This window comes from Pseudoalteromonas sp. SCSIO 43088 (genome assembly GCF_023650795.1).
GTDB classification, from domain to species: Bacteria; Pseudomonadota; Gammaproteobacteria; order Enterobacterales; family Alteromonadaceae; genus Pseudoalteromonas; species Pseudoalteromonas shioyasakiensis.
This window is the reverse complement of record NZ_CP072675.1, coordinates 2,263,944-2,321,614: the sequence shown is the minus strand read 5'-3', so window position 1 is coordinate 2,321,614 and position 57,671 is coordinate 2,263,944. Positions and strand designations below refer to the sequence as shown.

The following is a 57,671-nucleotide window of genomic DNA, read 5'->3' as shown; positions in this document are numbered from 1 at the left end:
ATGGGTAACATGATGAAGCAAGCGCAGCAAATGCAAGAGCGCATGCAAAAAGCCCAAGAAGAAATCGCAAACCTTGAAGTTGTAGGTGAAGCAGGTGCAGGCCTAGTTAAAGTAACTATGCTTGGTAACCACAATGTTCGTCGTGTTGAATTAGATGACAGCCTAATGGAAGACGACAAAGACATGATCGAAGATTTATTAGCGGCAGCGTGTAATGATGCTGTTCGTCGTGTTGCTGAAGAAACTCAAGAGCGCATGAGCAAAGTAACTGGCGGTATGCAATTACCACCAGGTATGAAAATGCCATTCTAAGTGATTTTGTATGCAACTATCTCCTAGTTTAACACAGCTAATTGAAGCGTTACGATGCCAGCCGGGCATAGGTCCTAAGTCGGCACAGCGCATTGCTTTTCATTTGCTTGAGCGTGACCGTCAAGGTGGTAAACAGCTTGGTCATGCATTAACCAAGGCAATGGATGAAGTAGGGCACTGTCAATCTTGTCGTACTTTTACAGAGCAAGCTGTATGCGATATTTGTTCAAGTGTTAAACGCCAAGATAGTGGTTTATTGTGTGTGGTCGAATCACCAACCGATGTACTCGCTATTGAGCAAACTGGTCAATACCAAGGTCTTTACTTTGTTTTAATGGGTCACTTGTCGCCAATTGATGGCATAGGACCAAAAGAAATTGGCCTTGATATTCTTGAAAGCAAGTTGCAACAAGGCGGCATTAATGAGGTGATCCTCGCGACCAATCCAAGTGTTGAAGGTGAAACCACAGCCCACTACATTGCTGAGCTTTGTCATAAATATCAGGTAGGTGCATCTCGTATTGCTCACGGAGTCCCTGTTGGTGGTGAGCTCGACTTACTCGATGGTATGACATTGATGCACGCATTTAGCGGACGACGCGCCGTAAACCAAAACTAATACCGAAAATGGTATCAAAAGCCTGCTTTAAGCAGGCTTTTTTGTGTATAGCCCCCCAATTTAGCCGTAAATTTAATTTTTTGCCTTGAAGTTCAAAAAGCCTGCCCCATATAAAGAGTCATAGTGCAGATTAGACACTTTGTTAATTGGAGATTTACACAATGACTGCAGCACAAAAAGAAACATTAGGCTTTCAAACAGAAGTCAAACAACTATTAAACCTGATGATTCATTCTCTTTACTCTAATAAAGAGATTTTCCTACGTGAGCTTGTATCAAACGCGTCAGATGCGGCAGATAAATTACGTTTCCTTGCGCTTTCTAATGGCGATTTATACGAAAACGATGCGGAACTAAAAGTACGTATCAGTGCCGATAAAGAAGCAAACACGGTCACCATTACTGATAATGGTATTGGTATGAGCCGTGAAGATGTGATCAATTCACTAGGTACAATTGCAAAATCAGGCACCGCAGAATTTTTCCAAAACCTAACTGGTGACCAAAGCAAAGATTCACAATTGATTGGTCAATTTGGTGTTGGTTTTTACTCAGCGTTTATCGTTGCTGACAAAGTAACAGTACGTACGCGTAAAGCAGGTGAAAGCCAAGGTATTGAATGGCAATCTGCAGGTGAAGGTGAGTACACATTACAAGAGATTGATAAACCATCACGTGGTACCGAAATCATTCTTCACCTTCGTGAAGACGAAACAGAGTTTGCTGATGAGTTCCGTCTACGTAGCATCGTAACTAAATATTCAGACCATATTTCTATTCCAGTTGAGATGTATAAAGCAGAAGTACCTGAATCTGAAGGTCCTGACGGCGAGAAAATTCCAGCACAGCCAGGCGAGTGGGAAGGTATTAACCGCGCAACAGCACTATGGACTCGTGATAAGTCAGAAGTAACAGACGAAGAGTACAAAGAGTTTTATAAGCACATCGGTCATGATTGGGAAGAGCCACTAAGCTGGGCACATAACAAGGTTGAAGGTAAAACTGAATACACGAGCTTGTTATACATCCCGAAAAAAGCACCTTTCGATTTATGGAACCGTGAGCGTCAATCTGGTTTAAAACTGTATGTACAACGCGTTTTCATTATGGATGACGCTGAGCAGTTCATGCCAAGCTATTTACGTTTTGTGAAAGGTTTACTTGATTCAAACGACTTACCACTTAACGTGTCACGTGAAATTTTACAAGACAACAAAGTAACGCAAGCAATCCGTAAAGGTTGTACATCGCGCGTACTTAAAATGCTTGAGCGTATGGCGAAAAACCGCGAAGAAGATTACCAATCTTTCTGGAATGAGTTTGGTCAGGTGTTAAAAGAAGGCCCAGCTGAAGATGCGGCTAACAAAGAAGCCATTGCTAAGCTATTGCGTTTCTCTTCTACACATACAGATGAGAGCACACAAAATGTATCGCTTGAGCAATATATTGAGCGTATGAAGCCAGAGCAAGACAAAATCTACTATGTAGTTGCTGATTCATTCGCTGCAGCGAAGAACTCACCACATTTAGAGATCTTCCGTAAGAAGGGCATCGAAGTATTGCTTCTAAGCGATCGTGTTGATGAGTGGATGATGAGCTACTTAACAGAGTTCAACGAAAAATCATTCCAGTCAATTACCCGTGGTGACTTAGATTTAGGCAACATGGATGACGAAGAAACGAAAAAAGCGCAAGAAGAGTCAGAAAAAGAAGTTGCTGGCCTAGTCGAGCGTATTAAAACAGCACTAGGTGATAACGTTAAAGACGTACGCTTTACGCACCGTCTAACTGACTCGCCTGCATGTGTTGTTGCTGATGAGCACGATATGAGCTCGCAAATGCAAAAGTTAATGGAATCAGTTGGTCAAACAGTGCCTGAGCAAAAGCCAATTTTTGAGCTTAACCCAGAGCATCAGCTTGTTAAACACCTAAATGTTGAACAAGACGAAGACAAGTTTGCTCAGTGGTCACAAGTACTTTTAGATCAAGCATTACTGGCTGAGCGCGGTACTTTAAAAGACCCTGCAGGCTTTGTAACTCGTTTGAACAAACTTATGCTAGATTTAAGCAAATAAGCGTTTTAGCTGAATGAGTTGGAAAAGGGAGCAAGGCTCCCTTTTTTATTGCCGCTAATATAGGCAATTGGTATAAGTTACTTGAGGTATAGCCTTAGTTGTGGAAGAATTCAGGCTCTAAAAACAAAACTCCACTGATCGACCATTTTTTAAGATTAGTATCACACAGAGGACAATGATATGCGCATTATTCTTTTGGGCGCGCCGGGTGCAGGTAAAGGTACTCAAGCTCAGTTTTTGATGGACAAATACGGTATTCCACAAATTTCTACGGGCGATATGCTGCGTGCAGCAATCAAAGAAGGTACACCACTTGGTCTTGAAGCTAAAAAAGTAATGGATGCAGGTCAATTAGTATCTGACGAAATTATTATCGGTCTAGTTAAAGAGCGCATTGCTAAGCCAGATTGTGAAAAAGGTTTCTTACTAGACGGTTTCCCTCGTACTATTCCTCAAGCAGATGCAATGAAAGAGAATGGCGTGGTAGTTGATCACGTTATCGAATTTGACGTTGCTGATGAAATTATCGTTGAGCGTATGGGCGGCCGTCGCGTACACCCTGGCTCTGGTCGTGTTTATCACGTTGTTTATAATCCACCTAAAGTTGATGGTAAAGATGACATCACAGGTGAAGACCTAATCATTCGTGATGACGACACTGAAGAAACAGTTCGTAAGCGTTTAGGTATTTACCACGACCAAACTAAACCATTAGTTGATTACTACCAAGCTGAAGCGAAAGCAGGCAACACTCAGTACCACAAATTAGACGGTACTCAAGCTGTTGAAGCTGTTAGCCAACAACTTGGTGAGCTTTTAGGTTAATAGCCTAATTGTTGACATAAAAAACCGCCGTTGGGCGGTTTTTTTGTATCTGTATTACTGTCTTCTGGTATTACAGTTTCTTTAATGCCGCAATAGCACTGTCGTAATCAGGCTCTTTTGAAAGGTTATCGACAAGCTGCTTGTAAACGATGTTATGTTCTTTATCGAGCACAAATACGGCGCGGGTTAACAAGCCCATATCTTTGATAATCAAACCGTAGTTCTTACCAAAGTCACGCCATACTGAGTCAGATAAAGTCACTACTTTGTCTATATTCTCCGCTTTACAAAAACGCTTCTGTGCGAACGGTAAGTCTGCGCTTAAGGTTAGCATCGCCACACTTGGGTATTCTGAAGCAACTTTTTCATTAAAGTGTTTGGTTTGAATACTACATACACCGGTGTCTAAACTTGGCACAACGCTTAAAAGCACGGCTTGGCCTTGATAGTTGTCTAGTGTTACTGGCGTAAAGCTGCCATCTACTACTTTAAAATTAGGCGCTTTTTGACCAACTTCAACACCTTGTCCTAGTAAAGTGACTGGCTTAGACTGGGCAGAAACCTTACCAGCATCTAAACTATTTTCTGATAAATCACCTGCATAACTAAACGTGCACACTGCACTTAATGCAAATATAAGTGGACGTAACATAATAAGATTCCTTCAAATTAACGCATTTAACATCAGTGTATTATACTCATGAGGTGGCTCCAAGGATTAGTGCAATTTAAAATTGTAAATAACCAGTAGTTTGATTAACATGTGTTCGTGACCCTATTTTTTATATATAAAAATAAGAATAAAGTTGCTAGGCTAATTTGTGTCTAGTTAAAAAGTACGGATTTAGAGAGAGAGTATGTCAACATCGGTATTAGTTTGTGATGATTCAAAGTTAGCTCGTCGACAATTAGCACGCTCTTTACCCGATGATTGGGATATTAAAGTTGAGTTTGCTGAAGACGGTGTTCACTGTATTGAGCAAATCAAAAAAATTCAGCCTGAAATACTGTTTCTCGATTTAAACATGCCTGAAATGGATGGCTACGAAGTACTTCAAGCTATTCAAGAACAAGACCTTCATGTTCTCACCGTGGTTGTGTCTGGTGATATTCAGCCTAACGCTCACCAACGTGTGCTTGAGTTAGGCGCTATCGACTTTATTCAAAAACCTTGCTCTGCAGAAAAGCTTGCTAATATCATCGAGCACCATGGCATTAAAGATAAAGCCATGCGTGAGCGCCTTGCTAATAAGCTAGGTGAGCAAGTTGACCCTGATGTACGTGACATCTATCAAGAGCTCACAAACGTGGCTATGGGGCAAGCAGGGGACTTATTAGCGCGTCTTCTTAATGTATTCGTAAAGCTTCCTATTCCTAATGTAAATGTATTAGAGGTAAATGAGCTCGATATGGCTTTACGCTCGATTGATGCGAATGCCACTACATCTGGTGTGTGCCAAGGTTTTATTGGTGGTGGTGTATCTGGTGAAGCCTTATTGCTATTAAATGATTCAAGTTTTAAAGAAATTGCGTCACTTATGAATTACGAAGGCGAGCTTAACGATAAAGTTGAGCTTGAGCTGCTGATGGATGTCAGTAATATTCTAATTGGCGCGATTTTATCAGGGCTTTCTAAACAGCTTGATATGCGTTTTAGCCAAGGTCATCCTGTGGTGCTAGGACAGCATTGTGATGTGACCGATTTAGTAAAAGCCAATAAATCTCGCTGGCAACGAACGCTGGCGATTGAGATCAGCTATGGCATCGAAAATCACAATATTAACTGTGATTTGATGTTGCTGTTCACCGAGGACTCATTAAAAACCCTTAAGTACAAAGTAGCTTATTTATTAGAAGACTAAACTATGCCTGCAGCCGATTTTAATATGAATGAACTCCATTGGTTAATGGATATGTTTAATACAGTTGATGTAGGCCTAGTGGTGCTCGATAGAGACTACAAAGTATGCATCTGGAATGGGTTTATGGAAAACCATTCCAGCTTATTGCCAAGCGCGGTAAAAGATAAAGACCTGTTTGACTTATTTCCATCAATTGATGAAAAATGGTTTCGCAGCAAATCTGAATCTGTGTTCATTCTAAATAATCGCTCGTTTACTATTTGGGAGCAGCAGCCGTATATTTTCCGTTTTAAAAATTACCGTCCGATTACCGGTAAAGCGGATCATATGTATCAAAATGCCACTTTTATTCCGCTGACGACGACCACAGGTGAAGTATCGCATATCTGTATCATTATCTATGATGTAACCGATGAAGCGGTGAATAAAAAAGAGCTAGAAGAAGCCAACAGTAAGCTTGAACAAATGAGCCGTACCGATGCACTTACTAAGCTTACTAACCGTGGTTATTGGGAAGAAAAGCTACGCAAAGAATATATGCGCATTGTGCGCAGTGGCGGATGTAGCAGTTTGTTGATGTTTGATATTGACCACTTTAAAAAGGTTAATGATGAGCATGGCCATCGTGGCGGTGATGAGGCACTGCGTCATATTGCAGACTTACTACGTAAAACTCTGCGTGAAACAGACTTAGCAGGTCGCTATGGTGGTGAAGAGTTTGCGGTAACCTTGCTTGATACTGATCATGAGGGTGCGCATATCTTTGCTGAGCGATTAAGAACACTGATTGAGAACTCATCAATTTACTTTGATGGCAAACAAATTCAACTGACGGTCAGTATTGGTTTTGCCTGCTTCGACGAGAAGTTTGATCGCTACGAAAAGTGGGTTGAAGCAGCCGATAAAGCCTTATATCACTCAAAAGAAAACGGCCGTAACAAGGTCACAGCTTATACAGATTTATAAACAAACAAGGGGCAAATAAGCCCCTTTTTGATATTTATTTGATTAAGTTTGCGGATTAAACCCCAAGTGGCGGTAGAACAAGAATATCTGTTTTAAGTAGCTTCATGACTTTTTCGGCAGTATTACCAATTAAATGACCTTTAATACCCGTATTACCTACCGACCCCATAATCACTAAGTCTGCATTTAATTTAGCTGCAACACTTGGGATCACTTGCTCAACGACACCGGCTTTGATTTTAAGCTTGTCTTTTAAGTCGTGGGCTTCGATTAAGGTACGCTGTGCTACGGGTAGCTTTTCAAAGGCGTTAATTACTTGCTCGTCTGAAAAGACAATGCCTAAATCACGTAAAAACGGCGATACATGTACGGTATAACAAGCGTAAAACTCGCTGTCGTAGTCTTTAGCATAGGCTAAGCCTGCTTTGATAATTGCTTCGTTTAAACAGTATTTAGTCGCCTTTTCGCTGCCTAAATCAAGGGCTGCCAGTACATTGGTATTGTTACGCCACTTGTTATCGGCGGCCAAATAAAGCGGTAGTGGACTAAAGCGAATAAGCTGCCAGTCTAGCTCTGTAAATTGCGTTTCTTCGTCGATGTGGCGAGTTTTAATCACCATTTCATAGTCTGACGTATCAAGCTCATTGGCTAGCCACTGTACTGGGCTTTCATGCCACAGGGTTTGCAAAGTATAGCTACCATCATCTAAATGCTCACTGATAAGTGGACCAAGTGCTGCACGGACTTTAGCGAGCTCTTTGTCTTGAATAGCGAGCGCTTCATCAGGTGGAATAGAGAATAAAATGTTATTGGTGTCTTCGTAGCTAAAAGCAACAATATCAATATGCTTCATGCCTTTGGCTTTTTGCTTTGCATGTAATATAGACGTTTTAGCATCGGCTGGAGAGTCGATGATCACCAGTATTTTTTTATTCATTTTTGGCTACTCTGTTGTGTGTCGGGTATCACTGCTTGGGCATTCACCCAATAATGAAACTTCACCTGTTGCGGTTTCTTGTTCCAGTTTTACCTTAAAGCCCCATAGCCTGTAAAGGTGTTTTAACACTTCATCTTTTGATTTAGCTAACGGAATATTGTTATGTGGTACATAACGCAGAGTGAGTGAACGATCTCCTCTAATATCAACATTATAGACTTGGATATTTGGTTCGTGATTACTTAGATTGTATTGTGCCGACAGAGTTTCACGAACCTGATGATAGCCCATTTCATCATGGATGGCACCGACATTGAGAGTCGGCTCTTTTTCATGATCAATAATGGTAAACAACTTAAAATCACGAATAATTTTTGGCGATAAAAACTGGCTAATAAAGCTCTCATCTTTAAAGTTTTGCATTGCAAAGTGCAGGGTTTCTAACCAATCACTGCCGGCATACTCCGGAAACCATTTCTTGTCTTCTTCTGTTGGGTTTTCGCAAATACGGCGAATATCAACCATCATGTTAAAGCCAAGAGCATAGGGGTTGATCCCTGAATAATAATTGCTGTTATAGGGCGGTTGATACACCACATTGGTGTGACTTTGTAAAAACTCAAGCATAAAGGCATCGGTGAGCTTACCTTCGTCGTACAGGTGGTTCAAAATGGTGTAATGCCAAAACGTAGCCCAGCCCTCATTCATCACTTGAGTTTGTTTTTGTGGGTAAAAATATTGCGAAATTTTACGAACAATTCGAATTATTTCTCGTTGCCATGACTCTAGCAGCGGCGCATTTTTTTCGATGAAGTACAAAATGTTTTCTTGTGGCTCTTCTGGAAAACGACGCTCACGCTTTTTCGACTCTTGCTGCGAAGTAGGGATTGTGCGCCACAACTCGTTGACTTGCGATTGTAGGTAGTCTTCACGTTCTTGTTGGCGTTTTTGTTCTTCAAAAAGTGAAATACGTTGCGGGCGTTTGTAGCGGTCTACACCATAATTCATTAACGCATGGCATGAATCAATCAGGTTTTCGACCTCGGTAATACCGTATTTCTCTTCGCACTTGGCAATGTAATTTTTGGCAAATAATAAGTAATCGATAATTGAGCTGGCATCAGTCCAGGTTTTGAATAAGTAATTGCCTTTAAAAAATGAGTTGTGACCATAGCAGGCGTGGGCCATTACCAAGGCTTGCATAGGCAGTGTGTTTTCTTCCATTAAATAGGCAATACACGGGTCTGAGTTAATAACTATTTCATAAGCAAGGCCCATTTGCCCACGTTTATAGTTTTGCTCTGTTTGAATGAATTTTTTACCATACGACCAGTGGCTGTAGCCAATCGGCATACCCACACTCGAATAGGCATCCATCATTTGTTCAGCAGTGATCACCTCAATTTGATTCGGGTAGGTATCGAGTTTATAAATTTTCGCTACCCGTTCAATTTCAGTTTGATACTCTGTTAATAGATCAAATGTCCAATCAGGACCGTCGCTAATACGTTTATCGGCCATACTTTACCTCACTGGCAAGGCTATGCGGCGCCTTGCTGCTGACGATTCTTTTTAAATAATTCACGGAAAATAGGGTAAATGTCCTCAACGCCACGAATGTGCTGCATGGCAAAATTGTCGTGGGTTTGCACTATTGATTGATACTCTCGCCATAAACTTTGATGAGCACGAGCGGTAATTTCGATGTAGGCGTAATAGCGCACCGCCTTTAACAGTTTATTACGTAAAATTTCGCCACAGTTTGGCGAATCATCAGCCCAGTTATCACCATCAGAGGCTTGCGCTGCGTAAATATTCCACTCTTCAGGGTTATAACGTTCAGCGATTATTTCGTTCATCAGTTTTAATGCACTAGATACTATGGTGCCACCCGTTTCTTGAGAATAGAAAAACTCTTGCTCATCGACTTCTTTCGCTTGGGTATGATGGCGAATATAGACAACTTCTATATTTTTGTAGCTACGAGTTAAAAATTGATAAAGCAGAATATAAAAGCGTTTTGCCATGTCTTTCGTTGCTTGATCCATCGAGCCAGACACATCCATTAAACAAAACATGACTGCTTTGCTTGTTGGGTGTGGTTGCTTTTCATAATTACGAAAACGTAAGTCGTAATTATCAATAAAAGGCACTGCTTTAATGCGGTTTTGCAACTCCTCAATTTGGCGTTCAAGTAAGGCAATTGCCGCCTTGTCTGGCTGCTGTTCAGCTTGTAGCAGAGCGAGCTGGCCTTCAAGCTCAGCAAGGTGACGTTTTTTGCCTGCAGTCATCGCCACTCTGCGAGCAAGCGAGCCTTGCAATGAGCGAACAATATCAATATTGCTTGGCATGCCGTCGTTACAAAAACCAGCGCGATGGGTTTTCATTTGCACCAGTTTATCGAGCTGGTTTTGTTGCAGGTTAGGCAGCTCAAGATCTTCGAACAATAAGTCTAAGTATTCATCTTTTGAAATAGAGAATACAAAGTCGTCTTGTCCTTCACCAGAGTCACTGGCTTCACCTTCGCCACTACCACCACCTTGACCGCCCCCTTGGGGGCGCTTGATTTTGTCGCCCGTAGAAAACTGGTCATTGCCTGGGTGGATCTGTTCACGGTCGCCACCACGTCCTTGATGAAAAATTGGCTCACTGATATCACGTTGCGGAATAGAGATACTCTCGCCGCTGGTGGTATCGGTTACGCTGCGCTTATTAATGGCATCAGATACCGCTTCTTTAATCTGTTTTTTATAACGCCTGATGAACCGTTGACGATTCAAGGTACTTTTGTTTTTTCCATTCAGGCGTCGGTCAATAAAATGCGCCATAACAACCCCCTTAAAACAAACGTTTTTTACTGCGATTTTCTAACGCGTAAATACCATTCAGAAAGTAAACGTACTTGTTTTTGGGTATAGCCTTTCTCAACCATACGATTGACAAAGTCTTCGTGTTTTTTCTGATCTTCTGCAGAGGTTTTCGCATTGAAGGAAATAACCGGCAGCAGATCTTCGGTATTTGAGAACATTTTCTTCTCAATAACTGTGCGAAGTTTTTCGTAGCTGGTCCAAAGCGGATTCTTGCCTTGGTTGTGGGTACGCGCCCGCAGTACGAAATTAACTATCTCATTACGGAAATCTTTAGGGTTTGAAATACCCGCAGGTTTTTCAATCTTCTCAAGCTCTGCGTTAAGCGCAGCACGGTCAAATAACTGGCCAGTATCTGGGTCGCGGTATTCTTGATCTTGGATCCAGAAATCTGCATAAGTGACGTAGCGGTCAAAGATGTTTTGCCCATATTCTGAGTAAGATTCTAAATAGGCTGTTTGTAACTCTTTCCCGATAAACTCTACATACTGAGGAATGAGGTATCCTTTTAAGTGGCTTAAGTAACGCTCTTCAACATCGGCGGTAAATTGCTCTCGCTCAATTTGCTGTTCAAGAACATAGAATAAGTGCACTGGGTTGGCTGCCACTTCAGTGGTATCGAAGTTAAATACCCGCGATAGGATCTTAAACGCAAAGCGGGTAGAAAGCCCTGTCATGCCCTCATCAACACCCGCGTAATCGCGGTATTCTTGATACGACTTCGCTTTCGGATCGGTGTCTTTTAAGCTTTCGCCGTCATAGACCCGCATTTTTGAATAAATACTTGAGTTTTCTGGCTCTTTAATACGCGAAAGAGTGGTAAATTGTGCCAGTGTTTTTAATGTCCCCGGTGCACAAGGGGCATCATGTAATTCACTGTTTTCGAGTAGTTTATTGTAAATTTTAACTTCTTCAGATACACGTAAACAATAAGGCACTTTGACGATGTAAACACGGTCTAAAAATGCTTCATTGTTTTTGTTGTTCTTAAATGTTTGCCACTCAGATTCATTTGAGTGAGCTAAAATCATGCCATTGAACGGCAGGGCACTAATGCCTTCTGTGCCGTTGTAATTGCCTTCTTGCGTTGCTGTTAGCAGTGGGTGTAGCACCTTGATTGGCGCTTTAAACATTTCCACAAATTCCATTAAGCCTTGGTTTGCTAAACAAAGTGCACCTGAGTAGGCATACGCATCAGGGTCGTTCTGTGCAAAGTGCTCAAGCTGGCGAATATCTACCTTACCAACTAACGCTGAAATGTCTTGATTGTTTTCATCGCCGGGCTCAGTTTTCGCAATCGCAACTTGATTTAAAATAGATGGGAAGCGCTTAACCACTCTAAATTGGCTAATATCACCATTAAATTCACTTAAGCGTTTTGCGGCCCACGGTGACATCACTGTTTTTAAATAACGCGGTTTAATGCCGTATTCTTTTTCTAAAAGCTCTGCGTCTTCATTTGGGTCAAATAAGGCTAAAGGGTGGTCGTTAACAGGCGAGCCTTTAATTGAGTAAATAGGTACCTGCTGCATTAAGTATTTTAGCTTTTCAGCAATGGATGATTTACCGCCACCTACTGGGCCAAGTAAATACAGTACTTGCTTACATTCTTCTAAGCCTTGCGCAGCATGTTTTAAATAAGAGACGATTTGCTCAATGGCATCTTCCATACCATAAAAATCGTGAAATGCAGGGTAGCGTGCGACTACGCGATTAGAAAACAGCCTGCTTAAGCGCGCATCGGTTGAAGTGTCGATAATCTCCGGCTCACCGATGGCCATTAATAGCCGCTCAGGTGCGCTGGCATAAGCTGATTTATCCTTCTTACAGATCTCGAGAAATTCCTCAATACTGTATTCTTCTTCTTGCGCTGCTTCGTATCGTGATTGGTAATGCTCAAAAATACTCATAGAGACCTCCGAAAACCCGCTAAAATGACGTGTAATTAGATTAAGAGAAAAGCAAAGGCTAATTAAAGCTTAGTCACGATTTTGAATTTTTGCGCAAGAAAATTAAGAATTTAATTGAAAAAAGCTCATCTTGATTACGCTTTTTGGCTGAGGGCTTGGCTGCGACTTAGAAGGGGCGTGCACTGGCAATAAAAAAGACGCCGAAGCGTCTTTTTTTGATTACTGCTAGTAACAGAAGATTAAGCGAAGTTAGCGTTCGCGAAGTCCCAGTTAACTAATGCCCAGAAACCTTTTAGGTAATCTGGACGAACGTTACGGTAATCGATGTAGTAAGCGTGTTCCCAAAGATCCACTGTTAGGATTGGAGTAACACCTTCATCAGTTAAAGGCGTTGCAGCATTTGATGTGTTAACGATATCAAGTGTGCCGTCAGCTAGTTTAACTAACCAAGTCCAGCTTGAACCGAAGTTGTTTACTGCTTTGTCGTTTAACGCTTCTTTGAATGCGTCGAAAGAACCCCATTTAGCGTTGATCGCGTCGGCGATTGCGCCTGTAGGCTCGCCACCGCCGTTTGGAGATAGGCTGTTCCAGTAGAACGTGTGGTTCCAGATTTGTGCAGCATTGTTAAATACGCCACCTTCTGAAGAACATACGATTTCTTCTAGAGATTTGTTTTCGAATTCTGTGCCTGGGATCAGACCGTTTAATTTCACAACGTAAGTGTTGTGGTGTTTACCGTGGTGAAACTCTAGAGTCTCTTTTGAAATATGTGGCTCTAATGCATCGATTGCGTATGGTAGTGACGGTAGTTCAAATGCCATTTTTTATCTCCATCTTCTTGGTTGATAGTCCACTCAGTTATAGGTAATAGCAAGGTAAACCGCGTACTTCCCTATACCAAGTGGTATTATAGTGTTACTATAATTGTTGAGTATTTTACTCAAGTTTTAGCAAACAGCAATGCTATTGCTAAAGACTATTTAAAATTGTGGCTACGAATGCCGATTTTAAGTTATATATCTGAGGCCACAGTGAAACTTTTTCAAGGCCAATGTAGTAAGCCAATGTCTTTTTTGAGGTTGTAAATGGAAACCATCGATAAAATTAAACAGCAAATTTCTGAAAATCCTATCCTTCTTTACATGAAAGGATCACCAAAGTTACCTAACTGTGGTTTTTCTTCACAAGCATCACAAGCACTTATGGCGTGTGGTGAGCAGTTTGCTTACGTTGACATTCTACTTAACCCAGATATCCGTGCAGAGTTACCTGCATACGCAAACTGGCCAACATTCCCACAGTTATGGGTAGAAGGCGAGCTTATCGGTGGTTGTGACATTATCATCGAAATGTTTCAACGTGGTGAATTACAGCCACTAATCACTGAAACAGCAGCAAAGTACAAAGAAAAAGACGCTGAATAATTATATTTAGTGTAGAAAGAAGCCGCTGATTGCGGCTTTTTTTATACCTATTTTCTTAGTTAAGTACAACTTAAAAATAAAATGCATGTTCAATTTTCTGCTGGGTTGATTATTAAATGAAATGTGAAGCTCCACCACTTGTTGTGTCTGGTGCGCTAGTAAAACAGGAAAGTTCCTACTTTTTCAAAGGGGTGCCTTTTACGGGGGTTGCGATTTTCACTGAAAGCGGGGTTGTTGTTAGCAAAAAGCAATTTTTTAAAGGCGAAATATTAGGAGATTACAATTTTCCTTATATCGATATTAAAGGGCTTGAGTTATTAGATAGTATCATTGATGAAAAATGGGATGGAAACTTACAGCTTTTTCATGAAGGTAAGCCTTTTAATGGTGTTGTTTATGAGATTGCTTATGACTGGTTGTGTGATGTACGTTGTATCATTGAAGGGTGGGAATTAGATGGTTTGTCTCAACATTTTCAAAAGCATGATTGTTACTCTGAATTAATTTATGGCGCTGGTCCTATTCAGTATGAATATATATGGAATGAGCCTTCAGTGTTGTCTTATTACAAAGTGAAGGTTCAAGCTGGGGATAAAAGAAGTTTAAAGTTATCATTTAATAAAGAGAATAAGCTTCGTGGTATATATATCTATAAGAGTATTGACGATATCTTTTCTTTGAATGCTAAGGTTGATGACTCACCGCTAAAAATCACGAGTTTTAGCGATATAAAAAAATTGCTTTCTGATAATGTTATAGAGCTTAGCTTAAAAGACGTAACGGATGTAAAATTTACAGAATTATTGCCGTCGCTGTTAGAGTTCCCAGTTAATACGCTTTTAGTTTCAAATATTAGCTGGGGTGTTTTATACGAGCTGAAAAAACATGCTTGGCTGGAGCTAGAAGAACTAAGCTTTCACCATTTAGTTAATTTAACACTAGATGAGGTCATTTCTTTTCGAAATGATAATTTTAAGAAGGTAAAAATATTATACAAACTTAAGCTTTATTAATGAGTTAAGATTTATGTTTTTTCATAAGTCTTTTCTCTATGTTCTTTTAAAGTTTTATTTACCAGTTGATCAGCTTGACGTGTTGTCTCGGGAAGTCGGTATTTAGGCGTTAGCTTGAGTACCCACTCAACTGCTGTATCTAAAGATACTTTATGGCCAATAGATACATAAACAGGTTTAATGTTATCTTGTGTGCGTAACACTTTGCCAATAACTTCGTCGTTATCTAATAAATCTGCTGTTGCGCCGCGGTGTTCTGCAAGTTTATTAAACTCGCCTAATAACTTGGTTTTTCCGCAACCTATGGTGGGGATATCTAATATGACACCCAAGTGGCAAGCAAGACCAAAACGCCGTGGATGTGCAAGGCCATGGCCATCGCAAACAATTAAATCAGGTGTTATGGCCAGTTTGTTATATGCATTTAAAAGCGGTGGCACTTCACGAAATGAAAATAGCCCTGGTATATAAGGAAAGCTGATGGGCTCAATACTAGTTTGTACTTCAAGTACTTTTAATGTATCAGCATTCAGTACCGCAATTGCGCCAACAACTTCAGATGATTGTTCGTTATAAGCAACATCGACACCAGCAATTGTCTTAACACACTGCTTTTCATCGGATGCTCTTACTTTTTTAGAGAGCGACAGCTGTGCTTCTCTTAAACTATTGATATCCATAAAATCTTAAAAATTCTAAGTATAATGTGAGATTTTATCATAATTAAAAAATGCTAGTTGTATGAAAAAAATAAAGTTTATTATTACTCCTCAAAAAAGCAGGTACATGTAAATAATGAATAAAAACTTAGAAAAATTTTTACGAAAGCGTAAGCGTGCAATCAAAGGCCCGGAAAAGTATAAAAATATTTTTGAGGATAATATTGTTAGAATTACTCACTATATTGAGCATGGTAAAACCCAGGGAGAAGAGTTTTCTAATGAGCGATTACCTTTTGCTCCTTGGGAAAAGCTTAATATTGAACTGTCAGGCCAATGTAAAATTTACGAAAATATTGCACAGGCTAGTTTAGTTAAGGACAGCGTGATTGATGCAGAGCACTTAAGTTATTATTTAAATTATGGATACTATGAATTAGCAATTGCGCATATAAAGCAAAAACGCTGTTTTATTCGTTTTGGAGTTGAAAACGAAGGAGTTATTTCACCTGGCAGTGTATTTCAATTAGCTACAGCTGTTTTATTACATCAGTATGATTATGCTCGGCAATTTTATAGATTATTCGAAAACGGTTATATGAAAAACTGGATAAACCGCTCAAAAAGTCATATTGGTGATTTTATCATCTTGTTGTTTGATAGGGCGAAAGGTGATAATACCCTAAAGCCGATTGTAGATGACTTTGCTTATCAAGCTATTTTAGATAACTGGGATAGTACAGACTTAACAAAAGTTACCGCTTATCTAAATCAGTTATGTGATGATCAAGTCGCTCAGGTTGCATCACCACCGAGTAAGATGTTTTTTGAGTTCGATAATATGAACTGGCAATTTACACCTTATGCTGCACTTATGCTGCTAACGCTAAGAGCACAACATGGCCTTGAAAACCCTGATTTTGATCACCCAGGTTTTGGCAATGTTACTTCTTTACTACTAACTCAGCCTGTAGCCCCTCAAAAAGATGAGGTGCTTGAACAACTCGTTGCCAAGTTACATGAGCAAGGTTTCAACGAAAAGGCTTTACTAGCATAGAGGTTTAAATAAGTGGTAATTTAATCAGTATGATACGGCTTAGCATTGCAAAAGCTCATATTATGTTACGGGTTTCTTTGTTAATCATGATCCATATCGAATGTGTTAAAGGCTATTAGGGCAGCATAACATGGACGCTTAATCCACCTTGCTCGCGGTTATGTAAGCTGATTTGCCCGTGGTGTGCTTCAACTATTTCCCTGCAAAGTGCTAACCCTAAGCCACTACCTGTTGCTTTGGTTGAGTAAAAGGGAATAAGTGCGTTCGCCATTACAGCTTCACTCATACCTTTGCCTTTATCACTCACCATGATGTGTGTGCCACTTGCTTCTTGTTGCACTGTTAAGCTGACATCTTCGGGGTTTGACCCTGACTCATAGGCATTTTTTAATAGGTTTATAAGTAACTGTTCGAGCTGAGTGTGATCAGCATCAGTTGTCACTCGCTCATCAAGTGAGACCTCGACCTGCCACTGACTTTTTAATTGCTCAATCAGCGTCGGCCAGTTAATCGTTGATAGTTGAGGGGTGGGTAACTTGGCAAATTTACCATAGCCTTGCACAAACTCATTAAGGTGTTTTATGCGCTCTCCAATGGTGGTAAATACCCGTTTTAAGCGTGGCTCGTCAACTTCTTTTGTTAAAAGTTGCGCGCTATGAAGCATAGACGACATTGGTCCAAGGGAGTTGTTAAGCTCATGGCTAATAATACGAATAACTTTTTTCCAAACCTCTACTTCTTGGCGGCTTAGTTCACGGGTCAGTTGTTTAAAAACATACAGTTGGTGAAACTGATTATTAAGTAATAATCGACCTGTTGCCATATGCCAAGTTTGTGATTCTTGATCTGCTTTGTCGAGGGTAAATAAGCCATCAACGCCTTTGTGAATGGCACGCGTTAATTGCTCGCAGCTTGAATCTAATAAATGTTCAAGCTTGGCGCCTTCAAGGGCTGATTTAGCATCGAGTAAACTGCGAGCACTGTGGTTGCTATACACAATAAAGCCTTGGTCGTTAGTCAAAAGTACAGCTTGTGGCGAGCTTTGCAGTACTTTGTCGAGCATTAGCTCACGCTGATAAATCCATTGCTTTTCTTGGCGAAGCTGTTTTGCGGTTTGGTTATAAAGCCGGCATAAATCACCTAGCTCATCACTGCCATCATAGGCTAATAATGTGGCCAGCTCACCATCTTTAAAATTAAGCAGCCCGGTTTCGAGCGAGTTCATGCCATCAATGAGCGGAGCTGATAATTGCGCGGCAAAAAATCCGCTGATCAAGGTGCAAGCACTCAGGGCAAATAGGCTGTAAAGCAAGCTTATGCCCGCAAAATAACAAACCAATATAAGCGGCAATGCAGGCGCTGCAATACACAAAGTGATGATTTTATATCGAAACGAAAAACGCATTAGTATTCAATCTTAAATTTATCAAGCCTGCGATAAAGCGCTTGGCGGCTTAAGCCAAAATGGCGAGCCACTTTAGCAATCACACCTTTGTATTCGCGCATGGCAAGCTCAATCTCTTGTTTGTTAGGCTCTGCTCTTGTTTGTGTTGGGCTGTTTGTTTCAACTTGTAAGCCAAAATCAGCAAGCTCAATCACCCCTGTGGGTTTTAAAACTGCAGCACGTTTACAGGCATTTTCAAGCTCACGAACATTACCCGGCCAACTATGGGCGAGCAGGGCTTTTTCTGTACTTAGCGACAGTGTGCGCTCAGGTAAAAAGTGTGCGACTAAAGCTAAAATATCATCTGGGCGATGGGCAAGGCTTGGTAAATTTAACTCAATCACATTTAAGCGGTAGTAAAGGTCTTCTCGAAATTGACCTGTTTTAATTGCATGGCTTAAATCTTCATTGGTAGCTGAAATCACCCGCACATTCACTTTACGAGTTTGTGTTGAACCTAAACGTTCAAATTCACCGGTTTGTAAAATGCGTAATAATTTCATTTGCCCAGAAAGTGGTAAATTACCAATTTCGTCTAAAAATAGGGTGCCACCATCGGCCGCTTCAAAACGACCAATACGCTGTTTAGTAATACCTGTATAGGCGCCCGCTTCGGCACCAAATAATTCAGCCTCAATAAGCTCGCTTGGTAAAGCACCGGCATTAACAGTGATAAAGGGTTTATCAGCTAATAATGAATTGGCCTGTATTATTTGTGCAATGCGTTCTTTACCACTACCGTTGGGGCCTGTGATCAGTACTGAAATATCCGATTTAGCCACTTGTATCGCAAGATTAACAATGTGCTCCATAGCGGTACTTTTATAAACCAAACCCACCAAATTTGCTTGTTGTACAGATGCGTCACGTTCTTGCTGGTGGCGGGTAAAGGTTTCGTTTTGCTGTTTTGCTTTACCCAGTTCGATTAGGTTATTTACACAAGTAAGTAGCTTTGCATCGTCCCATGGTTTTGGTAAATAATCAGCAGCCCCTGCTTTGACAAGTTCAACGGCAGTAGAAAGCTCTGTCCATGCGGTGATCAAAATAATCGGTAGGTGAGGATTAATGTCTCGTAAGGCATAAAAAAGTTCTTTGCCTTCTTCGCCTGAAGTGGTGTCGGCGGTAAAGTTCATGTCTTGAATAACAAGCGCTATGCGTTGGTATTGTACGGCTTGAATTGCCTCAAACGGGTTACTTGCTGTAACAACATCAAAACCGTGAATTTCGAGTAATAACGACAATGCATCCAAAATGGCTGGGTTATCGTCGACGATCAGTATTTTTTCCATATTATTGTTTTAGTTATTTTCCTAATAAAGGTGCAAGATGAATGCTACACTGTAAATCCAGTGTAGCATAGGTTGGGAGAACTAAATTGTTCGAGTTGCAATGCTCGGTGAGATATTCGCAGCCCGTTTTGCAGGGGCAAGTACCGCTAATAAACTCATAACGAACACTGCCAGCGCAGTAGCAAGTACGTAGCTAATATCAAGCTGAGCAATTGAAAAGTGCTGCATCAGTAATTGCCCTAAATACACGGCAGCAATCACACCAATCACTAAACCAACTACACATATCATGGCGTTTTCAACTAAGAAGTAGCTGATGATGGCAGATTTTCTGGCGCCTAAAGCGCGGCGAGTGCCTATTTGTTTAGTACGCTTGCTAATATTGAACAGCGTTAGGCCGAAAATACCCAGGGCCGTCACCAACACTAAAATAGTAATAAGTACAATCAGCATGCGCATCATTAATGTGTCTTCAGCCATGTATGACTCTTTATCGTCATCTAAGCCACGAATGCGAGAAATAACACGTTTGTTGTAGTTTTTCAGCATGGCTTCTTCAACACGGTTCATGACCGATTGACGTTGACCAGGTTCTGTTCTAACCACAAAGCGTGCATTTGTACCAGGCTTAATAAAAGGCAGCAGTGCTACGTTATCTGGGCGGCTGTCTTTAAGCCATGGGCCCTTCATAAGATCAATTACACCAATTATTTTCATTGGAATATCACCAAAATAGACAGTTTGGCCTAAACCATTGCCGTCAGGGAACAGCTCATCGAGTAGAGTTTTAGTGACAACGGTTACTTTTGAAAGCTCATCATAGTTATCGGTGACGATCACTTCATCTTCGGTGTAGTTACGCCCAGCAATGAGTTTTACACCATAGGTATTGATGCCATGTTCATCGATAAACATGTATGAAGTACGGGCTGATTTACTCTCTTCAGGTGCTGGTTTTAAGCTAAAATCTGACGAAGAACCACTGCCCGAAAGCGGTGTGTTACTCGAATAAGCAGCATCGACTACCCCAGGTATTTGACGAAGCATGGCTTCATCAAGCTCATACTGCTGAGACGGAGACACATCTTTGCCAAACATCATGACATTAAAAACGAAAATGTCTTGTTCAGGGTAGCCTGTTTCTTGGCTTAAATAGCTAATTCTGTCTTGAATAATAAACGCCGCATTACTAACAATTGCAGTGGTGATGGCAATTTGGATCAGTAATAAAATGGCGCCAACTTTTGAGCGGCATAAGGCGTGAAAGATAGGTTTAATTTCTAACATGGGTGTCTTCCTTATTGGCTCTTAAGATAAATAGCAGGGTTGGTTTTACATACCAGCCAAGCAGGGTATAGACCCGCTATCACACAGGTGCTAATTGCAATCACAGGTGCGCTAAGTAGCATGGTTAAATCCATAGTGGCTAAGCTTTGGTAGTAGCTATAGCTTTGACGTACGCCTAATAAACCCACTTGCGCCAAAATAATACCCAAGATGCCACCTAAGAAACCTAACATGGCAACCTCAACAATATGTTGAAAGAATATTTGGCGTTTGCTGGCACCTAATGCGCGGCGTACACCGACCTCAGGAGCGCGGCGTAAGAACTTCGCTAGTAATAAACCTAAAATGTTGGCAAGGCATACCGCTAAAAACATAAAGCTTAGGCCAACTAGAATTTCGTTGTCTTCGCTAACAACATTGTTGTACTGCATCCACTCATTTACATCGCGTAAGGTGACGGCTAATTTTTCGCGGTTAAAACGACCTAGCTTTTGTTGCTCTTGCATATAGGCCATTAAAAAGTCTTGGTAAGCTTGTTTTTCTGCAGGTGTTTTTAGCTCAACCCAAAATTGTAACCACACCATTTCAGAATTGAGCTTGTCGTTAAAGGTATTGGTTTTTTCGTGCTTCCAACCATTGGTATTACCCCAGTTTTCAAGCTCTCGGGCTTTCATTAGGCTAAATGGTAAAAATAGTTGCTCGGTTTTATTAAATGCACCGTTATTTAGATCATAGTATTTGGTGGTGATATTCCAATCATCAATCACGCCAATAACTTCGTAACTTGCATCATCGAGAAACACCATTTTGCCTACCGGGTTTTCACCAGCAAAGAGCTTATCGTTTAATTCTTTATTGATCACCACAACAGGGGCTGCGTCGGCTTCTTGTTGCGCGCTCCAAACCCCACCATAAATAAACGATAGGTTAAACATATCGAAAAAATCAGGAGTGGTTAGTCGTGCTTGACCAATAAATGGTTTTACTTTGTCTGAGTCTAAATAAACCGAAAAACCGGTTCTAACCATAGTGACACGTTTACCACCTGCTTTGGCCTGGTTAAGGTTAACGGCATCTTGATAAGTTAATTGCAGTGGCATGTTATCGACTGTCCACCACGTACGGCCTTCATCCATGGTTTGTAACTGCACAGAATAAAGGTCGCTACTTTTTTCAGGAATAGGGTCTGCCGACATCATGTGATACACAGATAAACTTGTCATGGTAACGCCAATACCAATAGCAATGGCTAATACCATTAAAAAGCTTACAAGTGGCGTGCGCTTAAAGCTGCGCCAGCTTAAATCTAAGTAATGAAGGAACATGGTTACACTCCAGCCGCTTTAAGGTTTTGAGTGCCTTGATACAAGGTGAAGTCAGCTAGTTGGCCATCAACAACTTGGATGTTACGTGGTGCTCTGCGGGCAAGCTCTGGATCATGGGTAACCATGATGATAGTAGCGCCATCACGGTTGATTTGTTCAAGTAGCTCCATCACTTGACGCGCCATTAAACTATCTAAATTACCAGTTGGCTCATCGGCAAGTAAAAAGCGCGGTTCACCAGCAAGGGCTCTGGCAATAGCAACACGTTGTTGTTGACCACCAGAAAGTTGTTGCGGTAAATGTTTAGCGCGTGAAGCTAAACCAACTTGCTCTAGGCATTGCTCAATTCGGCGTTTACGCTCGGCGGCTTTGATACCGCGATAACGCAGTGGTACTTCAATATTTTCATAGAGGTTCAAATCTGGAATAAGGTTGAAGCCTTGGAAAATAAAACCAATTTTTTGATTACGTAAGTCAGCACGCTGGTTGTCGTTGAGCTTACCCACATCAATACCGTCTAGCATGTATTGGCCTTCGCTAAATGGTTCTAACATACCGGCGATGTTTAAAAATGTGGTTTTACCTGAGCCACTTGGGCCCGTTACGGCGATAAACTCACCTTCTTCTACTTGTAGATTAAAGTCGCGAAGGGCGTGCGTTTGTACCATATCTGTTTGATACACTTTGCTGATGTTGTTCATTGTAAGCATGTTGAATATTCCTTTTATTTGTTAGCGTAAAACCAGTGTGGGTGCTTTTTTAAAGCGATCGTAGTTTGAGATAATTAACTTATCGCCTGGCTCTACACCTTCAATTATCTCCACAGCATTGATACTGCTTGCACCGGTTTTTATATCGATTAAATAAGCCATGTCACCGTCAACTTTATAAGCATGGGTGCCACCTTGTTGTAAGAATGCGCCGCGTTTTACTTGCAATACATCGTCGCGATTCTCTAGTAAAATACGTGCGGTTAAGCGTTGGTTTTGGCGAATGCCAGAAATCTCACTGTCAAAGCGTACGCGGGTTGTGACCTCGCGATTATTCACTTCAGGCGAAATAGCCGATAGCGTGCCTGTGACATGACGAGCACCTAAAGTAAGCTCAACTTGCATACCAAGACCCAGCTCATTGGCGTAGCTTTCTGGTACTTGCAGTTCTGCTTCAAAGTTACTTAAATCGACCAATGTCATTAATGGTTGGCTTTGTGTGACCGCTTCTTTTTGTTGCACTAATAAGTTACCCACAATACCGCTTACGCTAGCGGTAATAGTAAGCTCATTTACTTGTCTGAGTAAGTCATCCACAATCAGTTGTTGACGTGCCAGATCACGCTCTGCTGCTTTTAGCTCAAATGCGAGGGTATCTTTAGCTAAGCTGACTTCTTGCTCGGCGTGCTTATAAGACAGCTTGGCACGGGCTAAGTCATCAACCGCTTTTTCTAAATCTATTTGGCTAATTAAATGTTTTTCGATTGAGATTTTAGCTCGGCGGTTTTCTCTATCTGCGGCATTGAGTTCAACTTGCGCTAAATCGAGCGCTTTAGTCAGGCTTAGTTTTTGTCTACGCGCTTCAAGTTGCTTGCGCTGTAATTCGCCTTCTAGTCGCGCTAATACTGATTGTTGTTGTTTTAGCTCGTTGGTTAGCTCAGGGCTGGTTACGGTTGCGATCACTTCATTTACCTCAACGCTGTCACCGGCTTTTACTTTCAAATCTACAAAGCCGCGTTCTGGGCTGTAAACCTTCGGCGCATTAGCTGCAACGATTTTACCGCTCGCTGCTACATCTCTGGTGAGTGTCTTTTGGCTTACTTCACTAATTTGTAGGCTTGCTGCATCAACCGAAATGCTGCCATCGTTACTGGCAAACAATGCTTGAAAGCCGAGCGCACCAACAAGTATTACACCTGCAGCTAGTATAAGTGGCTTTTTAATGGTGTTTTTCTTAGCCACGGTAATATCTTGGGCACTGGTATCCTTAATCATCATAACTCCTTACGATTCTCAAAACACACAATCATGAAGCCAACGGCAAGCATGGTAAGTGGAGAAGCCATAAACAAACTGATAGTGAACATTTTGAAATCCTCAATTTCGCTGATGTCTTATCTATACCAGTAGCGTGCCAGTTTTTAATGTACTGATTTTTAATGATTTTATTTTTAATCAGTGAATTGATGTCTGTCCGCGGACAGAAAAAGTGTCCGCAGCGGACACTTTTTCTGTCCGCGGACAGAAAAAGTGTCCGCAGCGGACACTTTTAGATTGCTTATTGTTGACGCAAGGGTAAAGAAACTCAGTCTTGCGACTAAGGTAGTCTGCTCAGATACATAGTTTGTAACTATGCTAAAGCCAAGAGTAAATAATGATGCAGTTAGGCTAGGCGAGACCCCATAAAAAACTGCATCGATATTCATAGGGTGAATAATTATTCAAATTAAGGCGCAGTTTACGTTAACGTAAGGTGGCGGCTTTTTAGATTGTTTTTTACAAGTTGTTAAATTTGACACCAGTGTCATAAAAAAATAACGGGTAAAATACGACTAAATGTAAAAAAATAGCATAGAATTTAAAAAGTGCCTTTAAGTGAGAAATATTCATGAATATGAATATGTATTCAAAACTCTATTGACTCATGAGGTATTTGGCGATAGTTTTGTCCGTCTGCTAGCACTGTCACAAAAGACTGAACCGCTAGTCGTTGTAGCAAGGGGAGGGGTCTATGTTATACGACTCAAAATTAGAAAAAGATAATTGTGGCTTTGGCTTAATAGCCCAGGTCAATGGTCAGGCGAGTCACCGCTTGATTCGAACAGCAATCACTGGCTTAGATCGCATGGAACACCGTGGTGGTATTTCTGCTGATGGTAAAACAGGTGATGGCTGTGGTTTATTAATGCAAAAACCTGATAGTTTCTTTCGCGCTATTGCCAGCGAACATGATTGGCACCTAGGAAAGAACTACGCCGTTGGCATGGTATTTTTAAATGCCGATCCTGTACTTGCGCAAACAGCTAAAGATGTGTTGAGTGAAGAACTCGAAAAAGAAACCTTGAGCATTCAAGGCTGGCGCATTGTACCTACCGATGCGTCTTGTTTAGGGCCAATTGCAAAAAAACAACTACCAGGCTTTGAACAAATTTTTGTAAGCGCACCAGAAGGCTGGCGTCCAAAAGATTTAGAACGTCGCTTGTATGTAGCGCGTCGTCGTGCTGAAAAACGCCTCGAAAACGATGAACATTTTTATATTGCCAGCTTATCTGGTTTAGTTACTGTCTATAAAGGCTTAATGATGCCTGTAGACTTACCTAACTTTTATTTAGATTTAGCTGATATTCGCATGACCAGTGCGATTTGTGTATTCCACCAACGTTTCTCTACTAATACACAACCTCGTTGGCCACTGGCGCAACCATTCCGCTATTTAGCGCATAATGGTGAAATTAATACGATTCAAGGTAACCGCCAATGGGCTCGTGCCCGTGCGTATAAGTTTGCCTCACCACTTATTCCTGATTTGCAATCAGCAGCACCTTTCGTTAATGAAAGCGGCTCAGACTCTTCTAGCTTAGATAATATGCTTGAGTTGTTCTTAGCCGGTGGCATGGATTTATTCCGTGCAATGCGTATGCTTGTGCCGCCAGCATGGCAAAAAAACCGTGCTATGGATGATGACCTACGTGCATTCTATGATTTTAACTCAATGCATATGGAACCATGGGATGGCCCAGCTGGTATTGTAATGTCTGACGGTCGTTTTGCAGCTTGTAATCTTGACCGTAACGGTTTACGCCCTGCGCGCTATGTCATCACCCAAGATGGTTTTATTACCCTTGCCTCAGAAGTAGGTATTTGGGACTACGCGCCAGACGAAGTGGTTGAGAAAGGCCGTGTTGGCCCTGGTGAATTATTAGTAATTGATACTCATCAAGGTAAAATTTGGCATTCAGATGAGATTGACCAAGATCTTAAGTCACGCCATCCATATAAAGCATGGCTTGAAGCAAACGTTAAGCGTTTAACGCCATTTGAACAGTTATCTGAAAAAGATGCGGGTAACCGTTCTTTTGATGACGAAACACTACTTAAGTATCAAAAAATGTTTGGCTACACCAACGAAGAGCTTGATAGCGTAATTCGTGTCATGGGTGAAAATGGTCAAGAAGCTACAGGTTCAATGGGTGATGACACGCCATTTGCGGTACTGTCAGAGGGTCATCGTTCACTGTTCGATTACTTCCGACAGAAATTTGCGCAAGTAACCAATCCACCCATTGACCCGCTTCGTGAAAATCACGTGATGTCATTGGCGACGTGTATTGGTAGTGAGCAAAACGTATTTAACGAAACAACCGGCCATGCTAAGCGTTTACAGTTTGATACGCCGATTTTGATGTACGCTGATATGCAACAGTTGATCAATGCTGACGATGAGCATTACAGCTACTGTAAAATTGATATCACTTACACACTAGAAGAAGGCTTAGAAAACGCAATCACACGTATTTGTGATGAAGCACAAGAAAAAGCAGCGTCAGGCTGTGTCATGCTTATTTTAAGTGACCGTAACTTTAGCGAAACGCATTTACCGATCCCTGCTGCGATGGCGGTTGGTTCAATTCAAAAGCGTTTAGTCGATAATAACTTACGTTGTGAATCTAATATCATCATCGAATCGGGCAGTGTCCGTGATGCACATCAATTTGCGGTATTACTTGGTTTTGGTGCAACGGCAATATATCCATACCTTGCTTATGAATCATTAGTTGCAATGAGCGACAAAAAGACCCTGAACAAGAGCTATTGCGAAGTAACGCTTGCTTATCGTAATGCAATAAATAAGGGTCTTTATAAAATTATGTCGAAAATGGGTATCAGTACTGTCGCTTCGTACCGCTGCTCAATGTTATTTGAGGCAGTTGGTTTATCAGATGCGGTTGTAGAAACCTGTTTTAACGGTGTAGCTAGTCGTATTAAAGGGGCGTGTTTCACTGATTTTGATGATGACCAACGTAAACTTCATAAGCTGGCATTTAGTAAACGTAAGTTATTAAGTCATGGTGGCTTACTAAAATATGTTCACGGTGGTGAGTACCATGCTTATAACCCAGATGTTATTCAAACACTGCAAAAGGCAGTGCGCTCTGGGGATTATAAAGACTACTTGGCTTACGCTGATTTAGTAAATAATCGCCCGGTAACCAATTTACGTGACATGTTGGCGGTGAAAATTCCTGATACAGGTGTGAGTGTTGATGACGTAGAGCCAGCAACTGAGCTGTACAAACGTTTTGACTCAGCCGCAATGAGTATTGGTGCATTATCGCCAGAAGCACATGAAGCACTCGCGATTGCAATGAACCGCTTAGGTGGTTGTTCAAACTCTGGTGAAGGTGGTGAAGACAAGCTTCGCTACGGCACAGAGAAAAACTCACGTATTAAGCAAGTTGCTTCGGGCCGTTTTGGTGTAACACCACATTACTTACGTAGCGCTGATGTCATTCAGATTAAAGTGGCGCAAGGTGCAAAACCAGGTGAGGGTGGTCAATTACCGGGTGAAAAAGTAACGCCGTATATTGCAAAATTACGTTATTCAGTGCCGGGTGTGACCTTGATTTCGCCTCCGCCGCATCACGATATTTACTCGATTGAAGATTTAGCCCAGCTTATTTTCGATTTAAAACAAGTAAACCCAGATGCACTGATCTCGGTGAAACTCGTTTCTGAGCCGGGTGTAGGTACTATCGCAACTGGCGTAGCTAAAGCCTATGCAGATTTAATTACCATTGCTGGTTATGACGGTGGTACAGGTGCAAGCCCGCTTACTTCTGTTAAGTATGCAGGTAGCCCTTGGGAGCTTGGTCTTGCTGAGACCCAGCAAGCGCTGGTAGAAAATGGTTTACGTCACCGTATTCGCCTACAAACAGATGGTGGTCTTAAAACGGGTTTAGATATTATTAAGGCGGCTATTTTAGGTGCTGAAAGCTTTGGCTTTGGTACTGGCCCTATGGTGGCACTAGGTTGTAAATACCTACGTATTTGTCACTTAAATAACTGTGCGACCGGTGTTGCAACGCAAGACGATACGCTGCGCCAAAAGCATTATCATGGCCTGCCAGAAATGGCGATGAACTACTTCAAGTTTATAGCCGAAGAAGCACGCCAAATTATGGCAAGCTTAGGTGTAACTCGTTTAACTGATTTAATTGGTCGTTTGGACTTACTTGAAGCAATTGAAGGCAACACAGAGAAACAAAAGAAAGTCGATCTGTCGTCTGTGATTGCTGTGCCTAACAACCCTACGGGTGAAACCTTGTATTGTAGTGCGCCAAATAGCTCACACTACTTAGGTCAGCTAAATGAAACCTTGCTTGAAAAAGCCAAGCAAGCAATTGACGAAAAATCGGGTATCTCACTGGTTAACCGTATTTGCAATACTGATCGCTCAGTGGGCGCTATGTTGTCTGGCTATATCGCCTCTAAACATGGTAACCAAGGTATGGCTGCTGATCCTGTCTCTATTGAGCTTCATGGTACAGCGGGTCAATCATTTGGTGTGTGGAATGCGGGTGGCCTTGAAATGACACTTGTTGGTGATGCCAATGACTATGTTGGTAAAGGCATGGCTGGCGGTAAGCTAGTAATTCGCCCACCGCTGGGTTCATCGTTCGAAAGCCACAAAGCAACTATTGCCGGCAATACCTGTTTATATGGTGCAACGGGCGGTAAATTATTTGCTGCAGGCTGTGCTGGTGAGCGCTTTGCAGTGCGTAACTCAGGCGTGCAAGCGGTTGTAGAAGGTGTTGGTGACAACGGCTGTGAATACATGACAGGTGGTGTGGTTTGCGTACTTGGCAAAGTAGGTATCAACTTTGGTGCAGGTATGACAGGTGGTTTTGCTTATATTCTTGATGAAGGCAATGACTTTGAAAAACGCATTAACCCTGAGCTTGTTGAAATTGTTACGCTTGAAGGGTTGGCGTCACACCAAGAACATTTACGCGGACTCATTGCTGAGCATTTAGAGCTTACAGGCTCAAACCGCGCTGAGCAGATTTTAGCTAACTTCGATTTATATATGCCAATGTTTAAATTAGTTAAGCCAAAATCTAGTGATGTAAAAAGTTTACTCGGACACCGAGCGCGCAGCAGCGCAGAGCTTCGTGTTCAGGCTCAGTAAGGGGGTAGTATGAGCGAAAATGTATACCAGTTTATCGATGTACAACGTGTTGATCCGCGTAAAAAGCCAATTTCAGCACGTAAACAATCTTTCGTAGAAATCTACGAGCCGTTTTCTGAGACACAAGTTAACTCACAGGCGGATCGCTGTTTAGATTGTGGTAACCCGTACTGTGAATGGAAATGCCCAGTACATAACTATATTCCACAATGGTTAAAGCTCATTCGTACTGGCCGTATTTTAGAAGCGGCAGAGCTGTCTCACCGTACAAACAGCTTACCAGAGGTGTGTGGACGAGTTTGTCCACAAGATCGCTTGTGTGAAGGCTCGTGCACACTTGAAGAAGAGTTTGGTGCTGTCACTATCGGTAATATCGAAAAGTACATCACTGATACGGCATTTAAGATGGGCTGGAAACCAGATATGTCGTATGTGGTTTGGTCTGACAAAAAAGTGGCTATCATTGGTGCAGGCCCAGCTGGTTTAGGTTGTGCGGATATTTTAGTTCGTAACGGTGTTAAGCCTGTGGTGTTTGACCGTCACCCAGAAATCGGTGGTCTTCTTACGTTTGGTATTCCTTCATTCAAACTTGAAAAAGAAGTAATGCAAAAGCGTCGTGAAATATTCACTGAAATGGGTGTCGAGTTTCAGCTAAACACTGAAGTTGGCGTTGATATTACGCTTGATGAAATCTTAGCAGAATATGATGCCGTATTCTTAGGTGTTGGTACTTATCAAAGTATGCGTGCAGGCCTTGAAAACGAAGATGCTGATGGTGTGTTTGATGCACTGCCGTTCTTAATTGGTAACACAAACCGAGTAATGGGCTATGCAGAAGATAAGCAAACTTATATCGATATGGCGAACGAAAAAGTCGTCGTGTTAGGCGGTGGTGATACAGCAATGGACTGTGTGAGAACCTCTATTCGACAAGGTGCTGCAAAAGTAACCTGTGCTTATCGTCGTGACGAAGAAAACATGCCAGGCTCAAAACGTGAAGTTAAAAATGCCCGTGAAGAGGGCGTAGAATTTACCTTTAACGTTCAACCTAAAGGCATTGTGGTTGACGAGCAAGGGAAAGTTGCTGGCGTTAAGATGGTGAAAACGCAACTTGGTGAGCCGGACGAAAATGGTCGTCGTCGTGCTGAAGAAGTAGCTGATTCTGAGCATGTTATTGAAGCAACCAAAGTGCTCATGGCATTTGGTTTTAAACCTCATAAAATGGATTGGTTAGAACCGTACGGTGTTGAAATCAATCATTGGGGTGGTATCAATGCACCAGAAAAAGGTGAGTTTACTCACCAAACAACTAACCCGAAAATCTTTGCTGGTGGCGATATTGTCCGCGGCTCAGATTTAGTGGTAACGGCTATTTTCGAAGGCCGAAATGCCGCTGAAGGGATTATGGATTACTTAGACGTTTAATTCTAAAGCGCCATTCAACATTTTTAAAAGCAAGCTGCCTAGCTTGCTTTTTTATTGCCTAGTTTTATACCAATCCGCAATAATACTTAATCATTTAGAGGGATTAAACCTGTCGCTATCTGCGTTAAAAATATCTGATTTAGAACAACTAAATAACGAAATTTTTGCCTTGCTATCAACGAGGTTTTATTGCCTCAAAATAGATCACTTAATTAAGCGAAATGGTATTAGCTGTTTTGAGAATCAAATCAAGATTCAGAAAAATAATGAAAAAATAACGCTTATTACCTACAATCTACGAATGAATTTTACAGTTAAATAGAAAAAATTCATTATTTCGTACTAGCTCCATATTTGCTCCATATTGTTGCGTTTTAATGTTTATCAGAGGCAGAAGCCCATCTGAATATGATTTACTCAATGAGGTCATGAATAGTGAAGACCTGCACGATATTCTGACTATGGTTTTACTAGATGAGACCTTATCAGACGCCCTTAAAGCGATGGTGAAGCAACAACTAAAAACAATAAAAAAAATATAAAACGGAAATAAAAATGCCGCAGATATTAGTCGTTGAAGACGACTTAGATATTGCAGAACAAGTGCTGTTGTTCTTCAATGCATCTGGCTTTACTACTCACCACATCACTGATGGCAGTGCTGTGGTGTCGTGGGTTAAAGAAAATAATCCTGATGCAATAATTCTAGATGTAATGTTACCCAATTTAGATGGCGTGGAGTGCATGAAGCAGATCCGCGCTTTTTCTATGGTGCCTATTATTATGGTAACCGCTAAAGTCGAAGAGGCTGATAGGTTAAAAGGGTTAGAACATGGTGCTGATGACTATGTCTGTAAACCTTTTAGCGGTGCAGAGCTAGTGATGCGTGTTAAAGCTATTTTAAGGCGCTGCGCGCCGGTATCTAATAGCAATGAAACTGTTGAAACGCCAGCTACTATTTGTTTAAACGAAGATGCGCTTGAAGTTGAGATTAAAGGCGTGTCTTTGGGTTTAACTAAAGTGGAATTTGACGTATTTAAGCTTTTGTATAAAGCCCCTAAGCGCGTTTTTTCAAGACAGCAGATACTTGATCATATCCAACCAAATAACTTTGATATTACCGACCGCGTAATCGACAGTCATATCAAAAATATTCGCAAAAAACTAAAGAATTTACAGTTCTCTCCTAAGATAGTCGCTTCCGTTTACGGTGCAGGCTATCGCTATGATGAAAGTCAAATCAATTGATTTGGCGTTCATCGCTTTCATATCAGTTACACATAGTACGTTCACCTTTTCGAATAGAATGGCTGAACACATACACTGATAATTCTCTTGCTTGAATATCTTGCCAAATGCGTTTGCTAGGATTAGGGCATAACGCATAATGTAAATATTGACTTAACGCCTCACCTTCAAGGGCTATCGCGGTAGGTGTTTGTACATAGACCTGAATCGCATTAGTTGAGTACTTTATTTGATTTAAGCGCCACTGGCCCATTAAGAATTGCTTTGCAAAGAACTGGGAGATACGTTGTTTAGCTGCTTCAGATAGTGGAGGGTACTCTATTGGCTTTTCGTAGCTTGCATAATAGAGCCCTGCACTTAACAGTATGCTGGCAAGGGCCGCGTAAATTGGCAGTGGCGACTTTTTGGCTTTTTTAACTTTGCTTTGGCGGTGTTTACGCTCAACAGATTTTGCCCATTGAGCGTGCTTTAATGACTCTGACATGGTTCCATTCCACTGTAGTTTATAGTGCTATTTAAGCAATAAAATGTGGTGGAAAAATGGAGAGGCTTATTTATTGCCTAAAGGCAGTAATATTCTGATACATAAGCCACCTGACTTACCTGGTAATGCGTTAATAGTACCTGACATCAATTCGACAAAACTCTGGCAAATTGACAGTCCTAAACCAGACCCTCCCGATGCGCGGCTACGAGACTCTTCAACACGATATAAACGGTCAAAGAGTTTACCTATATGAGCTTTACCGACACCCGGAGAAGTATCATCGACTTGAATAAACAGCTCTTGCTTGTTGGTCCGAACTTTAAGGCGGACATGGCCTGGCGTGTCTGTGTATAGACACGCATTAGTAAAAATGTTGTTGAGGATTTGGTCTAGTTTTTGTTTATCTACCGTGACCTCAACATCATTAGCAATAACAATGTCAGCAAAAAATGTGAGCTGATGACTACAAACATAACGGCGCATGTCTTGCTCATATTCAGCAAAAATTTGCGCGGCATTATATTGTTTAAGGTTCAATGTCAGGGTTTTGTTTTCAGCTTGAGATAACTGGTACACATCTGAAATTAAGTTATTAAGTTGCGCTATCTTGCCATTAATTTTGCTGTAGGCGAGATCGCGGTTTTCCTGAATATCGAGCTCAAGCGCTTCTATATGCAGTTTCAATACACTCAGTGGAGTGCGTAATTCATGAGAGATATCAGCAAGCATTTTGTCTTTTTCAATTAAGTTATATTGATAAAGCTTGGCTTTAAATAACGCTTTTCGATGCTTGAAGTAATAGAGTACTAACGCAAGGGTACTAAACAACAAAACAATACCAGCAGATAACAACCAAATTTGTTTTTCTAGTCGCTGGTTATTCATTTGTGCAGTTGCGAGTTTGTTTTTTTGAATTTCATCATCAATACGTTGCTGTTGCTCGATTGCTGTTAATTGCTTTTTATTCTTTTCCACGGCTTTATTTAAATGCTCTTCAAATAAAGACTCGGCCAGTTTATTTTCAAGCTTTAGCTGCTCAGCAGCTAGCTTGTAATCACCGATAAGTTCAGCATAAATTGCGGTATAGCCGTGCTGTTTTTGATTCAATAAGCGGTTATCAATATCAGTTAACAACTCTTTTGTTCGACTTAAATAGAGACCAATTAGCTCAGAGTTTTTAAGTGCTAAATGTAATTCAACTAAGTTAAAGTAAGAGTAAATTTTACTTAAAGCCGAGCCAGATTTAAGCGCTGCGTTAAGCCCAGACTCAGCACTACTCAATGCCATATGCTGGTTGCCTATTTTCAAATACAATTGCATCAACGTATGCTTCGCCGTCGCCATATTCTCATAGGCATTGACGTCGGCTAATCGTGTATAGGCGGTATTTAATAAGGGAAGAGCCTGCTCTAAATCGCTTCGTTTATACACCAGCTTGGCTAGCTGTAAGCTGGTATCTGCAATATTCATTTGGTTTTTGGTTTTAATATCAAACTCGAGTGCTTTTTTATAGAAGTACTCAGATTGCGAGAGGTCATCAAGCCTGTGAGCAAGGTTTGCTAAGTTATAAAAATTAGTGGCAACTAGTTCATAATTATCGCTGTTTTCCAATAACGCTTGTGCTTTTACTTGATGATGCATTGATTGTTCAAGATCATTAAGCGTGTCGTATAGTGAACCCAAATTGCTATGGCTTTGTGCTTGTAGGTTTTTGTCTTCAAGCTCATTTGCAAGTGCTAAGGCTGCCATATAATGATTTTTTGCTTCTATTGTTTTTACTTGGCGACGGTAGTTGATCCCTAGCTCTTTTTGAATGTAGTATTGGTCTTTTTTACTCAAGCTAGCAAGCTTTTGTAATGGCGTTAGCAGTTCTATCGCCTCGTTATAATGACCTTGTTTACGTAAAAGAGGCGCTTGTGCCATAGCAATTTCGGTGGTCGATGTAGCGGTATTATTATCTTTGTATTGCTCAAGAATAGTGAGTGCTTCACTGAGCCTGCCTTGGTTCTCAAGGTCAGTGACTTGATTTAATAGAGAGCTGGGCAGTGAGGTTGCTACACACGAAAAAGACAGTAAACATGTAGCGATAAGTAAAGAGTATTTCATTTGCGGTTAGAATAAGCTTAATGTGTTCTTATACTAACCAGCAATTGTGTGCAAATTATGGAGTACGTAATCACTGCTTTTAAAGTGAGTTAACAGCTGCTTAATAGAAAAGTTGTATCCTTTATGTATTAAAGGCCTATATTTTATTGTTTTTAGCCTTTTCATACCATTATCAAAAATTTCTGATTGTATTCAATCGACTGAAGCCTAGAATTAGCTTGGACATAATTTATACATAATTAGGTTAGTGATAAATAATTTATTTATCATTTTTGCTAATAATAAAGTTTTGGTTAATTCTTCAGGTGAAAACACAATGAAAAAATCTATTCTATCTGTATTGATGGTATGCGGAGCCGTAACTGCTGATGCTTCGGCAAATAGCTGCACAGGCGAGTTGTATGGTATTAACTCTGGTCGAGGTCATTTAGGCGTTGTTTTTTCGCTTGATGAACAAGCGCAAACAGCAGCTATCCATTCTAAAGCGAAGTTTTCTTCAGCTGCAATGGCGTTCGATAGTACTCGTAATCGTTTATATTATGTTTCGGCGCCACGCGCTTTAACATATAAGTTAGACCCAAGCTCATTGAATTTATCAGATGATGAATTAAAAGACTTACCAATCAAAGGCGAAAAGTATAAATACACAAAATTAGCCTATGTTGATATGGAAACAAATAAGCACACAGAAGTTGCTAGAACAAGTCCAATGACTCGTTTAGCGTATGATCCAAACCGTGATGTTATCTACGGCTCTAAAGGCAGTAAGTTTTATATTATTTATCCAGATTCTGGCGAGACACAGTTTGTAGGTAATATGACTGGCTATGGTAATAGCTTAGATATTTTCCGTGGTGATATGGTTGTTAAAAATGGTGAAGTCTATTTGATTTCTGCAACCAGCATTTTCTCTTTGGATCTTTCTACACTTGAGTTATCGAAAAAGTCTGAACATGGTTTAACAACGGTAACAGGTGCTGCACTTGATCAAAATGGTGAGCTGCTTATTTCTCGTGAAGTAATAAATGACCAAGGTAATCACAATGTAACTAAGCTGTATAAAGCGTCGATTGAAACGGGGAAAACATGTGCAATGGGTACTTACCCTATGCGTATTAACGATTTGGCACTTAATACATTAAAACCGGTTGCGTGCTATGCTCAGCCAACCTGTAGCACTGGTGCGGAGTCGTTTGTTATCACGAGTATCGATAAAGAGCGAAAAGCAACTTGGCAAAACTATACTTTGAATGGGAAGTTATTTTATGAGCCTATTGCAAAACTTATGAGCTCTACAAATTTTGGCGAAGGTGGAATTGTTAATAAAACAGTTTCAATAAATCATGATTTTGCTGCAGCAAACTCTATCACTGAAGCTGCTATCGATAGTTATGAGACAGATATCTTTTATATGGGTAGTTTCTATGATACAGATTTCACAGATGCTGAAATCCTAGAGCTTTATAACTGGTCAAAAAAATCAGGCAATGTCACTATTATTGCAGCCGATTCTGATATGCCAAATGAAAAAGTGTATGCGAAATGGGGCTACACGGTTACTCGTGTTGGTTATGTTGATGGTCCAAATACACAAAATCCTGAAGGTGTAGGTACTCAAGCTCAACAGGCTATTTTTGCTGGTCCATTTGGTGGTGTAACTAGTTTCTATCAAGCAGGTGGTGCTAAAGGATACTTCTCTGAAATGCCAGTGGGTACGCAAGTGTTAGCTGTAAACCAAGATGGCTTACCAACGATAGTGCTTGATTCAGAAACGGGTGACATTCTTTTATCAGATAGTGGGATGCTTACCAATCAAGGTAAAGTTGGTAACTATACTGAGGGTACAGGTGTTTCAAGTATGACAGACCGTTTATTTATGAACTTGATTAATTTCGCCAGCGAAATTGAGTAAGCTAACTAAGTCATGTGTACTTAAAGAATCGCGAAGCATTTTTGCTTCGCGATTTTGTATATTTAACGATGATTTTATTTACCAACAGCCTGTGAGGGTACTTTTCACTCTATTAGTGTGTTGCTTAACTAGTAAATAACTAATACCAACCAGCAATGTATGGCTGACTGCTAAAGCAATCAACCAAGACGACATACTCTGTGTTAATTGATTGATTGTTACTAGGCTAATAAGCATGAAAACTAACGATGAATTTAACACAGTTTGTAGTAACTGCTTAAAACGTAAATGCTTCCAACGACTCCAAATAACCAACAAAAATGCGGTAGTAGGGAGGGCAATTAAAATACATTCAAATAAAATAACGATTAATTGCGCACCTTGATAAGCTGAATCAGCTGTTGAACCCTGTGAATGGCTTGAACTCAGTGCAATCAAGCCAAGCACTAAAGCGGTACCCATATTTTTAATATTCATTTCTAAACTCTAACCAACTTAAACTCTCAACAGTATTAACTATTAACTTATGCATGTGCGCTAATAAGCTCTTTGGCATTCGCTCTTGCCATTTTACTGATGTTGTCACCAGCGAGTAGTCGGGCAATTTCATCGATACGGCCATCTTTTGAAAGTTTATTCATTTGCGTAAAGGTTTCGCCGTTTGCAATTTCTTTGGCTACAAAAAATTGCTGATGTCCAGAGCTTGCAACTTGTGGCAAGTGAGTTACACAAATAACTTGGGTCGATTTACCTAGCTGGCGTAATAGCTTACCGACTGCAGAGGCGGTAGGGCCTGAAATACCCACATCAACTTCATCGAAAATGAGGGTCGGGGTAGTAACTCGCTGAGCAATAATGACCTGAATAGCTAAACTAATGCGAGATAATTCACCACCAGAGGCCACTTTAGATAGTGCTTGTAGCGGTTGACCTGGGTTGGTCGATACTAAAAACGACACAGTATCAAAACCCATTGCACTTGGTGCTTTATCGCTAGCTTGTTGAATATCAATAGCAAACTTGCCGTTTTCCATCGATAAATTTGCCATGCTATCACTAATTAACTGATTAAGCGTATCTGCATAACTATGGCGGCTTTCACTTAATAGTTGAGCTGCTTGTTTGTATTGCTCAAGGGCATCGCTGATTTCGCTTTCAAGTGCCACAAGGCGGTCGCTGTTATAACTAATTGATGCTAATTCTTCAGAGATTGACTGGTGAAACTCAACAAGCTCTTCTGGCTTTATGTGATGTTTACGGGCAAGATCCATAGCACCTGTTAAACGAGTTTCAACTTCGTCTAAGCGTGCTGGGTCTAAGTCGGTAACATCAACATAGCTGCGTATCTCGCGGCTTGCTTCTTCAACTTGAACGGCAGCTTCACTCAGTAGTGATGCTATGTTAGATAAGCTCTCATCGTAGCTTGCTAGTTCTGCAAATTGTTGAGCACTATGTTGCAATAATGAACACGCACTTTGCTCATCACTTTCGTATAAGTGTTGTAGCTCACGTTGGCATGACTCTAAAATAGTCTGGCTATGGCTTAGTTTATGATGCTCAGCTTCAATCTCTTCAAATTCACCCGGTTGCAGAGCAAATTCATCAAGTTCGGCTACTTGATACTCAAGTAATTGCTTTTGAGCGGCCTGTTGCTGCTGTTGTTGTTCAAGCTGGTTAAATTCTTTGAGTAAGGCTTGGTAGGCTTTAAAGCGTTCTTTAACATCAGCTAATAACTGATTGTGGCCGGCATAGGCATCAAGCAGATGTAGCTGGTGTTCAGCTTTTAATAAATGTTGATGGGCATGTTGGCCGTGAATAGAAATTAAGTACTGACCCAACTCTTTTAACTGTGCAGCGGTAACTGAGCTGCCATTAATATAGCTTTTGCTACGGCCATTTTTGCAAATAACACGGCGTAGTAAACATTCGCCTTCGTTGTTTGAGAGTAAATGTTGCTCTAAAAAGTGTTGGGCAAGAGGGAGTTGGCTAATATCAAATTGTGCGCATATTTCTGCACGATCAGTACCAGGGCGAACGGCACCAGCATCAGCGCGTTCACCTAAACATAATGAGAGAGCATCAATTGCAATTGATTTCCCCGCACCTGTTTCACCTGTAATGGCTGTCATACCATTGTGCCACTCAGTACTTAAATTACTTACAATGGCAAAGTTTTTAATTTCTAACCCGATTAACATACTGTTTATCCATCCAGCTAATTAACTGTTAATTTATACAGTGTTTTCGGGTTTTGCAAATTAAATTTTTAAGCTTTGCTTAATTCTGACAATTGATTTTCTGGTGCGGAATCATCTGACGCTTGTGTGCTCTGGGCTGGCGGCTGATCATCTTGTAAATCGGCGGGGGGCTGATATTTAATTACTTCAATCAGTGATGGAAGGGACTCTTGGTAAAACGCTTTGTTATATTCAATACCATTATAAGGTAATTCAGCCATGAAATACTGTAATCTGTCTGCAAGCTGATCAATCTGTTCTGGGCTTTGTGCTTTACTGGCTTCCATAATTATTGTGTTGAGCAGTAAATCACTAACGTATTCAAGATATGTGAGGTTTTCTTCGTTATGGGCTTGTACAACAAAGTAATTGCTAGTGATCATGCTCAAACGCGAGATGTTCTTCGGACGAATAATTTTACTCTCGCTGAAATCAATTAACTTATCTTTAAAATCATTATTGATTTCTTTTACTCGTTGATTAAAACGTTTTTTTTCAGCTTCAATAGCCTTGCGACGGTTGCTCTCAACCATCCAGTAACAACCTAGCAAGGTGATCAGTAATAACAGAGCAAGAAAAACGATATAGCTCATTTCGCCTTAGAATCCTTAAAAAAGTACAGCATTAAGTTTGATTATTTTGCGCTATTCAATGTGCCTTGGCAATCAATTGAGATAAAAAAGCCGCTTAAAATAAACGGCTTCCCCAGTTTAATTTTTTTCTTAATACATTGTAGTAAGAGTATTCTTTAGGGTGGATCAAGCGCAGACGCTTATCTGCTTTTTTTATCACCACTTCATCGCCAGGTAATACAGCTAAAACCACATGGCTGTCACAACTGACTTGCAAGCTATCAGTATTTTCAAGACTGAGCTTTAAACGCACTTCGTTATCAGCATCAACCACAAGAGGGCGGCTTGATAATGTGTGCGGGAACATAGGCACAAGTGAAATCGCATTAAGCTCTGGCGTCAAAATCGGCCCGCCACCAGATAATGAATAAGCAGTTGAGCCTGTAGGTGTTGAAACAATTAAACCGTCTGAGCGTTGCGAGAATACAAAATCGTTGTTAATAAAGGCCTCAAACTCAATCATATGAGCAACTTTATCGGCATGAAGTACTGCTTCATTCACTGCCAAGTTAGCACTTTTGAGTTCGGCATGGCGATATACTTCAACTTCAAGCAAGAAGCGTTTTTCTTCGAGGAACTGGCCACTTAATACTTGTTCAAGGCTGGCTTCGAAACCTTCTGGGTTTAAATCAGTTAAAAAGCCTAAATTACCACGGTTTACACCAATTACGGCAACATCAAAACGCGCTAAAACTCGAGCTGCGCCAAGCATATTGCCATCACCGCCGACGACTATGGCTAAGTCTGCACGTTCACCTAAATCTACCAATTTAACAAGGTTTTCTCGAGGAAGGTCTTCAAGTTGGCGGCCGGTGCGCTGTTCTACTAGCACTTCAAAACCCAAGGCTCGCAAAAATGTGTGCAGGCGAGCAAGTGTGGCAGCTGCTCCGCTGTGATTAGGTTTGCCAATTAAACCTATGGTTTTAAACGGTGAATCCATGTTATTTGCACTTAAACTTTCATATCGCTAGATTACATTAAAAACTAATGCTTTGAAAATAACTTGAAATAAACTTGCTGCGCCCAAATATCCACTGGCAAGTACCAAGATGTATAAATTATGAAATTAAATCCGCGTGACCAACAAATTTTTTCAGCTGTAATGAGCCTTTACTGTAACGGTGAAGGTCAGCCTGTTGCCTCTACCCGTATTGCCAAGCAAAAAGGCATGGCGGTATGTTCAGCTACTGTGCGCAATGCAATGGCTCGGCTAGAAAAAGTGGGCTTACTCTATTCGCCACATACTTCTGCTGGCCGCGTACCTACCAATGCCGGGTTTGATTATTGGCTTACTGAGTTTTTTGCTCTGCCTGAAATTGCAACATATTGGCAGCCCGAGCAAGCACAATTAGTTGAGCTCGCCCATGGTTTGAGTCAGCGCTATAAAGTGTGCTGTTGTGTGGGCTTACCTCAAGTCAGCTCTCAGCTGGTCTTTCGAGTAGAGGTGCTTGATTTTGATGGTAGTAATTGGCTTATTCTACTCATCGATAGAGCAGGGCAAAGCCATAACATTTGCATTACCAAACCTGAAGATTCATCTGATGCCGTTCGTTACCAGTTTGCTACTTGGCTTAATACGGTGTTTAGCCAGCAAACCTTAATGGAAGGCTTATATCGAATGCAAGCAATGGCAGCTACTGCACCACATAATTGCCATGACTCTTTAACACAATGGACTCGGCAATTAAGTCAAAAACTCGGTTCAGATAACAGCATTGTGGTAGGTGAAAATTACCTTTACCGCCAAGTTGATTGCCAAACCAGTTTAAACATTGGTGTATCGTTTTTAAATTTTGTTGAAGATAAACTCGCATTTAAAAATGGGTTATCAGTGTTAAACACAGAACAATTGCCATTTACAGACTGTAATGAGTTGATGGTGATCAGCGTTCCTTATTTTAATAACCATGAATACCAGAGCCGATTTTGTGTAATTTGTCCAAAATCAGCGCAAATAGAAGCAATCATCCAAGAATTTAAGTTAATCGGCTCATCAGCCTCTTGAATCTTTCAATTCAATCCCCATAATTACCGCAGTTGTAAAGAATTGGAGCATGTAAGCTATGTCTGAGCAGACAAAATCACCAGAGCAAGAAGTTGAACTAAACGAAGAATTTGAACAAATGCAAGCTGAAGTAGAAGCTGCAGAAAAAGCGGCTGAACAAGTTGACGGCGAAGAAATGAGCCCTGAAGCTGAAATCGCACTACTACACAGCGAATTAGAAGCGGCTAAACAAACGATCAACGATCAAAAAGACAGTGTTGTTCGTGCTGCTGCAGATGTTGAGAACATGCGTCGTCGTGCCGCTCAAGATGTAGAAAAAGCGCATAAGTTTGCACTTGAAAAGTTTGCTAACGAATTACTACCTGTTATCGATAACCTAGAGCGTGCGATTGAGTTTTCTGATAAAGAAAATGAGCAGCTTAAGCCTGTGCTTGAAGGTATCGAAATGACTGTTAAGAGCTTTAATGATGCGGTATCAAAATTCGGTGTTGAAATTGTTAACCCACAGGGTGAACAATTTAACCCTGAATTCCATCAAGCAATGTCAATTCAGCCAAGCAATGATGTAGCGCCAAATACTGTTCTTGCAGTAATGCAAAAAGGTTATACATTAAATGGCCGTTTATTACGTCCTGCAATGGTTATGGTATCGAAAGAAGCTGAATAAGCTTTAAAGAGATATAAAAAATGCCTGTTAATTACAGGCATTTTTTTTATTACAATTGTGTTCAATATTTAAGTCGATTGGTATCGTTTTCGATGCCAAAGCTGTACAAGTAAGATCAGTATCAGTGCGCTGAACATCATAGCAGAAAATGGAATCGCACTTTGTGGGTGAACAAAAGCAAGGATAGGCCCAACTAAAGCGCCACTGCCGAATCTCAGGGTACCAATAACAGCTGTTGCAGTGCCTGACTTTTCCTCAAATTGCATCAGTATTAATGAGTCTGCATTACTCGCGACAATACCCAAGCTCATCATCAGTGGTGCGATGGTGGCAACGATAAAATACAGCGATAAATGCATCACACTGAATAACAACAATGCCCCGCCAGACACAAAGCCAATACCTAGCCCAATAAATAACAGTTTACGAGAACCCAAGCGCGGCACTAAACGTGTATTCATAAAGTTACCGAACATTAAAGCCAGCACGTTAAAGGCGAATAACACACCGAACAATTGCTCATCTACTTTGAAGAAATCGAGATATACATAAGGTACCGATGTTAAAAAGCAAAAGAATGCGAATGAGGCAAACATTGAACTGGCAATATCGGCAAGGGCACTACGACGAGAAAATACCGTTTTATAACTATTAAAGAACAGTGCCAAACCACGTTGCTGACTCTTAAAGATTGGAATATCGATTAAATGAATTTGCACCAAAGCTAAAATGGCAAAACTATAAGCAGCTAATGCGATGAAAATGACCTGCCATGTCGAAATTCCCATGATTAATGAGCCTAGAGTAGGGGCAATTAACGGGGCAACCATCATAATCATCGAGACATAAGACATGCCCTTGGCGGTGTTCTCTCGGTAAATGTGGCGAATAATACCCGGCACTACGACGGTTGCAGCAGCGCCAGTGAATGCTTGCACGGCTCTTAAAGACCAAAATAATTCGATGTTGGTACAAAATGCCAGTGCTAATGAGCTGATGCCAAATAGCGCTAAACCCACCTTAGCGAGTAATCGCCTACCAAGCTCATCGGCTATCGGGCCAAAGAACAACATACCCAGGGCATAACCCGCCAAATAAATACTGAGCGAGATTTGCACATTTGGCATGGTAGTTTGTAAGTCGTTGGCAATCACCAACATCGCCGGTAAATATAAATCAATTGCTAAAGGCGTAATTGCGACAATACTTGCCAGTAAAGGTAATAAAATGCGTTTATTTAAAGTCTCAGGGGAAGGCATTGTTTACTCATTCATCAAACATTAGGTCACTATTGTAGCAGTGTGAGTTACTGTGGTGAACTTAGTTTGCCTGCTAAGTAAAAGAATTAACTAAATGATAACAACTGAGCGAGTGATTGTTCATTTTCATATAAAATTAAGCAATGCTTTGCTATATTAGCCACAATTACACTAAGTATTTGAAGGACTAGTATGAAAAAGTTAATCATGGCAGTGTTAGCCACCGCTGTTTTAGCTGGCTGTAAAACCTCTCCAACAGGGCGTACACAAATCGCACTTTATTCAGACCAACAAATGAGCCAAATGGGTCAAGCAAGCTTTGCTGAAATGAAAAAAACACAGCCTGTTAATACCGACCCTGGCGTCAATGCTTATGTGAAATGTATTGCCGATGATGTTATTGCCGTTTTACCTAATGAGTATGCAAAGCAGTCTTGGGAAGTTGTTGTGTTTGAAGAAGACTCAGCAAACGCATTTGCATTACCGGGGGGTTATATTGGCGTTCATACAGGTTTATTAAAAGTTGCTGTAAATCAAGACCAACTGGCAACGGTACTAGGTCACGAGGTTGCACACGTTATTGCTGAGCATTCTAATGAACGTGTATCACAAAATGCATTGTTACAAACAGGTCTGCAAGTTGGTGGTGCAGCACTTGATATGGGGAATGTGCAATATCGCGGCGAAATAATGCAAGCCTTAGGCTTAGGCGCACAGTATGGTGTTGTTTTGCCATTTAGCCGCTCACATGAATCAGAAGCAGATATTGTTGGCTTAGATTTAATGGCAAAAGCAGGGTTTAACCCAGAGCAATCAGTGTCGCTTTGGCAAAATATGAGTGCAGCTGGTAGTAGCGGTACCCCAGAGTTTATGTCGACTCACCCTGCACCAGGTAACCGTATTAAAGAGCTACAAAAGCATATGTCGGATGCATTAAAAGCCCAACAAGCCGCTAAAGCAAAAGGCAAAACCCCACAGTGTAAACTGTAAAGAGTATCTATAGAAATTAAAAAGCCTGTACTCAGTGATGACTACAGGCTTTAATTTTTCAGCTTTCAGCTTTCAGCTTTCAGCTTTCAGCTTTCAGCTTTCAGCTTTCAGCTTTCAGCTTTCAGCTTTCAGCTTATTAGAACGTCCACTCAACGTGAAGTTGTGGTACTGACTCAGTTGTGTCTGTACCTAGCTTGTTGTGCCAATATTGCCACTCAAGGCCTAGCAGTAGCGTATTTTCTTTCATGCTCATTGCGTGACCTAAATCCCAGGTGATGATTGGCTGCGCTAAAATCCATGCTTTAACGTCTTCACCAAATTCATTTTCACGCTCTGCAATATATTCAACATGGCCTGTTACGTTGAACTTTTGTGAGCCAATAGTGAATGGGTAGCCCCAAGCAACATCAATCATCCAGCTGTTTGTTTCAGTTGGTGCACCACCGCGTGCTACGCCTTCACTGTCATCGATGTAAGCGGTAAATAAAGTAGATAAAAAGCTAAAGCCCGGTGCTTGCCAGCTAAGCTTTACACCAGGTAAATACTTAAGAACTTTCGAGTCACCTGCGGCATTAAAACCTGCCGTTAAACCCACATCAGCAATTGCGCCGTATGAAAAATCACTGCCAGAGATTTTTGATAAGCTAAATGTTGAATACCACTCGCCGTAAAAGTCTTTATCTTGATAGCCATCTTGACGGTCGTCATTGCTGTAATCAATAAAAAAGAAATTGTCGCCATAGTCATAACCAGAGGCATGCTGTAGTGATACAACCGTGGTATTTGACTTAGTTAATGAAAACGGGTTTTTGTGTTCACCGTTATTAACGTGTAATTGCGTAGAGCTCCAATTAGCGGCATAGCTCGAAGTACTTACTGCACAAAGCGCAGCAACAGAAAGGATCTTTTTCAAGTTCATATCTCAATATTGATGGTGTAAAGGGGGATACAAAGGTTGGATTATAGCAGATACGCCCATATTTGGGCGTATCTTGAGAAAAATTATTTAACTTATGCTTTATTTCTGCGTAAGCAAATTACTGCAACGGCAGTAAAGGCAAGAATAAAGCAGTAGTAAGAAGAGGTAGAGACTTCCCATGGGCTAATTTTGAATGTTGCGCCGAGTAGAAGTGCTTGTGCGCCATACGGCAATGAGCCTTGCGTAACACAAGCAAAAATATCAAGTAAGCTTGCTGAACGCTTGCCTGTAATTTCGCCATCATCTGCTAATTTTTTAGCAATTGGGCCTGCAACAATAATAGATACGGTATTATTGGCAATACATAAGTTACTAGTCATAACCAGTGCAGCAATACCTAATTGATCTGCTACTTTACGGTGCCATTTTGCAATGATTTTTGTAATTGCCTGAATTTTGTTAGCAATATAATCAAGACCACCATTAATACGGATAAACTCTGAAAGACCGCCAATAAACATCGATAGCAAGAAAATTTCCTGCATATCAGTAAAGCCTTTATAAACATCTTTTACAAAGCTTGCACCTTCATAGCTGCCAGTAAAGCCCATAAGTGCAGCGAAGATTATACCGCTAAACAGCACCACGAATACGTTAAAGCCCATTACTGCGAGCACTAAGATAAAGGCATAAGGTAATACTAGTAAGATATCGAAGTCTTGTGTCTCTACAGCTTCTGCTGCAGGCGTTAAGAAGAATAACAAGCCGATAGTTAATGCCGCAGCAGGTAAGGCGATTTTTAAGTTCTCACGAAATTTATCTTTCATTTCACAGCCTTGCGTGCGGGTTGCAGCAATAGTTGTGTCAGAGATGATTGATAAGTTATCACCAAACATGGCACCTGATACAATCGTGCCTGCCATCAGAGATGGATCAATGCCTGTTTTTTGGGCGACGGCATAAGCAATCGGGCCAATCGCACCGATAGTACCCATTGAAGTACCCATCGCAGTCGACACTACCGCAGCAATTAAAAATAACCCTGGTAGTAACAGAGCAGGTGGAATAAGTGATAAACCGGCATTAACTACGGCATCAACACCACCGGTCGCACCAGCAACCGCAGAAAACGCACCTGCCAGCAGATAAATCAAACACATAGTGATAATGTTGCTATGGCCAGCACCTTTAATAAAGGTTTCAACACTGTGGTTGATGGTATTTTTATTTAAGATAAACGCCAGCATGATGGCTGGCAAAATTGCAACAGGAGCAGGCAATTGATAGAAGGCGTAATCGACACCTTGAGACTGTAAGTATAAGCCAGCGCCTAAAAATAAGCCGACAAACACCAAAAGCGGCAGCAAAGAAAGTTTTGCTTTTGTTTTATTAAATGATGGCTGCATCATATTCCTCGTTAGATAACCAATAACACAGCCAAACACTTCTTTTAGCTGTATTTAGTTGTGTCTAAAAGACAACAACAGCGCCCGCAAGCCAAAGACCAAATCGGCGCAAAGGAAGAAGTTTAAATGTATAGATGGCTAAATGCAAAGACTATCTGTTATTATTGTTGTTCTATTAATAAATCTAAAATTAGCTCTGTATTTTTTATAAGCTAACCTGACTATTACATGAGTTTTCGATAAAATCCAGCCAGCTAAGAAGAATAGATAAGGTAACTATATGAACCGCATAGGTGTATTTGGCGCAAACGGCCGCATGGGACTTGCACTTTTAGAAGCTGTCTCAAAAAAAGATGACGCAACATTAACGGGCGCGTACGTGCGTGATAACTCGCCACTTTTAGATATTGCGGTTAATCAATTAAACAGCGCTGCATCAGCAGATGTATCATTTAGTAAAGAAACAGACGTAAAAGATGCAGATGTATTGATTGATTTCACTTTACCTGCAGGAATGCGCAACCATTTAAAAACAGCGGTCGAAAAAAATATCGCCATGGTTATTGGTACTACGGGCCTTAACCAAGGTGATCTTGATGCGCTTCATGAAGCGGCGAAACACATTCCGATTGTTTTTGCCCGCAACTATAGCGTAGGTGTGAATTTACTGCTTAACTTAGTGCAGACTGCGGCTGTGAAGTTTGGCGATGATATGGATATCGAAATATTTGAGGCCCACCATCGTCACAAAATCGATGCGCCATCAGGAACTGCATTGGCAATTGGTGAAGCTATTGCCGAGGCAAAAGGTTGGCAGCATGATGAAGTCGCGCGTTTTGATAGAAGCAATGACGAACACGCAAAATCGCAAAATGAAATCGGTTATTCAGTCATGAGAGGCGGAGATATAGTAGGTGAACACACCGCATATTTCGCAACTTCTGGCGAAAGGCTAGAATTAACTCATAAAGCAAGTTCAAGAATGACCTTCGCATTAGGTGCTGTAAGAGCTGCGGGCTGGTTGAAAAATAAACCAGCTGGACTTTATGACATGCAAGATGTGCTTGACTTGAAGTAGTTTAGTTTCTTTTTTGGCAGTTTCAGTGAATTTTTAGTTAATAACGCTTATTTTTACTATTTTATTAATTAAGATTAGATCTGAATGCTAATTTACTGTAGAATAGCGCCAATTTGCCAAAAATTCATAAATGCGTGTTTCCAATCGCTATAAACGGGCAGTAGAGCAAATGACTTTACTCCCGTTTTTTACTGTTAGGAGGTTAACTTGACTAAATCCGCTCTGTTAGTCCTAGAAGACGGCACAGTGTTTCGCGGTACTGCAATCGGCGCTGACGGCATGTCAGTCGGTGAAGTAGTATTCAATACGTCTATGACTGGTTATCAAGAAATTTTGACTGACCCTTCATACGCGGAACAAATCGTAACTTTGACGTACCCACATATCGGTAATACGGGTACTAACAGCGAAGACGAAGAAGCGGGTCAAATCTGGGCTAAAGGCCTAGTGATCCGTGATTTGCCACTGCTAGCAAGTAATTTCCGTAACGAGCAATCGTTAAGTGATTACTTAAAAGAACGCAATATCATAGGTATTGCTGACATCGACACTCGTAAATTAACACGTATCTTACGTGATAAAGGCGCTCAAAATGGTTGTATCATTGCAGGCGACGAGTTAGATGAGAATAAAGCGCTTGAAGCTGCGCAAGCCTTCCCAGGCTTAAAAGGCATGGATTTAGCAAAAGTTGTCTCAACCAAGGAAAATTTTGAGTGGCGCGAATCAAGCTGGACGTTAGGTTCAGGCTTTAAAACGCTAGAAGCAGCAGACGAGAAGTTCCACGTTGTTGCTTATGACTTCGGTGTTAAATGTAATATCTTACGTATGTTAGTTGACCGCGGTTGTAAATTAACCGTTGTTCCTGCACAAACATCTGCAGAAGACGTACTGGCATTAAACCCAGACGGTATCTTCTTATCAAATGGCCCAGGCGACCCTGAGCCGTGTACTTACGCGATTGAAGCAATTAAAACTTTCCTAGAAACAGACACGCCAATTTTTGGTATCTGTTTAGGTCACCAATTACTTGCACTTGCTTCAGGTGCACAAACGGTGAAAATGAAGTTTGGTCACCACGGTGGTAACCACCCAGTTAAAGACCTTGACCGCAATGTTGTAATGATCACAGCTCAAAACCACGGTTTCGCAGCTGACGAAGCAACATTACCAGCGAATTTACGTGCAACTCACGTTTCTTTATTCGATGGCACGCTACAAGGTATTCACCGCACAGATAAGCCTGCATTTAGCTTCCAAGGTCACCCTGAAGCAAGCCCAGGTCCACATGATGCGGCGCCATTATTTGACCACTTCATCGACCTGATGCAAGCACGTTCTAACTAATTTAACCGGAGTAACAATGCCAAAACGTACCGACATAAAAAGCATTCTTATCTTAGGCGCAGGCCCGATCGTAATCGGTCAAGCTTGTGAATTTGACTACTCTGGTGCACAAGCGTGTAAAGCACTACGAGAAGAAGGCTTTCGAGTAATTCTTGTAAACTCGAACCCTGCAACTATCATGACTGACCCTGAAATGGCGGATGCGACGTACATCGAGCCAATTCACTGGGAAGTGGTAGAGAAAATCATTGAAAAAGAAAAGCCAGATGCAGTACTGCCTACTATGGGTGGTCAAACAGCATTAAACTGTGCACTTGATTTAGATAAGCACGGCGTACTGGCAAAACACGGTGTTGAGTTAATCGGTGCAACTGCTGATGCAATCGATAAAGCTGAAAACCGTGAGCGTTTTGACGTAGCAATGAAGAACATTGGCCTTGAGTGTCCGCGTGCAGAAATCGCTCACTCAATGGAAGAAGCACACGATGTACTTAGCCGTATCGGTTTCCCATGTATCATTCGTCCATCATTCACTATGGGTGGTACCGGTGGTGGTGTTGCATATAACCAAGAAGAATTTGATGAAATTTGTGAGCGTGGTTTAGATTTATCACCAACAAATGAACTTTTAATCGATGAATCATTAATCGGTTGGAAAGAGTACGAAATGGAAGTTGTTCGTGACAAAAACGACAACTGTATCATCGTATGTTCTATCGAAAACTTTGACCCTATGGGTGTTCACACTGGTGACTCAATCACGGTTGCTCCTGCGCAAACACTAACTGATAAAGAATACCAAATCATGCGTAATGCATCGATGGCGGTACTTCGTGAAATCGGTGTTGAAACAGGTGGTTCAAACGTACAGTTTGGTGTGAATCCAGTTGATGGCCGTATGGTTATCATCGAGATGAACCCACGTGTATCGCGTTCTTCAGCACTAGCATCAAAAGCAACGGGTTTCCCAATTGCGAAAATCGCTGCAAAACTAGCAGTAGGTTACACCCTTGATGAGCTACAAAACGACATCACTGGCGGTAAAACACCAGCGTCTTTCGAGCCGTCAATTGACTACGTTGTTACTAAGATCCCACGTTTTAACTTCGAAAAATTCGCAGGTTCAAACGACCGTCTAACAACACAGATGAAATCTGTGGGTGAAGTGATGGCAATTGGTCGTAACCAACAAGAGTCACTGCATAAAGCATTACGTGGTCTTGAAGTAGGCGCAACGGGCTTTAACCCAATTGTTGCCCTTGATGATCCGAAAGCAAAAGAAAAAATCATCCGTGAATTACGTGAGCCAGGTGCTGAGCGTATTTGGTACGTTGCTGATGCAATGCGTCACGGTATGAGCGTAGAAGACGTATTCGAATTAACTAAGATTGACCCTTGGTACTTAGTACAAATCGAAGACATCTTAAAAGACGAAGCAACAATCAGCGAAGTAGGTATGGCTGGTTTAAATGCTGAGTTTTTACGCAAGCTTAAGCGTAAAGGTTTTGCTGATGCGCGTATCGCTGAAATTGCCGGTGTTTCTGAAGCAGAAATTCGTAAGAAGCGTCACCAGTTAGATATCGTGCCTGTATATAAGCGCGTTGATACGTGTGCTGCAGAGTTCAGCTCAGACACAGCTTACATGTACTCATCTTATGATGAAGAATGTGAAGCGAATCCATCTGAAAAAGATAAAATCATGGTAATCGGTGGTGGTCCTAACCGTATCGGTCAAGGTATCGAATTCGATTACTGTTGTGTTCACGCAGCATTAGCTTTACGTGAAGACGGCTATGAAACAATCATGGTTAACTGTAACCCTGAAACTGTTTCAACTGACTACGACACATCTGATCGTTTATTCTTCGAGCCAATCACGCTTGAAGATGTATTAGAAATCGTACGCGTTGAAAAGCCAAAAGGTGTTATCGTTCAGTACGGTGGTCAAACACCACTGAAACTTGCTCGTGAACTTGAAGCGAATGGTGTGCCAGTTATTGGTACTTCACCAGATGCTATCGACCGTGCAGAAGACCGTGAGCGTTTCCAACAGCTTGTTGAGCGTCTAGATCTTCTTCAACCAGAGAATGCAACGGTTACTTCTTTAGAAGAAGCGATTGTTAAGTCTGCTGAAATCGGCTTCCCACTTGTTGTACGTCCTTCATATGTATTAGGTGGTCGCGCAATGGAAGTAGTTTATGATGAAGACGATTTACGTCGTTACATGACAGAAGCAGTATCAGCGTCAAATGAAGCGCCAGTACTACTTGACCACTTCTTAGATAACGCAATCGAAGTTGACGTTGATGCTATCTGTGACGGTGAGCAAGTAATCATCGGTGGTATCATGGAGCACATTGAGCAAGCAGGTGTTCACTCAGGTGACTCAGCGTGTTCATTACCAGCTCACTCACTAACTGCTGAAGTACAAGACGTAATGCGTAAGCAAGTGACTGATATGGCACTAGAGCTTGGCGTAGTAGGTCTGATGAATACTCAGTTTGCTGTGAAAGACGGTAAAGTTTACTTAATCGAAGTAAACCCTCGTGCTGCGCGTACAGTACCGTTTGTTTCTAAAGCGACAGGTATTGCACTTGCTAAAGTTGCAGCACGTTGTATGGCGGGTCAGTCGCTAGCAAGCCAAGGTATTACAAAAGAAGTAATCCCTCCTTACTACAGCGTAAAAGAAGTGGTACTGCCATTTGCTAAGTTCCAAGGTGTTGACCCAATCCGTGGCCCAGAAATGCGCTCAACGGGTGAGGTAATGGGTGTTGGTGAAACTTTCGCCGAAGCATTCGCTAAAGCACAATTAGGTGCAAGCAACACTTTACCACGCGGTGGTCGCGCGTTACTATCGGTACGCAACAGTGACAAACCACGTATCGTTGAACTAGCTAAAACCATGACTGATCTTGGTTTCGAGTTAGATGCAACAGGTGGCACTGCAAAAGCACTTGAAGAAGCAGGCATTGCAGTTCGTCGCGTGAATAAAGTATACGAAGGTCGTCCTCATATTCTTGATAGAATTAAAAATGGTGAATACAGCTATATTGTAAACACTACTGAAGGCCGCCAAGCGATTGAAGATTCGAAGGTGTTACGTCGTGGTGCGTTACAGCATAAGACTAACTACACAACGACTCTGAACGCGGCATTTGCTAACTGTACTGCAAACCAAGCAGACGACCGTAGCAAGGTGACGTCAGTTCAGGAACTACATCAGCGAATGAACTAAGGAAATGTGCCAAGGGCGAGGCAATCGCCCTTGGGATTAAGTGAGAATAATATGCAATCAATTCCGATGACAGTTCGTGGTGCAGCATTACTGCGCGAAGAACTTAACGAATTAAAAACAGTTACCCGTCCAAAAATCGTTGCTGATATCGCTGAAGCACGTGAGCACGGTGATTTGAAAGAAAACGCTGAATACCATGCTGCTCGTGAGCAACAAGGTTTCTGCGAAGGCCGTATTCAAGAAATTGAAGCGAAGCTTTCAAATGTGCAAATCATTGATGTAACTAAAATGCCTAACACAGGTAAAGTTATTTTTGGCACAACGGTTACTATCGTTAATGTTGAAACCGATGCTGAAGTAAAATACCGAATCGTAGGCGATGACGAAGCAGATATCAAAAACAATCTGATCTCTGTTAACTCACCAATCGCGCGTGGTTTAATTGGTAAAGAGGTAGATGATGCCGTTATCATTAAAACGCCAAACGGTGAAGTAGAGTACGAAATCATTGAAGTTGAGTATATTTAGTAGCTTAACCAAGCATTGAGAAAAACCGCAGTTCATACTGCGGTTTTTTTATGCCTGTTTACAGGCGTGAATTTATTCGGTACGTTGGCTACAAGACAGTCGTAATGAAGGAGTAATAATGGCGAAAATTCAGTATCCTAAACCGCTTGAGCAAGGTGATAAAATAGCCATATGTGCTTTTTCATCTGGTGTTGATAAAGCCTTTTATGAGCGCTTAGACATAGTACTTAATGGCTTAACAGCCAAAGGTTTTACTGTTATTGAAGGTGCCTGCTTACGTCAGTCACACAACAGTGCAAAGCAACGTTCTGATGAGCTAATGCAGTATTTAACTGATGATTCAATCGCAGCCATCATGCCGCCATGGGGCGGTGATCTTACTATGGAAATTTTACCTCTTCTGGATTTCAATGCCATAAGTAAAGCAAGGCCTAAGTGGTTAGTTGGCTTTTCTGATATCAGCACGTTTGCATGTGCATTAACAACTCGTTGTGGCTGGGCAACTTTGCACGCTGCAAATTTAATGCAAATTCACCCTGACGATCCCGATGTTTATTTAGCAAATATATTCAGTGCCATGTCACTTGAAGAAAAACAGCAACTCCATCAAGTCGCGTCGCCATTTTATCAGCAAAAGCCAATTGATTATAAAACTAAGCCAGAGGCTCAATTTGACTATACCGCTCCTAGCCAATGGCGATGTATTAACTATAAAGATAAACGCCAAATTGAAGTGTCTGGGCGCTTAATTGGCGGTTGTTTAGATACGTTAGGTCTGTTGCTACCCTCAAATTACTATGCATTGCATGAGTTTAAAAAACAGTATGCACCAGAGGGGTTAATTTTATACCTAGAAAATGCAGAGCTTAGTCCGATGGCCCTTGCACGTTGTTTGTTATCGTTAAAGTTGAATGATGTTTTTACTGATGTAAATGCTGTGGTATTTGGCCGCAGCCCTGCAATTAATAACGACTGCTACTTCGATGAATACCAAGCAATAGAGCTCGCATTTAAAGGTAATTTATTCCCAGTTATCGTTGATGCCGACATTGGCCACGTAGCCCCAAATTTAGCACTAATAAATGGAGCTGTTGCCACAATAACAGCAGATTTGTGTGAAGGTATGGCGAGTAATGTGGTTGTGAAGACTGACCTAAAATAACAATTATGCAGGCAAAGCCTGCATAATCTTTAGGCTTTAAACTACAGTAATCACCGCATCTTTATCTAAACGCGATTTTGGTAATGCAGCATTATAATCTTGCTCTGGCTCGTGATAACCAATAGCGAGTGCCACTTCACATACATAACCATCTAACTCATCAGCGAATAGTTCACCGAGTAAGTCTTTATCGACACCTTCCATCGGTGTTGAATCTAAACCTAAACGAGCCACTGTGTGCATGGTATTACCTAATGCAATGTAGGTTTGAGCTTTAGTCCAAGCGGCGTTATCACCTTGCTCATCTGTATTTAAATCAACAAAGGCGAAGGCACCAAAAGCCTGCTCTTTGTTTTCAGCTTTTGTACGGCCATTAGCAATATCGGCATCAATTACTTTTTCATAATCAGCACGTCCCGAATTCAGATAATAAGTGCACCACTCATGGTTAAACGGTGAGAAGAGATCAACTGCCTGTTGGTGGTACTCTATCGTCGCCAAACAAACAGAAGTATTTACCATGAGTTACAAGCAGTTGATCGAAGGACAAAGATACCAGATAGAAGCCTACTTACGCGAGGGTTTTAGTTATCGTGAAATAGGCAAACGCCTGAAAGTCAGTCATAGCACTATCAGCCGAGAAGTCAGACGAAATAGGGTCCGGGAAAATCACTATCTACCCGAAGTCGCCCAGGCTAAGACACTCAAAAGGCGCGTTCAAGCCGCAAAGTCGTGTCTATCTAAGCAGACCATCACCTTTGTTGAGTTCGGATTAGAACAAAAGTGGAGTCCCGAGCAAATTGCAGGCGTGGGTCGAATTATTGGGCTTTCAGTGAGTCATGCGTGGATTTACGGCTATGTGCAACGGGATAAATTGAGCGGTGGCAAGTTGTTTAGGCACTTACGCCAAGGTCATCGACGATATCGCAAAGGTCGTCGTGCGAAGCGTGTCATTATCCCGAATCGGGTGGGCATTGAGCACCGTCCAGCGATTGTTGACAAGAAAAAGCGGTTTGGGGACTGGGAAGTCGATACCGTTCTCGGTAAGCAAGGGACAGGAGCCATAGTCAGCCTGGTTGAGCGCAAAAGTAAGCTGTATCTGATACGTAAAGTACCAGCAAAGTGCGCGGCTGATGTGAGCCGAGCTATGGTCGGCATGCTGTGGCGTTATCGCCGTCACGTTCATACCATAACGGCAGATAATGGGTGTGAATTCTGTGACCACGAACAGGTTGCAAAGAAACTGAAAACGGATATCTATTTCGCTAATCCATACTCATCATGGGAACGTGGATTAAATGAAAACTTTAACGGCTTGCTGCGCCAATACATACGCAAAGGCACTGACTTACGCACGGTAACAGACAAGCAAATTGCTGAGATTGAACGAGCGTTAAATGCCAGACCGAGAAAATGTCTGGGGTATAAACAGCCAGCAGTCGTATTCGAAGAATTACGCAAGGCGGCTTAATTTAGCGAGTGGTGCACTTCGGAGTTGAATTCGCGGTTTATAGCTTGGGTTATAAGCAAATAAAATGGTGTGTGATGCCGCTTTTGCATGAACTTGGTTAAACTGAAACTTATTTGCAAAACTATCATGCAGACGCTGTTTACCTTGCTCTGATTCAATTACCACAAATTTCCATGGTTGAGAATTAATAGACGATGGCGACAGGCGTAATGCTTCTAAAATTACAGCTAAGTCTGCTTGGCTAATTTGTTTTGAAGCGTCGTAACGTTTACTTGTATAACGGCGTTGTAAGTCTGAAATGATTGGGTGTGTCATGATTTGCTCCCGCATGTATAACAATTAGGTGCAGTTTACGCCTTGCATACCATACGATAAAGCGCATAATCGAATAAACATTATCAAAAATTTTTAGTTAATATGTTGGTTGAAGATCTCAAATTAATCCTTAAGGTTGCTGAGTTTCGTAGTATTACAACCGCAGCAGCCAAATTAGACATGCGAGCCGCTACCGCCAGCGCTGCTATTAAGCGTGTTGAAGCAGCGCTGGGTGCTGAGTTATTTGTTCGTACAACTCGTCATTTGCGGTTATCTGCGGCTGGGGAGCGCTTTTTACCTCAGTGTCAGCAAGCAGTGCTCATGCTAGACCAAGCCACACTTGCCTTAAAAGGTGAGCATGATGAAATTGATGGGGAGCTAAGAGTCGCATTATCTTCAGACTTAGGCCGCAACATCATTATCCCATGGTTAGATGAGTTACTTGATGAGTATCCAAAGCTGAGTATGCGCCCGCATATTAGCGATAGTAATGTCGACTTTTACCGAGACTCCGTTGATTTTGCACTTAGGTATGGCTCGCCATCCGACTCAAATTTATATGGCTTTAAAATTTGTAATGTTCCGCGGCTGTTATGTGCAACCCCAGAGTACATTGCTGAACATGGCGCGCCGACGCATCCAGATGAATTAAATCAGCATCAGGGTCTATTTTATCAACTACAAGATATCATCAATAATGTTTGGGAATTTACCGATGGAACCGAGCGTTTTAAAGTGAAAATGCAAGGCCGTCGAGCATCTAATGATGGTGATTTGGTAAGGCGTTGGTGTGTGGCTGGTAAAGGCCTAGCGGTTAAATCATGTATTGATATCAGTGATGATTTACTAAGTGGGCGGGTAGTGCCAGTGATGCAAAATTATCCTCACTTATGTGCAGAGCTTTGGCTAATATGCCCAAGTCGACAATCCATAACACCCGCGGTTCGTTTAGTGCGTGATATATGCCGAGAAAAAACCAAGGCGATACTCAATCAACTGATTGAAAAAGGCATATTAGATAAGCGGGTACTCGATAACTAATTATTTTAGGTATAGAATAGCTTAGCTTATTCATCTTATTGATTAAGCAACATTCTCAGGGCGGGGTGAAATTCCCCACCGGCGGTATACTTTAAATTTAAGTGAGCCCGCGAGCGCTTTAACTTTGGTTAAAGGTCAGCAGATCTGGTGAGAGGCCAGAGCCGACGGTGATAGTCCGGATGAAAGAGAATATAGTTAATCTATAAAACAGTAATTGGCTGCCTGCGGGTGGTCTTTTTTGCTGTGCCTTTCAATGTCCTGAATCTTTTCATATTTAATTTAATAGGTATTAAAAATGATGATTCAGTCTTCTTTACTCAGCCAATTTGGCGAACCACTTGAACGCGTTGAACGTGCCATTGCTGCTTTGCAGCAAGGTGAAGGCGTACTTGTGGTAGATGACGAAAACCGTGAAAACGAAGGTGATTTTGTGTACTCTGCACAGCACCTGACCACAGAGCAAATGGCCATGATGATCCGTGAAGGCAGCGGTATTGTGTGTCTTTGCATGGGCGATGAGCGTGTTAAACAGCTTGATTTACCACAAATGGTTGAGCATAACACCAGCCAGAACAAAACAGCGTATACAGTGACTATTGAAGCTAAAACGGGCGTGACAACCGGCGTTTCTGCGGCTGATCGTGTAACCACCATTAAAGCGGCAACAGCAGACAATGCAAAGCCTAAAGATTTATCTCGCCCAGGGCATGTGTTTGGACTGCGTGCACAAACGGGTGGTGTATTAGTGCGCCGTGGCCATACCGAGGCATCGGTTGATTTAATGCAGTTAGCGGGTTTAACACCGTTTGGTGTTATTTGCGAATTAACGAATCCAGATGGTTCAATGGCTCGCTTGCCTGAAGTTAGCAAGTTTGCCTGTGAGCACAATATGCCCGTTGTATCGATTGAAGATTTAGTTGCTTATATCCAAGCAACGCAAAAACAGGCTTGTTAAAAGCTTTATGCTTTGAGCTGTAAGTCAAAAAGTGAGGCCACTTTTGTGGCCTATATTTATTGTAATTTCTCAATCGCTTGTTTAGCACTTTCACTGTCAGGATTAAGTTTTAACGCACTTTTGTAACTTGCTAATGCTTTTTGTTTATCACCTGCTGCTAAATATGCTTCACCTAAACTGTCAAATGTATTTGCTGATT

The 57,671-nt window shown here is 41.4% G+C and carries 47 protein-coding genes, 2 pseudogenes and 1 riboswitch (2 of these 50 cut by a window edge); of the genes and pseudogenes, 24 read left to right on the top strand and 25 right to left on the bottom strand.

What is annotated here, in order from left to right; translation table 11 throughout:
• The 4 genes from J8Z28_RS10700 to adk all read left to right on the top strand — a co-directional run.
• A protein-coding gene (locus J8Z28_RS10700; RefSeq protein WP_054551547.1) for a YbaB/EbfC family nucleoid-associated protein crosses the window boundary here: on the top strand, window positions 1–312 show its 3' portion. Its footprint begins 15 nt before the window's first position; the window shows 312 of its 327 coding nt (coding positions 16–327); the start codon falls outside the window, past its left edge; it ends in the stop codon at window positions 310–312.
• Between the two features lie 10 nt (window positions 313–322).
• The gene (gene recR / locus J8Z28_RS10695; RefSeq protein ID WP_054551546.1) at window positions 323–931 is read left to right on the top strand and encodes a recombination mediator RecR; all 609 of its coding nucleotides are present in this window, start codon (window positions 323–325) and stop codon (window positions 929–931) included.
• Window positions 932–1,092: 161 nt separating this feature from the next.
• Window positions 1,093–3,006, top strand: a complete 1,914-nt coding sequence (gene htpG, locus J8Z28_RS10690) for a molecular chaperone HtpG (RefSeq protein WP_054561733.1) — start codon at window positions 1,093–1,095, stop codon at window positions 3,004–3,006.
• A gap of 180 nt (window positions 3,007–3,186) precedes the next feature.
• Window positions 3,187–3,831: an adenylate kinase gene (adk, locus tag J8Z28_RS10685; RefSeq protein ID WP_036967590.1), complete on the top strand. Its 645-nt coding sequence runs from the start codon at window positions 3,187–3,189 to the stop codon at window positions 3,829–3,831.
• A 70-nt stretch (window positions 3,832–3,901) separates the two neighbouring features.
• On the opposite strand, the gene tpx is transcribed toward adk, so the two are convergent.
• A complete protein-coding gene (tpx, locus tag J8Z28_RS10680; protein WP_054561732.1) occupies window positions 3,902–4,483 on the bottom strand; it encodes a thiol peroxidase in 582 nt (193 codons plus the stop codon).
• Between the two features lie 205 nt (window positions 4,484–4,688).
• Between tpx and J8Z28_RS10675 the strand changes: the two genes are divergently transcribed.
• Together J8Z28_RS10675 and J8Z28_RS10670 are read left to right on the top strand one after the other, a co-directional pair.
• Entirely contained in the window at window positions 4,689–5,693 is a 1,005-nt protein-coding gene (locus J8Z28_RS10675; RefSeq protein WP_054561731.1) for a response regulator, read from the top strand.
• Window positions 5,694–5,696: 3 nt separating this feature from the next.
• The gene (locus tag J8Z28_RS10670) at window positions 5,697–6,659 is read left to right on the top strand and encodes a sensor domain-containing diguanylate cyclase (protein ID WP_250659400.1); all 963 of its coding nucleotides are present in this window, start codon (window positions 5,697–5,699) and stop codon (window positions 6,657–6,659) included.
• Window positions 6,660–6,714: 55 nt separating this feature from the next.
• Here J8Z28_RS10670 and J8Z28_RS10665 read toward each other — a convergent pair whose 3' ends face one another.
• The 5 genes from J8Z28_RS10665 to J8Z28_RS10645 form a co-directional block, all read right to left on the bottom strand.
• The gene (locus tag J8Z28_RS10665; protein ID WP_054561729.1) at window positions 6,715–7,596 is read right to left on the bottom strand and encodes a universal stress protein; all 882 of its coding nucleotides are present in this window, start codon (window positions 7,594–7,596) and stop codon (window positions 6,715–6,717) included.
• Between the two features lie 6 nt (window positions 7,597–7,602).
• The gene (locus J8Z28_RS10660; RefSeq protein WP_054561728.1) at window positions 7,603–9,117 is read right to left on the bottom strand and encodes a SpoVR family protein; all 1,515 of its coding nucleotides are present in this window, start codon (window positions 9,115–9,117) and stop codon (window positions 7,603–7,605) included.
• 20 nt (window positions 9,118–9,137) lie between these two features.
• Window positions 9,138–10,424: a YeaH/YhbH family protein gene (locus tag J8Z28_RS10655; RefSeq protein WP_054561727.1), complete on the bottom strand. Its 1,287-nt coding sequence runs from the start codon at window positions 10,422–10,424 to the stop codon at window positions 9,138–9,140.
• Between the two features lie 26 nt (window positions 10,425–10,450).
• Window positions 10,451–12,373 (bottom strand): PrkA family serine protein kinase, encoded by a 1,923-nt coding sequence (locus tag J8Z28_RS10650; RefSeq protein ID WP_250659399.1) that lies wholly within the window; start codon window positions 12,371–12,373, stop codon window positions 10,451–10,453.
• A 239-nt stretch (window positions 12,374–12,612) separates the two neighbouring features.
• Entirely contained in the window at window positions 12,613–13,194 is a 582-nt protein-coding gene (locus J8Z28_RS10645; protein ID WP_054551537.1) for a superoxide dismutase, read from the bottom strand.
• A gap of 264 nt (window positions 13,195–13,458) precedes the next feature.
• Here J8Z28_RS10645 and J8Z28_RS10640 point away from each other — a divergent pair, with 264 nt between their 5' ends.
• Window positions 13,459–13,797, top strand: a complete 339-nt coding sequence (locus tag J8Z28_RS10640) for a Grx4 family monothiol glutaredoxin (RefSeq protein ID WP_054551536.1) — start codon at window positions 13,459–13,461, stop codon at window positions 13,795–13,797.
• A gap of 116 nt (window positions 13,798–13,913) precedes the next feature.
• Complete coding sequence (locus tag J8Z28_RS10635; protein WP_250659398.1) at window positions 13,914–14,810, top strand: hypothetical protein; 897 nt, start codon at window positions 13,914–13,916, stop codon at window positions 14,808–14,810.
• An 11-nt stretch (window positions 14,811–14,821) separates the two neighbouring features.
• Here the strand turns inward: J8Z28_RS10635 and nfi are convergent, their stop codons facing one another.
• Window positions 14,822–15,490 carry a deoxyribonuclease V gene (nfi, locus tag J8Z28_RS10630; protein ID WP_054561725.1) on the bottom strand — a complete coding sequence of 223 codons (669 nt, stop codon included), beginning with the start codon at window positions 15,488–15,490 and terminating at the stop codon, window positions 14,822–14,824.
• A 115-nt stretch (window positions 15,491–15,605) separates the two neighbouring features.
• Between nfi and J8Z28_RS10625 the strand changes: the two genes are divergently transcribed.
• Complete coding sequence (locus J8Z28_RS10625; RefSeq protein WP_054561724.1) at window positions 15,606–16,526, top strand: hypothetical protein; 921 nt, start codon at window positions 15,606–15,608, stop codon at window positions 16,524–16,526.
• A gap of 115 nt (window positions 16,527–16,641) precedes the next feature.
• Here J8Z28_RS10625 and J8Z28_RS10620 read toward each other — a convergent pair whose 3' ends face one another.
• The 6 genes from J8Z28_RS10620 to J8Z28_RS10595 all read right to left on the bottom strand — a co-directional run bounded on the left by J8Z28_RS10620 (window position 16,642) and on the right by J8Z28_RS10595 (window position 23,856).
• Window positions 16,642–17,931, bottom strand: a complete 1,290-nt coding sequence (locus J8Z28_RS10620) for a sensor histidine kinase (RefSeq protein WP_250659397.1) — start codon at window positions 17,929–17,931, stop codon at window positions 16,642–16,644.
• Window positions 17,931–19,259 carry a sigma-54-dependent transcriptional regulator gene (locus J8Z28_RS10615; protein WP_209326473.1) on the bottom strand — a complete coding sequence of 443 codons (1,329 nt, stop codon included), beginning with the start codon at window positions 19,257–19,259 and terminating at the stop codon, window positions 17,931–17,933. Before J8Z28_RS10615 ends, J8Z28_RS10620 begins: the two co-directional genes overlap by 1 nt.
• Before the next feature lie 81 nt (window positions 19,260–19,340).
• Entirely contained in the window at window positions 19,341–20,546 is a 1,206-nt protein-coding gene (locus J8Z28_RS10610) for an ABC transporter permease (RefSeq protein ID WP_235383194.1), read from the bottom strand.
• 11 nt (window positions 20,547–20,557) lie between these two features.
• Window positions 20,558–21,871 (bottom strand): ABC transporter permease, encoded by a 1,314-nt coding sequence (locus tag J8Z28_RS10605; RefSeq protein ID WP_250659396.1) that lies wholly within the window; start codon window positions 21,869–21,871, stop codon window positions 20,558–20,560.
• A gap of 2 nt (window positions 21,872–21,873) precedes the next feature.
• The gene (locus J8Z28_RS10600) at window positions 21,874–22,581 is read right to left on the bottom strand and encodes an ABC transporter ATP-binding protein (protein ID WP_054551528.1); all 708 of its coding nucleotides are present in this window, start codon (window positions 22,579–22,581) and stop codon (window positions 21,874–21,876) included.
• 21 nt (window positions 22,582–22,602) lie between these two features.
• Window positions 22,603–23,856, bottom strand: coding sequence for an efflux RND transporter periplasmic adaptor subunit (locus J8Z28_RS10595; RefSeq protein WP_250660389.1), 1,254 nt, complete (start codon window positions 23,854–23,856; stop codon window positions 22,603–22,605).
• A gap of 736 nt (window positions 23,857–24,592) precedes the next feature.
• On the opposite strand from J8Z28_RS10595, the gene gltB reads away from it, so the two are divergent.
• The 3 genes from gltB (at window position 24,593) to J8Z28_RS10580 (ending at window position 31,723) form a co-directional block, all read left to right on the top strand.
• Window positions 24,593–29,050, top strand: a complete 4,458-nt coding sequence (gltB, locus tag J8Z28_RS10590) for a glutamate synthase large subunit (protein ID WP_250659395.1) — start codon at window positions 24,593–24,595, stop codon at window positions 29,048–29,050.
• A 9-nt stretch (window positions 29,051–29,059) separates the two neighbouring features.
• Complete coding sequence (locus J8Z28_RS10585) at window positions 29,060–30,475, top strand: glutamate synthase small subunit GltD family protein (protein ID WP_054561717.1); 1,416 nt, start codon at window positions 29,060–29,062, stop codon at window positions 30,473–30,475.
• A 555-nt stretch (window positions 30,476–31,030) separates the two neighbouring features.
• Window positions 31,031–31,723 carry a response regulator gene (locus J8Z28_RS10580; RefSeq protein WP_250659394.1) on the top strand — a complete coding sequence of 231 codons (693 nt, stop codon included), beginning with the start codon at window positions 31,031–31,033 and terminating at the stop codon, window positions 31,721–31,723.
• A gap of 22 nt (window positions 31,724–31,745) precedes the next feature.
• On the opposite strand, the gene J8Z28_RS10575 is transcribed toward J8Z28_RS10580, so the two are convergent.
• On the bottom strand, window positions 31,746–32,207 hold the full coding sequence (locus J8Z28_RS10575; RefSeq protein WP_250659393.1) for a hypothetical protein: 462 nt from the start codon (window positions 32,205–32,207) through the stop codon (window positions 31,746–31,748).
• Between the two features lie 66 nt (window positions 32,208–32,273).
• Complete coding sequence (locus J8Z28_RS10570) at window positions 32,274–34,316, bottom strand: ATP-binding protein (protein WP_250659392.1); 2,043 nt, start codon at window positions 34,314–34,316, stop codon at window positions 32,274–32,276.
• Window positions 34,317–34,632: 316 nt separating this feature from the next.
• On the opposite strand from J8Z28_RS10570, the gene J8Z28_RS10565 reads away from it, so the two are divergent.
• Window positions 34,633–36,228, top strand: coding sequence for a hypothetical protein (locus J8Z28_RS10565; RefSeq protein WP_152966936.1), 1,596 nt, complete (start codon window positions 34,633–34,635; stop codon window positions 36,226–36,228).
• 78 nt (window positions 36,229–36,306) lie between these two features.
• Here the strand turns inward: J8Z28_RS10565 and J8Z28_RS10560 are convergent, their stop codons facing one another.
• From J8Z28_RS10560 to nadK, 4 genes are all read right to left on the bottom strand, one after another.
• Window positions 36,307–36,705: a hypothetical protein gene (locus tag J8Z28_RS10560; RefSeq protein ID WP_054561712.1), complete on the bottom strand. Its 399-nt coding sequence runs from the start codon at window positions 36,703–36,705 to the stop codon at window positions 36,307–36,309.
• 47 nt (window positions 36,706–36,752) lie between these two features.
• Window positions 36,753–38,426, bottom strand: coding sequence for a DNA repair protein RecN (recN, locus tag J8Z28_RS10555; protein ID WP_250659391.1), 1,674 nt, complete (start codon window positions 38,424–38,426; stop codon window positions 36,753–36,755).
• Window positions 38,427–38,494: 68 nt separating this feature from the next.
• Window positions 38,495–39,058, bottom strand: coding sequence for a hypothetical protein (locus J8Z28_RS10550; protein ID WP_250659390.1), 564 nt, complete (start codon window positions 39,056–39,058; stop codon window positions 38,495–38,497).
• A 94-nt stretch (window positions 39,059–39,152) separates the two neighbouring features.
• Window positions 39,153–40,037 (bottom strand): NAD(+) kinase, encoded by an 885-nt coding sequence (gene nadK / locus J8Z28_RS10545; protein ID WP_054561709.1) that lies wholly within the window; start codon window positions 40,035–40,037, stop codon window positions 39,153–39,155.
• Between the two features lie 120 nt (window positions 40,038–40,157).
• On the opposite strand from nadK, the gene J8Z28_RS10540 reads away from it, so the two are divergent.
• Both J8Z28_RS10540 and grpE read left to right on the top strand, forming a co-directional pair.
• Window positions 40,158–41,102 (top strand): HrcA family transcriptional regulator, encoded by a 945-nt coding sequence (locus J8Z28_RS10540; protein ID WP_055022172.1) that lies wholly within the window; start codon window positions 40,158–40,160, stop codon window positions 41,100–41,102.
• Window positions 41,103–41,160: 58 nt separating this feature from the next.
• Complete coding sequence (gene grpE, locus J8Z28_RS10535; protein WP_054551515.1) at window positions 41,161–41,769, top strand: nucleotide exchange factor GrpE; 609 nt, start codon at window positions 41,161–41,163, stop codon at window positions 41,767–41,769.
• 68 nt (window positions 41,770–41,837) lie between these two features.
• Here the strand turns inward: grpE and J8Z28_RS10530 are convergent, their stop codons facing one another.
• Complete coding sequence (locus J8Z28_RS10530; protein ID WP_055022171.1) at window positions 41,838–43,028, bottom strand: Bcr/CflA family efflux MFS transporter; 1,191 nt, start codon at window positions 43,026–43,028, stop codon at window positions 41,838–41,840.
• Between the two features lie 192 nt (window positions 43,029–43,220).
• On the opposite strand from J8Z28_RS10530, the gene J8Z28_RS10525 reads away from it, so the two are divergent.
• Window positions 43,221–44,018: a M48 family metallopeptidase gene (locus J8Z28_RS10525; RefSeq protein ID WP_054561706.1), complete on the top strand. Its 798-nt coding sequence runs from the start codon at window positions 43,221–43,223 to the stop codon at window positions 44,016–44,018.
• Window positions 44,019–44,154: 136 nt separating this feature from the next.
• Here the strand turns inward: J8Z28_RS10525 and J8Z28_RS10520 are convergent, their stop codons facing one another.
• Window positions 44,155–44,937 carry an outer membrane protein OmpK gene (locus J8Z28_RS10520; protein WP_054561705.1) on the bottom strand — a complete coding sequence of 261 codons (783 nt, stop codon included), beginning with the start codon at window positions 44,935–44,937 and terminating at the stop codon, window positions 44,155–44,157.
• Window positions 44,938–45,029: 92 nt separating this feature from the next.
• Window positions 45,030–46,343 (bottom strand): Na+/H+ antiporter NhaC family protein, encoded by a 1,314-nt coding sequence (locus tag J8Z28_RS10515; protein ID WP_054561704.1) that lies wholly within the window; start codon window positions 46,341–46,343, stop codon window positions 45,030–45,032.
• Window positions 46,344–46,623: 280 nt separating this feature from the next.
• On the opposite strand from J8Z28_RS10515, the gene dapB reads away from it, so the two are divergent.
• The 5 genes from dapB (at window position 46,624) to J8Z28_RS10490 (ending at window position 53,690) form a co-directional block, all read left to right on the top strand.
• Complete coding sequence (dapB, locus tag J8Z28_RS10510; RefSeq protein ID WP_250659389.1) at window positions 46,624–47,421, top strand: 4-hydroxy-tetrahydrodipicolinate reductase; 798 nt, start codon at window positions 46,624–46,626, stop codon at window positions 47,419–47,421.
• A 207-nt stretch (window positions 47,422–47,628) separates the two neighbouring features.
• Window positions 47,629–48,765 (top strand): glutamine-hydrolyzing carbamoyl-phosphate synthase small subunit, encoded by a 1,137-nt coding sequence (carA, locus tag J8Z28_RS10505; RefSeq protein WP_250659388.1) that lies wholly within the window; start codon window positions 47,629–47,631, stop codon window positions 48,763–48,765.
• Between the two features lie 16 nt (window positions 48,766–48,781).
• Window positions 48,782–52,000 (top strand): carbamoyl-phosphate synthase large subunit, encoded by a 3,219-nt coding sequence (gene carB / locus J8Z28_RS10500; RefSeq protein ID WP_055020806.1) that lies wholly within the window; start codon window positions 48,782–48,784, stop codon window positions 51,998–52,000.
• 51 nt (window positions 52,001–52,051) lie between these two features.
• Window positions 52,052–52,528 (top strand): transcription elongation factor GreA, encoded by a 477-nt coding sequence (greA, locus tag J8Z28_RS10495; protein WP_054561700.1) that lies wholly within the window; start codon window positions 52,052–52,054, stop codon window positions 52,526–52,528.
• Between the two features lie 118 nt (window positions 52,529–52,646).
• Window positions 52,647–53,690: a S66 family peptidase gene (locus J8Z28_RS10490; protein ID WP_054561699.1), complete on the top strand. Its 1,044-nt coding sequence runs from the start codon at window positions 52,647–52,649 to the stop codon at window positions 53,688–53,690.
• 36 nt (window positions 53,691–53,726) lie between these two features.
• On the opposite strand, the pseudogene J8Z28_RS10485 reads toward J8Z28_RS10490, so the two are convergent.
• Window positions 53,727–54,104: pseudogene (locus tag J8Z28_RS10485) on the bottom strand (nitroreductase family protein); the annotation flags it as partial.
• A 106-nt stretch (window positions 54,105–54,210) separates the two neighbouring features.
• On the opposite strand from J8Z28_RS10485, the gene J8Z28_RS10480 reads away from it, so the two are divergent.
• Window positions 54,211–55,161, top strand: coding sequence for an IS30 family transposase (locus tag J8Z28_RS10480; protein ID WP_250659387.1), 951 nt, complete (start codon window positions 54,211–54,213; stop codon window positions 55,159–55,161).
• Between the two features lie 39 nt (window positions 55,162–55,200).
• On the opposite strand, the pseudogene J8Z28_RS10475 reads toward J8Z28_RS10480, so the two are convergent.
• Window positions 55,201–55,476 (bottom strand): annotated as a pseudogene (locus J8Z28_RS10475) (nitroreductase family protein); the annotation flags it as partial.
• A 102-nt stretch (window positions 55,477–55,578) separates the two neighbouring features.
• On the opposite strand from J8Z28_RS10475, the gene J8Z28_RS10470 reads away from it, so the two are divergent.
• Complete coding sequence (locus J8Z28_RS10470; RefSeq protein WP_054561698.1) at window positions 55,579–56,517, top strand: LysR family transcriptional regulator; 939 nt, start codon at window positions 55,579–55,581, stop codon at window positions 56,515–56,517.
• Window positions 56,518–56,564: 47 nt separating this feature from the next.
• A riboswitch (FMN riboswitch) is annotated at window positions 56,565–56,712 on the top strand.
• A gap of 106 nt (window positions 56,713–56,818) precedes the next feature.
• Window positions 56,819–57,472, top strand: a complete 654-nt coding sequence (ribB, locus tag J8Z28_RS10465) for a 3,4-dihydroxy-2-butanone-4-phosphate synthase (RefSeq protein WP_152966943.1) — start codon at window positions 56,819–56,821, stop codon at window positions 57,470–57,472.
• Between the two features lie 56 nt (window positions 57,473–57,528).
• On the opposite strand, the gene J8Z28_RS10460 is transcribed toward ribB, so the two are convergent.
• Window positions 57,529–57,671: the final stretch of a serine hydrolase gene (locus J8Z28_RS10460; RefSeq protein ID WP_250659386.1), read on the bottom strand. 1,300 nt of this gene lie beyond the right edge of the window; the window shows 143 of its 1,443 coding nt (coding positions 1,301–1,443); its start codon lies off the right edge, out of view; its stop codon occupies window positions 57,529–57,531.

Bases quoted from the DNA above. Each gene is read 5' to 3' on its own strand.
- tpx (WP_054561732.1), bottom strand. From the start codon at position 4,483: ATGTTACGTCCACTTATATTTGCATTAAGTGCAGTGTGCACGTTTAGT.
- nadK (WP_054561709.1), bottom strand. From the start codon at position 40,037: ATGGATTCACCGTTTAAAACCATAGGTTTAATTGGCAAACCTAATCAC.
- J8Z28_RS10635 (WP_250659398.1), top strand. From the start codon at position 13,914: ATGAAATGTGAAGCTCCACCACTTGTTGTGTCTGGTGCGCTAGTAAAA.
- J8Z28_RS10670 (WP_250659400.1), top strand. From the start codon at position 5,697: ATGCCTGCAGCCGATTTTAATATGAATGAACTCCATTGGTTAATGGAT.
- J8Z28_RS10570 (WP_250659392.1), bottom strand. From the start codon at position 34,316: ATGAAATACTCTTTACTTATCGCTACATGTTTACTGTCTTTTTCGTGT.
- adk (WP_036967590.1), top strand. From the start codon at position 3,187: ATGCGCATTATTCTTTTGGGCGCGCCGGGTGCAGGTAAAGGTACTCAA.
- htpG (WP_054561733.1), top strand. From the start codon at position 1,093: ATGACTGCAGCACAAAAAGAAACATTAGGCTTTCAAACAGAAGTCAAA.
- nfi (WP_054561725.1), bottom strand. From the start codon at position 15,490: ATGGATATCAATAGTTTAAGAGAAGCACAGCTGTCGCTCTCTAAAAAA.
- J8Z28_RS10595 (WP_250660389.1), bottom strand. From the start codon at position 23,856: ATGATTAAGGATACCAGTGCCCAAGATATTACCGTGGCTAAGAAAAAC.
- J8Z28_RS10470 (WP_054561698.1), top strand. From the start codon at position 55,579: ATGTTGGTTGAAGATCTCAAATTAATCCTTAAGGTTGCTGAGTTTCGT.
- J8Z28_RS10550 (WP_250659390.1), bottom strand. From the start codon at position 39,058: ATGAGCTATATCGTTTTTCTTGCTCTGTTATTACTGATCACCTTGCTA.
- J8Z28_RS10585 (WP_054561717.1), top strand. From the start codon at position 29,060: ATGAGCGAAAATGTATACCAGTTTATCGATGTACAACGTGTTGATCCG.
- carB (WP_055020806.1), top strand. From the start codon at position 48,782: ATGCCAAAACGTACCGACATAAAAAGCATTCTTATCTTAGGCGCAGGC.
- J8Z28_RS10655 (WP_054561727.1), bottom strand. From the start codon at position 10,424: ATGGCGCATTTTATTGACCGACGCCTGAATGGAAAAAACAAAAGTACC.
- grpE (WP_054551515.1), top strand. From the start codon at position 41,161: ATGTCTGAGCAGACAAAATCACCAGAGCAAGAAGTTGAACTAAACGAA.
- J8Z28_RS10580 (WP_250659394.1), top strand. From the start codon at position 31,031: ATGCCGCAGATATTAGTCGTTGAAGACGACTTAGATATTGCAGAACAA.
- J8Z28_RS10650 (WP_250659399.1), bottom strand. From the start codon at position 12,373: ATGAGTATTTTTGAGCATTACCAATCACGATACGAAGCAGCGCAAGAA.
- gltB (WP_250659395.1), top strand. From the start codon at position 24,593: ATGTTATACGACTCAAAATTAGAAAAAGATAATTGTGGCTTTGGCTTA.
- J8Z28_RS10660 (WP_054561728.1), bottom strand. From the start codon at position 9,117: ATGGCCGATAAACGTATTAGCGACGGTCCTGATTGGACATTTGATCTA.
- J8Z28_RS10560 (WP_054561712.1), bottom strand. From the start codon at position 36,705: ATGAATATTAAAAATATGGGTACCGCTTTAGTGCTTGGCTTGATTGCA.
- greA (WP_054561700.1), top strand. From the start codon at position 52,052: ATGCAATCAATTCCGATGACAGTTCGTGGTGCAGCATTACTGCGCGAA.
- J8Z28_RS10520 (WP_054561705.1), bottom strand. From the start codon at position 44,937: ATGAACTTGAAAAAGATCCTTTCTGTTGCTGCGCTTTGTGCAGTAAGT.
- J8Z28_RS10490 (WP_054561699.1), top strand. From the start codon at position 52,647: ATGGCGAAAATTCAGTATCCTAAACCGCTTGAGCAAGGTGATAAAATA.
- J8Z28_RS10530 (WP_055022171.1), bottom strand. From the start codon at position 43,028: ATGCCTTCCCCTGAGACTTTAAATAAACGCATTTTATTACCTTTACTG.
- J8Z28_RS10675 (WP_054561731.1), top strand. From the start codon at position 4,689: ATGTCAACATCGGTATTAGTTTGTGATGATTCAAAGTTAGCTCGTCGA.
- J8Z28_RS10605 (WP_250659396.1), bottom strand. From the start codon at position 21,871: ATGTTCCTTCATTACTTAGATTTAAGCTGGCGCAGCTTTAAGCGCACG.
- J8Z28_RS10515 (WP_054561704.1), bottom strand. From the start codon at position 46,343: ATGCAGCCATCATTTAATAAAACAAAAGCAAAACTTTCTTTGCTGCCG.
- J8Z28_RS10525 (WP_054561706.1), top strand. From the start codon at position 43,221: ATGAAAAAGTTAATCATGGCAGTGTTAGCCACCGCTGTTTTAGCTGGC.
- J8Z28_RS10645 (WP_054551537.1), bottom strand. From the start codon at position 13,194: ATGGCATTTGAACTACCGTCACTACCATACGCAATCGATGCATTAGAG.
- dapB (WP_250659389.1), top strand. From the start codon at position 46,624: ATGAACCGCATAGGTGTATTTGGCGCAAACGGCCGCATGGGACTTGCA.
- J8Z28_RS10640 (WP_054551536.1), top strand. From the start codon at position 13,459: ATGGAAACCATCGATAAAATTAAACAGCAAATTTCTGAAAATCCTATC.
- J8Z28_RS10480 (WP_250659387.1), top strand. From the start codon at position 54,211: ATGAGTTACAAGCAGTTGATCGAAGGACAAAGATACCAGATAGAAGCC.
- J8Z28_RS10615 (WP_209326473.1), bottom strand. From the start codon at position 19,259: ATGGAAAAAATACTGATCGTCGACGATAACCCAGCCATTTTGGATGCA.
- recR (WP_054551546.1), top strand. From the start codon at position 323: ATGCAACTATCTCCTAGTTTAACACAGCTAATTGAAGCGTTACGATGC.
- J8Z28_RS10565 (WP_152966936.1), top strand. From the start codon at position 34,633: ATGAAAAAATCTATTCTATCTGTATTGATGGTATGCGGAGCCGTAACT.
- J8Z28_RS10600 (WP_054551528.1), bottom strand. From the start codon at position 22,581: ATGCTTACAATGAACAACATCAGCAAAGTGTATCAAACAGATATGGTA.
- J8Z28_RS10610 (WP_235383194.1), bottom strand. From the start codon at position 20,546: ATGTTAGAAATTAAACCTATCTTTCACGCCTTATGCCGCTCAAAAGTT.
- J8Z28_RS10625 (WP_054561724.1), top strand. From the start codon at position 15,606: ATGAATAAAAACTTAGAAAAATTTTTACGAAAGCGTAAGCGTGCAATC.
- recN (WP_250659391.1), bottom strand. From the start codon at position 38,426: ATGTTAATCGGGTTAGAAATTAAAAACTTTGCCATTGTAAGTAATTTA.
- J8Z28_RS10540 (WP_055022172.1), top strand. From the start codon at position 40,158: ATGAAATTAAATCCGCGTGACCAACAAATTTTTTCAGCTGTAATGAGC.
- J8Z28_RS10665 (WP_054561729.1), bottom strand. From the start codon at position 7,596: ATGAATAAAAAAATACTGGTGATCATCGACTCTCCAGCCGATGCTAAA.
- J8Z28_RS10620 (WP_250659397.1), bottom strand. From the start codon at position 17,931: ATGCGTTTTTCGTTTCGATATAAAATCATCACTTTGTGTATTGCAGCG.
- J8Z28_RS10575 (WP_250659393.1), bottom strand. From the start codon at position 32,207: ATGTCAGAGTCATTAAAGCACGCTCAATGGGCAAAATCTGTTGAGCGT.